The sequence below is a fragment of the Pseudomonas capeferrum genome (assembly GCF_013523055.1).
GTDB lineage: Bacteria > Pseudomonadota > Gammaproteobacteria > Pseudomonadales > Pseudomonadaceae > Aquipseudomonas > Aquipseudomonas capeferrum_A.
The window spans coordinates 1-57671 of record NZ_JAAMQM010000008.1; the positions used below are offsets into that span (position 1 = coordinate 1).

Sequence of the window (57671 nt, forward strand, 5' to 3'; positions counted from 1 at the left end):
CTGATGTGGCTGACAAGGTCTACGACGGCAGCACTGCCGCCGAGCTGAGCAATCTCGGCCTGGTAGGCGTAGTCGATGGCGACGAAGGCAAGGTCTCTGGTACCGGCACCACGGGTGCTTTTAGCGACAAGAATGCTGGCGCCGATAAATCGGTAATTGGCTCTGGGATCGCCCTGGCCGGTGAAGAGGCGGGCAACTATCGCTTCGATACCGACGCGCAAATCGGTGTGGCCGATATCGATCGCAAGGTCATTACCGGCATCGCTGATGTGGCTGACAAGGTCTACGACGGCAGCACTGCCGCCGAGCTGAGCAATCTCGGCCTGGTAGGCGTAGTCGATGGCGACGAAGGCAAGGTCTCCGGCACCGGCACCACGGGTGCCTTCAGCGACAAGAATGCGGGTACTGACAAGTCCGTGACTGGTGCCGGGATCGCCCTGGCCGGTGAAGAAGCGGGCAACTACCGTTTCGATACCGATGCGCAGATCGGTGTAGCGGATATCGACCGCAAGGTCATTACCGGCATCGCTGATGTAGCCGACAAGGTCTACGACGGCAGCACCGTGGCCGACCTGAGCAATCTCGGCCTGGTGGGTCTTGTCGATGGCGACGAGGGTAAGGTTTCTGGTACCGGCACCACGGGTGCTTTTAGCGACAAGAATGCTGGCGCCGATAAATTGGTAATTGGCTCCGGGATCGCCCTGGCCGGTGAAGAGGCGGGTAACTACCGCTTCGATACCGATGCACAAATCGGTGTGGCTGATATCGACCGCAAGGTCATTACCGGCACTGCTGATGTGGCTGACAAGGTCTATGACGGTGGTACTGCCGCCGAGCTGAGCAATCTCGGCCTGGTAGGTGTGGTCGATGGCGACGAGGGCAAGGTCTCTGGCACCGGTACCACGGGCACCTTCAGCGACAAGAATGCTGGCGCCGATAAATCGGTAATTGGCTCCGGTATCGCCCTGGCGGGTGAAGAAGCAGGCAACTACCGTTTCGATACCGACGCGCAGATCGGTGTGGCCGATATCGACCGCAAGGTCATTACCGGCATCGCTGATGTGGCTGACAAGGTCTACGACGGTGGCACTGCCGCCGATCTGAGCAATCTCGGCTTGGTAGGCGTAGTCGATGGCGACGAAGGCAAGGTCTCCGGTACCGGCATCACGGGCGCCTTCAGTGACAAGAACGCCGGTACTGACAAGTCCGTGACCGGTTCCGGGGTCGCCCTGGCCGGTGAAGAGGCGGGCAACTACCGCTTCGATACCGACGCCCAGATCGGTGTGGCCGATATCGATCGCAAGGTCATTACCGGCACTGCTGACGTAGCCAACAAGGTCTACGACGGCAGCACCGTGGCCGAGTTGAGCAATATCGGCCTGGCAGGTGTGGTCGATGGCGACGAGGGCAAGGTCTCTGGCACCGGCACCACGGGTGCCTTCAACGACAAGAACGCTGGCACCGCCAAATCGGTAACCGGTTCGGGCGTCGCCCTGGCGGGTGAAGAAGCAGGCAACTACCGTTTCGATACCGACGCGCAGATCGGTGTGGCCGATATCGACCGCAAGGTCATTACCGGCACCGCCGATGTGGCTGACAAGGTTTACGACGGCGGCACCGCGGCCGAGCTGAGCAGTATTGGCCTGGTGGGTATTGTCGATGGCGACGAAGGCAAGGTCTCTGGTACCGGCACTACGGGTGCTTTCAGCGACAAGAATGCGGGCACTGACAAATCGGTAACTGGCTCTGGGATCGCCCTGGCCGGTGAAGAGGCGGGCAACTATCGCTTCGATACCGACGCGCAGATCGGTCTGGCCGATATCGACCGCAAGGTCATTACCGGCACTGCCGATGTGGCCGACAAGATCTATGACGGCAGCACCGTGGCCGAGTTGAGCAATATCGGCCTGGCAGGTGTGGTCGATGGCGACGAGGGCAAGATCTCCGGCACCGGCACCACGGGGGCCTTCAGCGACAAGAACGCTGGTACTGACAAGTCCGTGTCCGGTTCCGGGATCGCCCTGGCCGGTGAAGAGGCCGGCAACTACCGTTTCGATACCGATGCACAAATCGGTGTGGCCGATATCGACCGCAAGGTCATTACCGGCACCGCCGATGTGGCCGACAAGGTCTACGACGGTGGCACTGCCGCCGAACTGAGCAATCTCGGTCTGGTGGGTATTGTCGATGGTGACGAAGGCAAGGTCTCTGGTACCGGCACCACGGGCATCTTCAACGACAAGAATGCTGGCGCCGATAAATCGGTAATTGGCTCCGGGATCGCCCTGGCCGGTGAAGAGGCGAGCAACTACCGCTTCGATACCGACGCGCAGATTGGTGTGGCCGATATCGACCGCAAGGTCATTACCGGCACCGCCGATGTAGCCGACAAGGTCTACGACGGCAGCACCGTGGCCGACCTGAGCAATCTCGGCCTGGTGGGTATTGTCGATGGTGACGAAGGCAAGGTCTCCGGTACCGGCACCACGGGCGCTTTCAGCGACAAGAATGCTGGTACTGACAAGTCCGTGTCCGGTTCCGGGATCGCCCTGGCCGGTGAAGAGGCGGGTAACTACCGCTTCGATACCGATGCACAAATCGGTGTGGCTGATATCGACCGCAAGGTCATTACCGGCACCGCCGATGTGGCCGACAAGGCCTACGACGGCAGCACCGCGGCCGAGCTGAGCAATATTGGCCTGGTGGGTATTGTCGATGGTGACGAAGGCGAGGTCTCCGGTACCGGTACCACGGGTACCTTCAGCGACAAGAATGCTGGCACTGACAAATCGGTAACCGGTTCCGGTATTGCCCTGGCCGGTGAAGAGGCGGCCAACTACCGTTTCGATACCGATGCGCAGATCGGTCTGGCCGATATCGACCGCAAGGTCATTACCGGCACCGCCGATGTGGCCGACAAGGTCTACGACGGCAGCACTGCCGCCGAACTGAGCAATCTCGGCCTGGTGGGTATTGTCGATGGTGACGAAGGCAAGGTCTCCGGCACCGGCACCACGGGCGCCTTCAGCGACAAGAACGCTGGTACTGACAAGTCCGTGACCGGTTCCGGGATCGCCCTGGCAGGTGAAGAGGCGGGCAACTACCGCTTCGATACCGACGCGCAGATTGGTGTGGCCGATATCGACCGCAAGGTCATTACCGGCACCGCCGATGTGGCCGACAAGGTCTACGACGGCAGCACTGCCGCCGAGCTGAGCAATCTCGGCCTGGTAGGTGTGGTCGATGGCGACGAGGGCAAGGTCTCTGGCACCGGCACCACGGGTGCCTTCAACGACAAGAATGCGGGCACTGACAAATCGGTAACCGGCTCTGGAATCGCCCTGGCGGGTGAAGAGGCGGGTAACTACCGCTTCGATACCGACGCGCAGATCGGGGTGGCCGATATCGACCGCAAGGTCATTACCGGCACCGCCGATGTGGCTGACAAGGTCTACGACGGCAGCACTGCCGCCGAACTGAGCAATCTCGGTCTGGTGGGTATTGTCGATGGTGACGAAGGCAAGGTCTCCGGCACCGGCACCACGGGCGCCTTCAGCGACAAGAACGCTGGTACTGACAAGTCCGTGACCGGTTCCGGGATCGCCCTGGCGGGTGAAGAAGCGGGTAACTACCGCTTCGATACCGACGCGCAGATTGGTGTGGCCGATATCGACCGCAAGGTCATTACCGGCACCGCCGATGTGGCCGACAAGGTCTATGACGGTAGCACTGCCGCCGAACTGAGCAATCTCGGCCTGGTGGGTATTGTCGATGGTGACGAAGGCAAGGTCTCCGGCACCGGCACCACGGGTGCCTTCAACGACAAGAACGTTGGCACCGCCAAATCGGTAACCGGTGCGGGCGTCGCCCTGGCGGGTGAAGAGGCAGGCAACTACCGCTTCGATACCGACGCCCAGATCGGGGTGGCTGATATCGAGCGCAAGACCCTGAGTGGCACTGTAATAGTCGACAGCAGACCCTTTGACGGTACAGTGCTTGTGCCCATCCAGAGCATCTTGCTGGAAGGTGTGATCGGCGCAGAGGATGTCAGCGCTTCTGCCAAGGGTGTCTATCTGACCCCATCGGCGGGCGGGGGCAAGACGGTCAGCCTCTCTGAGGTTGTACTGTCAGGTGCCGATGCTGGCAATTACCGTGTCGATCCCGCGCTTCTTCTGGGGCAGGGTGTCATCGAGCCGAGCCAATACACCCCGGTTGGGCTTATTGTGGAACCACAAGGGACCAATGGCACGGCCCGCATCATTGACCGCACCAGGACACTCACGCTCGATCAGCCATTCGTGAACAGTCCGGTGTCGAGCACCGCGCTGTACACCAATGCGACGGTGCCTGCTGCAGAACCTGGGCAGGGGGCGGCCGTGCTACTCGACACGATACTGAGCAGCAATGGTCGATTCAGCCTGGCGTTATCCGAGCAGCCTGCGCAGCATGCATTGGAAAGCACATTGGGACTGTACCGAGTCGAATCAGGCGCACGGCCAGAGGGCAGAGGCAGTTACCGGGCCACGGATCTGGGTAACAGCATCACGCTGGAGCCAGCCGAAGCCATGACTGAAGCTGTGCCCAACCTGTCCGGTTCGAACTCGGGCTGGGCGAGCGCAACGGTGCCCGATAGCAACGGCGGATCGCTCTCGGTCAAAGTCATGCTCTTCAGCAACGGCACCCTATGGGTTACCGTGCCTGTCCAAGGCGATGCCAACTCCGATGAGGAAGTGGCAAGCTATGGATTGGCAGTGGCCAAGATGCGCCTGAATGCCACTGTGCCGGGTATCAAGACGGTGGTCGTTGAGCGCGGCGAAGGCCATGGCGCAACGTCCGCACCTGCGGGGTACACCGTGGCAAGGCGCTGATAGAAGTTATCGGAGCTAGCTGAAAGAAAGGGAGCCTTAGGGCTAATGCTTGTCAGTTAAGGCCAATGGGGCTGCTTCGCATCCCTTCGCGGGCAAGCCCGCTCCCACAAGAAGTGCGCAGCTTCTGAATTCAGCGCTCAACTTGTGGGAGCGGGCTTGCCCGCGAAGGGGTGCGAAGCAGCCCCAATTGCAGATTGCGGGGCTTAACTGACTGGCATTAGCCTTGGGGCTCCCTTTCTTTTTCGAGATGAACATCAGCAGCGTGTACTGAGCTGTCATCCCGCTCAAGGCCACATCAGCAATGTAAGCAGACCTGTCGGAAACTGCCGACTGGCGGTCGTTACATCCCCATAAGCAGCAACACGCTAGTCAGCAACAGCAAGCTGGTCATGAACAGCATGTTTCGACGTACCCTTCGGGCATACACGGGTGGCAAGCCCCAGGCCAGGCTGAAGACGCTCCTTGCGTCGTTGCGATCATCTTTCATCGATCACCTCAATGGCGCGGCGGCGCCTTTCAGAACCACTGGCCAAAGCGCCGGATATACAGTGTCTTCATGGCCTGCGCGACTACGCAGTAGCTGAGCAGCGTGCCAACCAGCCATGGGAAGTATTCCCAAGGCAGCGGTACTAGGCCGACCATCGCGCCCAGCGGCGAGAATGGAATGTAGATACCCAGGCACATCACCAGTCCGGTCGCCAGGATCACCGGCCACGCCGCCGTGCTCTGGAAGAAAGGAATCTTCCGTGTGCGCAGCATGTGCACCACAAGCGTCTGCGAAAGCAGGCCTTCGATGAACCAGCCGGATTGGAACAGCGCCTGCATTTCCACGCTGTTGGCGGCGAACACGAACCACATCAGCGCGAACGTGGTGATGTCGAAGATCGACGAAGTCGGACCGATCCACAGCATGAACCGACCGATATTCTTCGCATCCCATTTGCGCGGCTTGCTGATGAACGACTTGTCCATCTTGTCCCACGGTAGCGAGAGCTGGGAGAAGTCGTACATCAGGTTCTGCAACAGCAGATGGATCGCCAGCATCGGCAGGAAGGGGATGAAGGCGCTGGCCACCAGCACCGAGAAGACATTGCCGAAATTGGAGCTGGCCGTCATGCACAGGTACTTCATGATGTTGCCGAAGGTCTCACGGCCCTTGACGACACCCTCTTCGAGCACCATCAGGCTCTTTTCCAGAAGAATGATATCGGCTGACTCCTTGGCGATATCGGTGCCACTGTCCACCGAAATACCGACGTCGGCATCACGCAGGGCAGGGGCATCGTTGATGCCGTCGCCCAGGAAACCGATCGTGTGCCCATTGGCTTGCAGCGCCTTGAGTACGCGCGACTTCTGCAGCGGCGTCAGCTTGGCAAAGACCGTGTGCTCCTCGACCTGCGCCGCGAGCGTGGCGTCATCCATCCTTTCGATAGCCTGACCGAGCACCGGACTACCGGGTTCGAGGCCCACCTGACGGCAGATCTTGCTGGTGATGACTGCGTTGTCACCGGTAAGTACCTTGATCGCGACGCCCTTGTCTCGCAGCGCGGCAATGGCCGGTTGCGCCGTGTCCTTGGGCGGGTCGAGGAAGGTCAGGAACCCACGGACGACCAGTTCATGTTCATCGCTCGCTTCATACTGTTCCTTGCGCTCGGTGCCAGGGATTTCCCGAGTAGCGAGCAGCAGCACGCGCAAGCCGTCCTCGCTGTAGCGTTCGGCGATTTCCAGCAAGGCCGACCGGCGCTGCTCATCCAGGGCGACCAGCCGTCCTCCTTCTTGGACGTGGCTGCAAATGGCCAAGGTTTCCTCGACGGCGCCTTTGCACACCATCAGATGATCGCCCAGGGCATCGCTGACGATCACCGAAAGGCGGCGACGCACGAAGTCGAACGGCAGTTCATCGATCTTGCTGTAGGCAGAGGGCTGGACGAAATCAGGATGATCGGATGCGAACCGCACCACCGCCTGGTCCATCAGGTTCTTCAGGCCACTCTGATAGTGACTGTTGAGCCATGCCAGCTCCAGGACCGAATCGTCGCCCTGGCCCATCGAATCGACATGGTGCTCGAGAATGATCCGGTCCTGGGTCAAGGTGCCGGTCTTGTCGGTGCACAGGACATCCATCGACCCCAGGTTCTGAATGGCATTGAGGCGCTTGACCACTACCTTGCGGTGAGCCATGGCCACGGCGCCCTTGGCCAGGTTGGCGCTGACGATCATCGGCAGCATCTCAGGGGTCAACCCGACCGCCACCGCGAGCGCGAAGAGGAAAGCATCGCTCCAGTCACCCTTGGCGAAGCCATTGAGCAGGAAGACGATGGGCACCATGACCAGCATGAAGCGAATGAGCAGCCCACTGACGCTGTTGACGCCGCGGTCGAAGGCCGTCTGGCGACGTGCGCCGCTCATGCTTCTGGCCAGGGAACCGAAATAGGTGCGTGACCCCGTTGCCACCACGACGGCCCGTGCTCGACCACTGATCACATTGGTGCCCATGAAGCAGATATTCGACAGATCGAGCAGGTCTTGCTGCTGTGCGTCTTCGGCATGGACGGTCTTCTGGGCGACGCTGCCAAGGGTGTCGTATTTTTCCACCGGAAGCGCTTCGCCCGTGAGCACGGCCTGACTGATGAAGAGGTCGCGGGCATCGAGCAGGCGGATATCGGCGGGGACCATGTCACCGGCCGACAGCTGCACGATGTCACCGACCACCAGCTCGGTCATGGGCACCTCGCGCAGGGTGGCCGGTTGGCCCATCTGCTGGCGCCGCAATACCGTGCACGTGGTGCGCACCATGGCCTTGAGCGCCTCGGCGGCCTTGTTGGAGCGGTACTCCTGCCAGAAACGCAGCAGGCTGCTGAGGCTGACCATGGTCATGATGATGATGACCTTGGTCAGATCGGCTTCGTCGACTTCGCCGGCGTTGACCGGTAGCCAGTAGTCGGTGACGAAACTGATGCCCGCCAGGGTCAGCAGGACGTAGATGAAGGGGTTGTGCAAGGCCTTGAGTAGTTGCAACCAGGCAGGCGGCGCCTTGTCGTGGGCTACCTCATTGACGCCATCGCGGATCAGGCGCTTGCCTGCTTCACGTTCGTGCAGGCCGTGAACGGAGGCATCGAGGTTGGCCAGCGTGACGCCCAGTGCATTGCGTGCCTCGCGGGCGGCACGCATGGAGAGTCGAGCGGTTCGATGGGTGGACGTGGTGCGTTCTTTTACGGTCATTTCTGTGCTCCTGCCGCTGGGGCGGCACGACACACAGTCGACTCGCCATGGGCGTGGGCGAGCGAAGGCATGTCGGTTCGCTAGTGCAAAGGATGAAAGTCTTTGTGATGAATATAGGTGCTGGTTCGCCGTCGCTGTTTGAACAGAGGAATGACGGCGAACAGGCTACTGGCGGTTTCCATGATTGATATTTCCTTATATGCAACAGACGAAAGAGTTCGTCGAACTTCAAGGGAAAGTTCGAGTTGAGGTAGTGTCGGATTTATATTGAGCAGGAGCCGATAAGCGCGTTAATTCAGCACCGGATCAACCGCTTGATAAAACTTCGACTCGGAGGTTCCCGTTGCTCGTCACAGACCCAGCTCATCCGAAGATGACCTGCGGACAAGCGCCACGCGGCGCGCGGAGGACGATGAGGTCGAATGGTAGCAGCGGGCGTGTCTGAAGCTGCGCTGCAGGCAGCAGGCCGTGCGGGAGCGGGCCGGAGCGAAGTACCCATCCATAGACGGGAGAGTAAGGACGATATGAAGTTCATGTGCTTGCCTCGCGACCGGAAGGGCGCCGATGGAGGCAAGCCACGCGGAGCATCAGGCTCTGGCGTACCTTGCCCGGCTTCGGGAGCGGGTCCGGTAATCGATTTCAGGTGCCTGACTGTGCCGAGAGGCGACAGCCAGGCTGCGTCTAGATGCTGTGTCCATTGAGTTCTTCAGTAAATGAAAAGAGGCCCTTGCTAAAGGCAGGCGAACTTTATAAAAGAGGGAGTATCAAGTCAATCGAATGGAGAGTAAATAAGCGGGATATCCTCCCAAACAGCGTCTGAAAATCTTGTAGGATATTTCCCGGAACAGTTTGAAGCGTTCAACAAGCAGTGAAAAAAGTAAGTTTAAACCGAAGGCATGGACGACAGCAGGGAGAATACAACTCGCCTGCCGTGCCAGAAGAGAGAGTTCGCATCTAGCCAAACGTGTTTCGACTATCAGTCCTGGACGGGCGGGTTGAACTTGGCATCCAGTTCGGCAACCTGCTTTTCCAACGCTTCAAGACGGGCGCGAGTGCGCGCGAGGACCACCATCTGGCTGTCGAATTCTTCTCGGCTGACCAGGTCCAGCTTGCTGAACGCGCTCTGCATCAAGGCCTTGAACTGACTTTCGAGGTCGCCACGGGGCTGGGCAGTATCGCCATTGAACAGGCGCGAGGCCTGGTCGCTCAGGGCATCGAGAAAAGCTTTGGGCGCGAGCATGGTCGGCATTCCGCAGGTCGTTGAAAGGACTTCAGTGTATCACGTGGGTTCAAAGGCTCGCCGCGCACGCTTTTCGCGCATGTCGGCAACACGTCGTGCACTGTAAGTGTGCGCGGTGCCAGTAATGGCGACTGGCCAAGGCTGCGAAGTTTAATCAACTCCTTGTATTCAGGGATTTTCTTGGAGCTGGCAAGGATTCTGCAAAGACCTGAGTGAGCCATGCACTGATGCAGTCCCTTGTGACCAGGCAGTGTGCAGGCAGAGGGGTCCTTCGTTTACAGCCAGATTGCGTGTCGGCCAGGAGGATTGAGCCGACGACGCGTTACAAAGCCAGGCGCTGCGCTTAGACTTGAGACGGGTTTGTTTTCCTGGGGCAAGTCCACCAATTCGGGAGAGAGTTTCATGAAACTAGTCACTGCCATCATCAAGCCGTTCAAGCTGGACGACGTGCGCGAGTCGCTGTCGGAAATCGGCGTGCAGGGCATCACCGTAACCGAAGTCAAAGGCTTCGGTCGGCAGAAGGGCCACACCGAGCTGTATCGCGGCGCAGAGTACGTAGTCGACTTCCTGCCCAAGGTGAAGATCGACGTTGCCATCGACGACAAGGACCTGGATCGAGTGATCGAAGCCATCACCAAGGCTGCCAATACCGGCAAGATCGGTGACGGCAAGATCTTCGTGGTCAATCTGGAGCAGGCGATTCGCATCCGTACCGGCGAAACCGATACCGACGCAATCTGACCCACGCCTCACCAAACCCCAAAGCCCCAGGAGATAACAACATGACTCTGCGTAAGATCGCAGGGCTAGGAGCCCTTTTGTCCCTCGTAATGCCGGGTCTCGCCCTGGCGGAGGAGGCAACCCCCACGCTGAACGCCGGCGACACTGCCTGGATGCTGACGGCCACAGCCCTGGTGCTGTTCATGACCATCCCCGGCCTGGCCCTGTTCTACAGCGGCATGGTGCGGTCGAAGAACGTGCTGTCGGTCATGATGCAATGTTTCGCGATCACCGGCCTGATGAGCATCCTGTGGATGGTCTATGGCTACAGCCTCGCCTTCGATACCACGGGCATGGAAAAGGGCGTCCTCAATTTCAACTCCTTCGTTGGTGGCCTCTCCAAGGCATTCCTCAATGGCGTCACGCCTGACAGCCTGACCGCCGCCTTCCCGGAAGCCGTCTTCATCACCTTCCAGATGACCTTCGCCATCATTACCCCGGCCCTGATCGTCGGTGCCTTCGCCGAGCGGATGAAGTTCTCCGCCATGCTGGTGTTCATGGCCATCTGGTTCACTCTGGTCTACGCCCCGATCGCACACATGGTCTGGAGTGGTGACGGTGCGCTGATGTGGGACTGGGGCGTACTCGACTTCGCCGGTGGCACCGTGGTGCACATCAACGCGGGTATCGCTGGCCTGGTGGCCTGCCTGGTACTGGGCAAGCGCAAAGGCTATCCCACCACGCCGATGGCACCGCACAACCTGGGCTACACTTTGATGGGCGCGGCCATGCTGTGGATCGGTTGGTTCGGTTTCAACGCAGGCTCCGCCGCCGCCGCCAATGGCACCGCCGGCATGGCCATGCTGGTGACCCAGATCGCGACCGCCGCTGCGGCCCTGGGCTGGATGTTCGCCGAGTGGATCGGCCACGGTAAGCCAAGTGCCCTGGGCATTGCCTCGGGCGTGGTCGCCGGTCTGGTCGCCATCACGCCGGCCGCCGGTACCGTCGGCCCGATGGGTGCCCTGGTGATCGGTCTGGCCTCGGGTGTGATCTGCTACTTCTGCGCAACCACCCTCAAGCGCAGGCTCGGCTACGACGACTCCCTGGATGCCTTTGGCGTACACGGTATCGGTGGCATCATCGGTGCGATCCTTACCGGCGTATTCGCGGCACCTGCCCTGGGCGGCTTCGGTGAAGTCGTCGACATCGGCGCCCAGGTCTGGATTCAGGCCAAAGGCGTGATCTTCACCGTCGTCTACACCGCTATCGTCACCTATATCATCCTCAAGGTACTGGATCTGGTGATGGGCCTGAGGGTTACCGAAGAAGAAGAGTCGGTCGGTCTCGACCTGGCGCAGCACAACGAACGCGGCTACAACCTGTAACTGCGAAGACAAAAAATGGCCCGGTTCGCCGGGCATTTTTTTGCCTGAATTTTGCCGTTTTTCCAGAGTACGGACAGTTTCCTGGATGCGTTTTTGCAACCTGGGCCAGGCGCCTTTGCCGCAGGGCGAAAACTTACAGCGCGTCGGACACGTTCGAAGCTTTGTTTTTTCTACGGGCACGCTAGAATGCGCGCCGGAGGGTACTGGATACGCTGTCCGCATACCTGCTCGCCCTTTGCCAGTCATGCGGGCGAGGCGAGACCGAGCCTTCCGGCGTAGCTATCGATTTGGTCAGGGCCTGCCAGGAGCAGGGTCTGCAAGACACTACCTCACATCATGAGGTGGCTGTCACGGACAGTGAGCGACTCACGGTCCGTTTGAATTTTTTCTGGTGGTTGCCGGTCTACGGCGTCACTGGTCTATAACTAACCTGCTTTTCGCAAGTCATGAGGTAGAACATGAGCGACGACGATCTGGAAAACGATGACCTCGAAGTAGGCGACGAAGACGAGGCTGATGATGGCCTCGGAGCAGCGGCTGATGATGTAGCGGAAGACGCGGGCGACGACGATACCCCCGTTCCGGCTGCCAAAGGCAAATCCAAGGCGGCGGTCTCGGTCGACGAGATGCCGAGCATGGAAGCCAAGCAGAAGGAGCGTGACGCGTTGGCCCGGGCGATGGAAGAGTTCCTGAACCGCGGCGGCAAGGTCCAGGAGGTCGAACCCAACGTGGTGGCCGACCCGCCCAAGAAGCCGGACAACAAGTACGGTAGCCGCCCTATTTGAGTGGCTGCGCCCACAGAAGAGCCCGCCGTCGCTGCGGGCTTTTTTGTGGTCAGCCAGCCACGCGAAGTGGCCGGCGCCTGCATGTCCTCGCCCGAGGCTGAACCCTTGCGCTCAGCGCCAGCCCGCCAATACATCCGGTAGCTGTGACAGGCGCTGGATCTCGGCATCCGGTAGTGTCTCGGCCGTCCAGGCCTTGCCCCGAGGGTTGAACCACACCGCTCGCAAACCGGCACGCTGGGCGCCGGCGATGTCATCGCCCGGATGGTCTCCCACGTGCACCGCGGCATGAGCTTCCACGCCTCCACGACGCAAGGCTTCCAGGAACGGTGCCGGATCAGGCTTGCCGATCCCCAGGTCCTCGGCGCACAGGGCGAAGGCAAAATAATCCGCCAGGCCCAGGCGGCCCACATCGGCATTGCCATTGGTCACCACGCCGAGCACGTATTGCTGGCGCAGGATCTCCAGCATCGGTTGCACTTCGGGAAAGACTTCGATCTGGTGCCGTGCATGCAGGAACACTTCGAACCCTTCATCGGCCAGCGTCTGGGCCTGAGGTCCGCTGTAGCCCACCTCTTCCAGCGCATGGAACAGCACACGGCGGCGCAGGGCGCTGATGCGGTGCTTGAGGTCGGGATCGGCCTGAACCAGGCGCTCGCGGATGGCGAACAGGTGCTCGACGGGAACACCCCCGAGGATGGGCGCATTGACCTCCAGCCAGTCGCGCAGGACGATCTCGGCGCTGCTGATGACCGGCGCGGTGTCCCACAAGGTGTCGTCCAGGTCGAAGGTGATCAGCTTGATGCTCATGAGTCTGTGCCTTTGCTGCGTTTGGCCCGTGGGTGGGCGCTGTCGTAGACCGCGGCTAGGTGCTGGAAGTCCAGGTGGGTATAGACCTGCGTCGTGGTGATGTCGGCATGGCCAAGCATCTCCTGGACAGCACGCAGGTCCTGGGAAGACTCGAGCAGGTGGCTGGCGAAGGAGTGGCGGAGCATGTGCGGGTGCAGGTGCTGGCCGAGCTCGCGCTCGCCCGCGACCTGTACGCGCTGCTGAATGGCTCGAGGGCTGAGACGCCGGCCCTGACGGGTGACGAACACCGCCTTGTCCTGTGGAGCGCTGATCCCACGCAATTTCAGCCATTCCTGCAACGCTTCACGGGCCTTGCGGCCCACAGGCAGGATGCGCGACTTGCTGCCTTTGCCATGGACCTGGACCAGGCCGGCCGAAAGATCCAGCTGGTCCAGGTCGAGACCGGTCAGTTCCGAAAGGCGCAGGCCCGAGGAATAGAAAAGTTCGAGAATGGCCTGGTCGCGCCGCGCGATGAAGTCGTCATCCACCGCGCCGTCCAACAGCTGCAAGGCACGGTCCGTGTCCAGTACCTTGGGCAGGCGCCGCTCGCCCTTGGGGGCCGACAGGCCACTGGCCGGATCGTGGTGGCAAATGCCCTCGCGATTCAGGTAGCGGTACAACCCGCGCACCGCGGAGAGCAGCCGCGCCAGGCTGCGAGCGGACTGGCCGTGATGATGCAGGCGCGCTACCAGCTGACGCAGTTGCTGGATCTGCAACGCGTTCCAGCTATCGAGCCCTTCGCTTTGGCAGTACTCCAGGACCTTGCTCAGGTCGCGGCGATAGGCCAGCAAGGTATGCGCGGACACCTGGCGCTCGCTGCGCAGGTACGCGCAATAAGCTTCCAGCTGGCTGTCCATCAGCGCACCGAACGCAGGGTCTGGGTAAAGCGCGGAACCACGCGGCCGAGAACCTCGGCGATGTAGCTCAGGAACAGGGTGCCCACGGTGCTCTTGTAATGCTGCGGATCCCGGCTGCCGATAGCCAGGACCCCGTGCAAGCCTTGGTAGTCCAGGGTAGCCACGGCGCTGGAGCCGACCTGCTTGCGTTGTTCCTCGCCGAACAGGAACGCCAGCTCATGGTCACGCAGATTGCCACTGACGGTCTTGCCGTTGCCCAGCAGCCCGCCAATGGCCTGATGCGCCTCGGCACTGTTGACCCAACGCCCGACCGGCGTGGCGTTCTCGCCGAACAGGATCAGGCTGACGAAAGGCACCTGGAATTCCTGGCGCAGGCTGTCCTCGACCGCCATGACCACTTCTTCCAGGCTGTTAGCATCGAGCAGATCCAGGATCAACCGACGCGTCTTGTCGAACAGCCGGTCGTTGTCCCGTGCCACGTCCATCAGTTGCGACAGGCGATGGCGCATTTCGATGTTGCGATCGCGCAGCAGCTTGAGCTGACGCTCCACCAACGACACACTATCGCCACGTTCATGGGGAATCCGTAGTTCGCCGAGCAGTTCATCACGATCGGCAAAGAACGTCGGGTGGGCTCGCAGGAACGCCACCACGGCCTCTGCATCGAGGTCGAAGGGCTGCTCGGTTGGAACCTTGGGCTTATCGGTCATGGCGGTTACTCGCTTAGAGACGAACCTGTCCTTCGAAGACGCGTACGGCAGGGCCGGTCATCATCACCGACTTGCCGGGGCCGGCCCACTCGATGGTCAGCCGACCTCCAGGCAGGTCGATGGACACCGGGGAGTCCATCCAGCCCTGGCTGATGGCCGCAACCGCGGCCGCACAGGCGCCAGTTCCGCAGGCCTGGGTTTCCCCGGCGCCACGCTCCCAGACCCGAAGGTTGGCGCGCTGCCGGTCCACAACCTGCAGAAAACCGACGTTGACGCGCTGCGGGAAGCGCGGGTGGTGTTCGATCTTCGGCCCGAGATCATGTACCGGCGCCGTGCAGACGTCGTCGACGCGCAGTACCGCATGGGGGTTGCCCATGGACACGGCAGCCAGCTCGACATGTCGCCCGTCGACCTCCAGCGCATAACTCGGTGCCTGGGCCGGAGCGTCGAACGGGATCTGCGAGGGCACCAGGCGGGGTGGACCCATGTCGACACAGATCTGGCCGTCATTACGCACGTCCAGCTCGATGACTCCACCCTTGGTTTCGACGCGGATGAGCTTCTTCGCCGTCAGCCGCTTGTCCAGCACGAACCTTGCGAAGCAGCGCGCGCCATTGCCGCACTGCTCGACCTCCGAACCGTCGGCGTTGAAGATCCGGTAGCGAAAGTCCACTTCCGGATTGCTCGGTGCCTCGACGATCAGCAACTGGTCGAAGCCGATCCCCGTGTGACGATCTCCCCATTGCCTGGCGTGCTTGGGCTGGATGTGGGCGTGCTGGCTGACCAGGTCGAGGACCATGAAATCGTTGCCCAGGCCGTGCATCTTGGTGAAACGCAGCAGCATGGGTTCACTCCGGCAGCAGGCTTTCGCCGGCATACAGCTCGGCAATGGTTTCGCGACGGCGCACCTCGAAGGCCTGGTCGCCATCGACCAGTACCTCGGCGCAACGGCCGCGGGTGTTGTAGTTGGAGCTCATGACGAAGCCATAGGCACCGGCCGAATGTACCGCGAGCAGGTCGCCCTCGGCGAGGTTCAGGGTGCGGTCCTTGGCGAGAAAGTCACCGGTCTCGCAGATCGGGCCGACCACATCGTAGGAGCGGCCCTCGCCATTGCGCGGTTGGACGGCGGTGACGTTCATCCAGGCCTGGTACAGCGCCGGGCGGATGAGATCGTTCATCGCCGCGTCGACGATGGCGAAATCCTTGTGCTCGGTGTGCTTGAGGTATTCGACGCGGGTCAGCAGGACGCCGGCATTGGCCACGATGTAGCGGCCCGGCTCGAAGACCAGCGCCAGATCGCGATCACCGACGCGTTCGCGAATCGCCTTGATGTAGTCGCCGGCCAGCGGTGGCTCTTCGTCGCGGTAGCGCACGCCAATGCCGCCGCCCAGGTCGAGGTGGCGCAGCGCGATCCCGCATTCGCCCAGGCGATCGACCAGCGCCAGCAGGCGATCGAGGGCATCGAGGAATGGCTCGAGCGTGGTCAGCTGGGAGCCGATGTGGCAATCGACACCGACGATCTCCAGGTTCGGCAACTGGGCGGCGCGAACGTAGACCTCTTCGGCATCGGCGATCGCGATACCGAACTTGTTTTCCTTGAGGCCGGTGGAAATGTACGGGTGGGTACCGGCGTCGACGTCCGGGTTGACCCGAAGCGAGATCGGTGCCCGCACGTCCATCTCGGCAGCCACTTCCTGCAAGCGCTCGAGCTCGTCGGTGGATTCGACATTGAAGCAGTGCACGCCGACTTCCAGCGCGCGACGCATGTCCTGGCGAGTCTTGCCGACTCCCGAGAACACCACGCGATCGGCACGGCCACCGGCTGCCAGAACCCGCTCCAACTCGCCACCTGACACGATGTCGAAACCTGCGCCCAGGCGCGCGAGAACGTTCAGCACACCCAGGTTGGAGTTGGCCTTGACGGCGAAGCAGATCAGATGCGACATCCCTTCGAGCGCGTTGGCGTAGCTCCGGTACTGGGATTCGATGTGGGCGCGCGAATACACGTAGGTCGGCGTGCCGAAACGTTCGGCGATGGCCGACAAGGCCACGCCTTCCGCGAACAGTTGACCGTCGCGGTGGTTGAAAGCGTCCATTGAATTCCCTTATTGGTGCTGGTGCGACGAGTGACTGCCGTTGCCGTTGCCGTCCTTGCCTTCGTCAGGCAGGTACAACGGGCCCTTCTGACCGCAGGCCGAAACGAGGCAGGCAACCGCGACCAGCGCCGCGAGGGAGGAAATCAGGCGCTTCATTGGCGAAATCCTTTGAAATAAGCAGTATTTCGCCCGAGTATACCGAGCGCCCGGCTGCTTGCCTATGCAACTGCCGGGCCGCCTGGCGGCGCGAAGGCTGCGCGACGGCCACCGTGGCGTTATCCTTTGCATTCGCGGCAAAGCGCTCGTATCTTGCCCCGCTTGCATGTGTGCAGCCATTTTCGAGGTTCTTGCAATGAGTTTGAGCGAAGCGCGTTTTCACGACCTGGTCGACGCGACCCAACAGGCCCTGGAAGACTTGTTCGACGAGACTGACCTGGACCTGGACATGGAAAATTCGGCCGGGGTGCTGACCATCAAGTTCGAAAACGGCAGCCAGTTGATCTTCAGCAGGCAGGAGCCTTTGCGTCAGCTGTGGCTGGCGGACCGTTCGGGCGGCTTTCATTTCGACTACGACGAAGAAAGCGGCAAGTGGACCTGCGAGAAGAGCGAAGAGCTGTTGGGAGAAATGCTCGAGCGTATCGTCTGGGAGCGGACCGGCGAGAAGCTGGACTTCGACGAGATCTGAGATGAGCCCCCCACCGCGTCCGCCCAAGCCGCTCTACAGCAACGTCAGCCCTGCGGTGCCTTCGCCGTGCATCGGCACCTGCCGACTGGACGAGCGCAAGGTTTGCCTGGGTTGCCATCGTCATGTCGAGCACATTCGCGAATGGCGTTCGGCCGATGACCAGCGCCGTCGTCAGATCTGCAGCGAAGCCCTGACCCTAGGCGAGCAGGCACCAGGACATTGATGCCGGGCACTTGTGTATTTGTTGCGCTGTGGTAGTGTCGAGTCTGCATCGGTACTGCCGAATGCAATCGCAAACCCCGCCCTTGGGCGGGGTTTTGCTTTATTTGCCAGACACAAAAGGAGTCTGACTGGATCATGAGCACCAAGCCTTCCCTGATTCTCACCCGCTTGGACGTACAGCGTCTCGAGCGCCTGATCGAAAGCCTCGACGAAAGTACGCCGGGGGTACTAGCCCTGCAGGACGAGCTGGATCGCGCAGATCAGGTCGTCGGTCACGAGGAGGTGCCGGCGGGCGTGGTGACCATGAATTCGCGCGTGCATTGCCGCGAAGAAGCCAGCGGCAAGGATTACCACCTGACCCTGGTCTATCCAAAGGATGCCGGGACCGAAGGCAGTGTCTCGATTCTCGCTCCGATCGGCTGTGCGTTGCTGGGCCTGTCGGTGGGCGACCGGATCGACTGGCCGGCACCTGGTGGCAAGACGCTCGAGCTCAAGCTGCTGGCGGTCGAGTATCAGCCAGAAGCGGCAGGTGATTTCGACCTGTAGTCCCTGTCAGCAACTGCTCCAGCCCTTCGTTGATCGCCTGTTCCAGCTTGCCTTTGTAGCGCAGGTACAGGAGGGTCGAGCCTTGGTCGTCCTCCAGCAACCCTGACAGGTCAAGATCCGTGATGTAGCAGCGATAGTTCACGGCGTCGCGGCGCTGGCCAAGAATCTGTCGAGCAACCGCCCGGTACAATTGATCGCCATGGTCTAGCTGCGAGAATTCCTGCTGGTCGCAGTACAGGCTGACATGCACCTCGTCCTGGGCACCTGCCTGGAGGATCGCCTGCACCGCGTAATAACCATGATCGCTGGCATCCATCGGTGCCGGGCGCGACTCCAGGCCGCGAGCCTTGCCGGGTCCGGCTGGCAGCAATTGGTAGTAGAGGACGTCCAGCACATCCACTTGCAGGCTGTTCAATGGCAACTGTGCATTGCGTCGAACCAGGATCGACTGCAGGAAGCGCTGCATCGGCAGCAGCAGGCCGAGTTCGTCATGCAAGGGCAGTCGTTGCTGCCAGAGGGCATTGTGCTCATCCAGCACATACAGGTCTGCCCAATCCCCCAGCAATCGATAGAACACCTGGATGCACTGCGGCTGCCCCTGCTCCAGGACAAGCCGCAGCTCGTGCTCCTGCAGGGCCTGGCTATCGATGTGCAACGGGCTGTACTCGCTACGCTCCTCGCCCAGGTAGCGCACCATGTCGTCGACATCTCCCAGGCTGACCAGGCTTACGTCCCCCGCGCGCAACTCCAGGACATGGATATGTTGCGCCACCTGCAACAGGTACCGGTGGTTCAAGCCTTGGTTCAGCAAGCGCTGGAGCGTCCCGAAGAGGCTGTCCACTCGCTGGCTGATCGCCTGGGCGCGATTATGGCTGAAGCAGTGCACGCGCAGACGCGGCCGGTGGCCGCGCTGGCCGAGGCCGTTGAGAAAGTCACGCAGGCAACGCATCAATGCGTGCTCGCCGTCGTAGCGTTGTACCAGAACCTCGTTCCAACTGTTGAGGGTGACCAGGTCCAGTGTCAGCACCAGGTTCTCGCGCAGGCCTGAATAGCTCAACGAGTCGGTGCGCTCGGTCGTCATCAGGATGTTCAGGTCGCGGTGGTGGTGCAACGGATCGATACCGACATTGACCAGTACCAGTATCTCGTCGGCGACACTGGATTGCAGCAGGCGGATCTCGCTTACCGTTGCCAGTGGCAACGGGACTGCTTGCTGCAGGCTGCCCAGCAGATTGAATAGCTCGGCCTCGGTCAGGTCGCTGCTGCCCGGATGCACGGCAAGCCGCGTGCTGGCATCGATTACACCGTTGCGGTGGGCCCAGACCAGCAGTTCGAGCAATTCCCGACAGCGCTTGATCGGGTTGAACAGGTCCAGCTCGTGCCCCCCGAGGTTGCCGTTGTACAGGCCCCAGTGAAAGGAGCCTGGCTCCTTGCGGTTGGGCGAGTGGACCAAGGTCAGGTTGTCTTCGGCCATGTCCGGAGCGATGCCCGGATTGATCACTTCGATCTTGCCGGCGCGTCGCTCGAAGGCTGCATAGAGGCGCCGACCCAGCACGTTGAGATCACGCTGGTCGGCGCGACTGCTCGCATCATGATGCCGCGCGAACTGGCAGAGAAAGCGATAGCTGTAGTTCAGCTCGGCCACCAGGTCGCGACGCTCGTTTGCTACCTGGCGGACTTTCCATTGGCTTCGGCTGTCGAGCAGGGCGATCCGGCGCTCATCCCAGCCCCATTCGTCCGCCAGGCGCGCGAGCAATCGACGCTGCCAGTCGCCACTGCGTTGTCTGCCGGTGTCACCGAGCTTCTTGTTCACCTTCAGGTACAGGCAACGACGTACCAGTTCCAGCCGCCCCGTCTCGCCCCGACGCTGCAGGTACTGCTCGATACGTCGGTAGATCATCATGTACGGGTCCAGCTCGTCCAGGTCGAGCTGGCCGGCGAAGACCGCCTGCTTGAAGTCCAGGCTCAGGCAGCGCACCTGCGGGTGTTCACTGGCGTAGGCTTCGGTCAGCAGCAGCTTGAGTAGCGACTTGTAAGGCGAGTCGATGGCCTTGAACAACTGCCAGAGCCCGGCACCGACGTATTCGCCTGGCGGGATCTGCGCCAAGTGACCGAGATCCAGGCAATCATCGGCGCGGATGAACCGCTTGGTCATCAGCGTCTGGGTGTATGGGGCGTAATCGTGTTCCTGGTAGACCGGTACCAGCCACCACAGCGGCGTGCGTCCGGCCAGCCAGATCGCCGTGCGATAGAATTCGTCCAGCAGCAAATAGTGTTGAGCCGTGCCGCAATCATCGGAGCTGAGCTGGCCATCACGCTCACCCCTGACGAAACCCTCGGGCTCGATCAGGAACAGATGCGCCTCGGCGCCCTGGGTGGCCGCCCAGGTTTCGAGCAACTGGCACTTTCTGCGCAGCTCGATCAGCGCCTCTTCGCCAAGGTCGGACGCATGACAGACCCACATGTCCATGTCGCTTTCCTCGGCCTGGGCCAGCGTGCCGAGGCTGCCCATCAGGAACAGCCCGTGGATCGGCTGAGGGCGGTTGCCGTGCCGGGGCTTGTAAGAGAACGAACGGGCCAGGCGCTGGGCTTCGGTCAAGGCCCTGGCATCGGGCTCGAAGCCGGAAACGCCAGCTGGCGTCATCCCGGAGACATATCCTGGGAGCAGCGGATGATTGACATGGAAAAACAGCGGCAGCAGCGTCAGCACCAGTTGCTGTCGGCTGGACAGCCCTTCCATGGCCCGCGAAAGACGCCCTTGGTTGAGGTGCAGAAAACGCGCCCGCAGTTTCACCAGCACCTGGCGATCGATGCCTTGCTGAAGATCAGGGCGAATTTCGTGAAGGTGGGTCATTACGCACTCAGGCCGACCAGGAAAAAACTGCGGCGAGTGTAGCCTGAGCGCGCGGGTGGGATAAGCGATTTTATGGTTTTCTGACGCCATTTTTCCAGCGCCGTTCGGGCATTCCCTCAGGCGGTTTCGGTGACATCGAGAATGGTCAGTAATTGCTGGGCGTGCTCTGCCGCGTCCAATCCCAGGCTGGTGAGATAGCCGCCATCGGGTTGCGTGGTCAATTGCTTGTCATGCAGGCGCTGCGCCGCTGCGATCAGGCTCGCAGAGGCATTGCTGTGGACCTTGATGCCCTCCTGGTGAGTGTCGAGATTGAAGAGGGCGAGGACTTCCAGTTCGGCGATCAGATCGGGGGTAAAAGACATGGCGACTCCTGACTTCCAGACAAGGACAGAGGCATCGTGATCGATGCCTGAGCCAGGAGTGTAGTCAGAGTTTCTATTCGTCGCCTTGATCTGCCTCGGGTGGCAGCTCGGGCAGGGCACGTAGCGCGGCCTCGTACCATTCGCCGTTGAAAGGACGGTCTTCGGCGAGCATGGCATCGATTTCGATCGCCAGCACGTGGGCCATCAGATTGAGGATGTCTTCACGCTCATAGCCGACCAGGGTCAGTTTGTTCAGGGTCGCCCTGGCCGCTGGCGGCTCGTCGTTCTCGATCTGGTTTTCGATGGCCTGGGTCAGGGTCGCCTCGGCGAAGGCTTCGTCGTCGTTGCTGTCGATATCGGTGGGCTCGCTCATGGGGTTCTCCAGTCTTGGGCTCCACAGTGTGCCATGCATGCCGCTGCAATGCCTGGCCATCGACGCCGTGCATGACGCTGGCCAGGGGAGACCCAAACCGTCTATAACAGCCTGGCCATCCCCTCACGGCCTGGAGGCTGTATTTCATGCTCAAGCTTCACGGATTCGCGGTCAGCAATTACTACAACATGGTCAAGTTGGCGCTTCTGGAAAAGGGCGTACCCTTCGAAGAGGTGCTGTTCTTCGCCGCCCAGACACCCGACGCGCTGAAGGTCAGCCCGCGGGGCAAGGTACCGGTGTTGGAGACCGAGCAGGGTTTTATCAGCGAAACCAGCGTGATCCTCGACTACATAGAACAGACCCAGCCTGGCAAGGCGCTGCTGCCTGATGACGCATTCGAACAGGCCAAGGTGCGCGAACTGCTCAAGGAAATCGAGCTGTACATCGAGCTGCCAGCCCGCACCTGCTATGCCGAAGCATTCTTCGGCATGGCGGTAGAACCGCCGGTGAAGGAAAAAGCCCGCAGCGATCTCCTTGCAGGGTTTGCCACGCTCAAGCGCAACGGTCGCTTCGCGCCCTTCGTGGCCGGTGAGCGGATGACCTTGGCCGACCTGATGTTCTGCTTCTCCATCGATCTGGCGTATGCGGTGGGCAAGAAGGTGCTGAATATCGACCTGCTGGCCGATTTCCCGAAAGCCAAGGCGCTTCTGGACAGCCTGCGTGAAAACCCGAACGTGATTCGAATCCTTGCAGACAAGGAAGCTCAGTTGCCGATTTTCCTGGAAAAGATGCGAGCTGCTCGATGAGCGAGCTGAAGTGGCGCGGATGACCGCAAGGCAGGCCTTCACCTGAGTGACAGATGGGCCGCAAACCTGGTCGCTTGTCTTGCCAGCAAGCCTGGCGGATGGGGAGGCTGCCACCCAGGTGACTGGGTGGCAGCTGCAGACAGGGCCTAGCGGGAAGCCAGCAGTGCCTTGCCGCGTGTCACGGCTGCACGGACCTGCGCCGGTGCGGTGCCACCGATATGGTCACGGGCATTCACGGAGCCTTCCAGCGTCAGCACTTCGAACACGTCCTGCTCGATCTGGTCGCTGAACTGGCGCAGCTCGTCCAGGCTCATCTCGGCCAGGTCCTTGCCGCTGTCGATACCGTACTTCACCGCGTGGCCGACGATTTCATGGCAGTCACGGAAGGGCAGACCACGGCGTACCAGGTAATCGGCCAGGTCGGTGGCGGTGGAGAAACCACGCAGGGCCGCTTCGCGCATGACGGCATGACGCGGCTTGATCGCCGGGATCATGTCGGCGAAGGCGCGCAGTGAATCGCGCAGCGTATCGGCGGCGTCGAACAGCGGCTCCTTGTCTTCCTGATTGTCCTTGTTGTAGGCCAGCGGCTGGCCCTTCATCAGGGTCAGCAGCCCGGTCAGGGCGCCGAACACGCGGCCGCTCTTGCCGCGAACCAGTTCCGGTACGTCAGGGTTCTTCTTCTGAGGCATGATCGAACTGCCGGTGCAGAAGCGGTCAGGCAGGTCGACGAACTGGAATTGCGCGCTGGTCCACAACACCAGTTCTTCCGAGAACCGCGAGAGGTGCATCATCGCGATGCTGGCGGCGGCGCAGAATTCGATGGCGAAATCACGATCCGAGACGCCATCCAGCGAATTGCCGGCCACGGCTTCGAAGCCCAACAGCTGGCAGGTCAGCTCGCGGTCGATCGGGTAGGTGGTGCCGGCCAGTGCGGCACTGCCCAGTGGCATGCGGTTGGTACGCTTGCGGCAGTCGAGCAGGCGCTCATGATCACGGCTGAGCATCTCGAACCAGGCCAGCAGGTGATGACCGAAGGTAACGGGCTGGGCAGTCTGCAGGTGGGTGAAACCGGGCATGATGGTCTCGGCTTCGCGCTCGGCCTGCTCGAGCAGGCCTTGTTGCAGGCGGGTGATTTCGGCCAGGATCAGGTCGATCTCGTCGCGCAGCCAGAGGCGGATGTCGGTGGCTACCTGGTCATTACGGCTACGGCCGGTGTGCAGTTTTTTCCCGGTGATGCCGATGCGGTCGGTCAGGCGTGCCTCGATGTTCATGTGAACGTCTTCGAGGTCGACACGCCAATCGAAGGCACCTGCTTCGATTTCACCCTGGATGGTCTTCAGGCCATCGATGATGGTATCGCGCTCGGCGTCGGTGAGGACGCCTACCTTCGCCAGCATGGTGGCGTGGGCGATCGAACCCATGATGTCGTGGCGATACAGGCGCTGGTCGAAGGTGACCGAGGCGGTGAAGCGGGCGACGAAGGCGTCGACGGGCTCACTGAAGCGGCCGCCCCAGGACTGATTGGTCTTGTCGGTGCTCATGGATTCACTCGTGGCAGGGGTGAACGATAAAAGTGGCGCCGATCATAGCAGTTTTTGATTCACCCGCCGAAGGAGCGCAATGCTCCGAGCCTGCAAGTACCATATGGGCGAGCCTTGAGCACAAGGTTATTCAACGATTGAACGGCAGCGCCCTGCGGACCGTCTACAGTTGGACAGAGGGTCGGCAACATTTACTGCCAGGCCCGTGAATCTTTAGCCATCGTGCGAGTCTGAGCGTGGATCGTCGTGACGGTCGTACCCTCACCTGTCCACGCTATCTCGTGCGAGACTCACGCAGGAATCCAGCGCAATTATGAATGTCCTGATCGTTGATGACGAACCCCAAGTCCGTGAACGCCTGGGCCGCCTGCTGGGCGAGCTGGAAGGCTATACCGTGCTGGAGCCCAGCGCCACCAACGGCGAGGAAGCCTTGGCGCTGATCGACAGCCTCAAACCCGACGTCGTCCTGCTGGATGTCGGCATGCCTGGCCTCGACGGCCTGCAGGTCGCTGCTCGCCTGTGCGAGCGCGAAGCGCCTCCGGCCGTGGTGTTCTGCACCGGCGATGACGAGTCCACCGCGCAGTCCTTCAGGGACAGTGCCCTGAGCCATGTTACCAAGCCTGCCCAGCTGCAGGGTCTTCGCGATGCCCTGCGCAAGGCCGAGCGGCCCAACCGCACGCAGCTTTCGGCCCTGACCCGCCCTGCCAACGAAGGCGGTGGCGGGCCGCGCAGCCACATCAGTGCGCGAACACGCAAAGGCATCGAGCTGATTCCCTTGCACCAGGTCATCTATTTCATTGCCGACCACAAATACGTGACCTTGCGCCATGAAGGCGGCGAGGTCCTGCTCGATGAGCCGCTGAAGGCCCTGGAAGACGAATTCGGCGATCGTTTCGTGCGTATCCACCGCAATGCCCTGGTGGCCCGCGAGCGCATCGAACGCCTGCAGCGCACGCCCTTGGGCCATTTCCAGCTCTTTCTCAGAGGGCTCGATGGCGATGCCCTGACCGTCAGCCGACGCCATGTAGCCGGCGTACGCAAGATGATGCAGACGCTCTGAATCATCGTATCCGAGGCAAAAGTCGGCCAGGGATGGCCCGCCGTGACCTGGATCTGCTAGCGATCCCGGCGGAGCTGTTATCATCGGCGGCATTTCTCTCGTTCGGGGCGCTCCATGTCCACTCGCGAAATCCGTATCGCCACACGTAAAAGTGCTCTGGCCCTGTGGCAGGCCGAATACGTCAAGGCACGTCTTGAACAGGCTCATCCGGGGCTCAGGGTCACGCTCGTGCCCATGGTCAGCCGCGGCGACAAGCTGCTCGACTCACCTCTTTCGAAGATCGGCGGCAAGGGTCTGTTCGTCAAGGAGCTGGAAAACGCCCTGCTCGCGCACGAAGCCGATATCGCCGTGCATTCGATGAAGGATGTGCCCATGGACTTTCCCGAGGGCCTGGGTCTGTTCTGTATCTGCGAGCGCGAAGACCCTCGTGACGCCTTCGTCTCCAATCGCTTCGAAAGTCTCGAGCAACTGCCTGCCGGCAGTATCGTCGGCACCTCCAGCCTGCGGCGTCAGGCGCAATTGCTGGCGCGTCGACCTGACCTGCAGATTCGCTTCCTGCGTGGCAACGTCAATACCCGCCTGGCCAAGCTCGATGCCGACGAATATGACGCCATCATCCTCGCCGCGGCCGGCTTGATCCGCCTTGGTTTCGAACAGCGCATCACCGCATCGATCAGTATCGATGACAGCTTGCCCGCGGGTGGCCAAGGCGCGGTAGGCATCGAGTGCCGTACCGCCGATGCCGAGATTCACGCCTTGCTGGCACCGCTGCACCATATCGATACCGCCGACCGGGTGGCCGCCGAGCGCGCGCTCAACAAGCACCTCAATGGCGGCTGTCAGGTCCCGATCGCCTGTTATGCCGTGCTCGAGGGCGACCAGTTGTGGTTGCGCGGCCTGGTTGGGCAACCGAGCGGGGGTACCCTGCTGGTGGCCGATGCACGTGCACCGCGACGCGCCGCCGAGGCCTTGGGTGTGCAGGTTGCCGAAGACCTGCTTGGTCAAGGTGCCGAAGACATCCTCAAGGCCATCTATGGCGAGGACGGTCACCCGTGAATGGCTGGCGCCTGCTGCTGACCCGGCCCGTCGAGGACTGTGCGGCGCTGGCGCAAACCCTCGCAGTCGCAGGGATCGAAAGCAGCAGCCTGCCGCTGCTGGACATCGAGCCCTTGCCGCTGGATGAAACGCGTTCCGTCGTCCTGCGCGGCCTCGACCGTTATCAGGCCATCATCGTGGTCAGCAAGCCAGCCGCCCGGCTGTTGCTGGAGCGTAGCGCACAGGTCGGCCTGCGACTGCCTCGTACAGGGTGGTTCACGGTAGGCTCCGCTTCAGCGCAGATACTCCAGGATCAGGCCCTCGAGGTAGAGTGCCCCGACCAGGGGGACGACAGCGAAGCCTTGCTGACCCTGGCAGCCCTGCACCAGGCTATCGACCGCGATGCGGCGCGCGTCCTGATCGTGCGAGGCGAGGGAGGTCGCGAACTGCTGGCCGAGCGTCTCGCGGAGCAAGGTGCTAACGTCGATTATCTGGAACTGTATCGCCGCCGGATGCCTAGCTATCCGACGGGTACGCTGGTGCGTCGAGTCGATGGGGAACGCCTCAACGGCCTGGTGGTCAGCAGTGGGCAGGGTCTTGAGCACTTGCAACAACTGGCGGGCGCCGATTGGCCGCGTCTGGCGCGACTCACGTTGTTCGTGCCCAGTCCCCGGGTCGCGGCGCAAGCGCGTGCGGCGGGTGTTCAGCAAATCGTGGATTGCCGAGGCGCCAGTGCCTCGGCCTTGATGGCAGCCGCGCAGCGAACCGCTGCACCTGCCTCTTAAGGCGCTAAGCTGTTGGCGACGCGCCCCAATGCAAAGGATGGATACGTGAGCGAAACTGTCTTGTCCAACAATGATCAGCCTTCGGCGACAGAGACGCCGGAACCTATTACCCCCCCTCCAGCAAGACGGTCCGGCAACGGTCTGGCAATCCTGGCGTTGCTGCTGGGCGCCGCTGGCGTCGCGGCCGGTGGCTGGGGCGTGTGGCAAGTGCGCCAGCTGCAAGGCGCCGAGCAAGGGCAGGGGCAGCACCTGCAGACCCTGAGCGAGCGTACCGAGGCCTTGCAACAGCGCGATCAACAGATCAGCGCGCAGTTGGCCACGCTACCCGCGGCCAGTGAACTGGAAGATCGTCGACGCCTGGTCACGCAGTTGCAGGGCGATCAGCAGCGGCTCAGCCAGCGCCTGGAAACGGTCCTGGGCGCAAGCCGCAAGGATTGGCGTCTGGCAGAAGCGGAGCACTTGCTGCGCTTGGCCACGCTGCGACTGTCCGCGCTGCAGGATATCGCCAGCGCCAAGGCACTGGTCGAAGGCGCCGACGAGATCTTGCGCGAGCAGAGCGATCCCGCTGCCTTCGCCGCGCGCGAGCAGCTCACACGCAGCCTGGCGACGCTCAACAGCACCCAGCAGCCTGACCGTACAGGACTGTTCCTCAAGCTGGCCGCCCAGCGGGAACTGGTACAGCAGCTCAGTGCCCGATCGCCTGAATTCGAGAGCGACGCCGATGCTCTTGGCGCGCTGACTTCCGAAGGTGACGTAGCCAGTCGCCTGTCGCAATGGTGGGCCGAAATCAGCAAGTACTTCCAGATCGAGTTCGGTGCTGACGACAATGTCCGCCCATTGCTCGCCGGGCAGTCGCTGAACCAGTTGCGCCTGGCATTGAGCCTGACCATCGAGCAGGCTCAATGGGCTGCCCTCAATGGTGATGCCAAGGTCTACACCCAGGCGCTCGATGATGCCCGAAGCGTGTTGCTGGCCAATTTCAACGCGGACAACCCGCAGAGCAAGGCGATGCTCGACAGCCTCAACGCCCTTGCCGAACAGCCGGTGTCGGTCATCGTACCGGACCTGGGAGAAAGTCTCACGGCAGTGCAGGCCTACATTGAACGCCGTCATCTGCCGGCCGATGCCGAGGGAACCACGCCATGAAGCGCGTCTACCTGATCGCGATCCTGGCCATCGTCGTGGCCGCGGCATTGGGCATCGCCATCGCCAAGCACACCGGCTATGTCCTGATCGCCTATGGCGGCTTCCGCTATCAGTCCGGTCTATGGGCCGCGCTGGGGATGCTGGTTGCCGTGATCCTGGTCTTGTGGCTGCTGCGTTACCTGATCGGGCTGATCCTGACGTCCACGGGCGTGGTCAACCCATGGTCACGGCGCAATCGTAGCCGTCGTACTCGTATCGCACTCGAGCAAGGCCAACTGGATCTGGCAGAAGGTCGTTGGGCCAGTGCCCAGCGTCACCTGCAGCGGGCCGCCGAATCGGAACGTCAACCCTTGCTGTACTACCTCGGTGCCGCGCGCGCGGCCAATGAGCTGGGACGTACCGAAGACAGCGACAATCTTCTGGAGCGAGCGCTGGAGCGTCAGCCCCAGGCCGAGTTGGCCGTTGCCCTGACCCACGCGCAACTGCAGATGGACCGGGGTGACAACGACCAGGCCCTGGAAACCCTCCAGGCCATGCAGCAGCGCTACCCGAACAATGTCCAGGTGCTGCGCCTGTTGCAGCGTCTGCACGAGCAACGCGGCGAATGGTCGGCATTGATCCGCCTGATGCCTGAACTACGCAAGGCCAAAGCACTTCCGGCAGAGGAACTGGCGCAGTTGGAGAAACGTGCCTGGGGGCAGAACCTGAGCCTGGCCACTACTCGCGTAGAAGATCCCCAAGCTGCGCGCCAGACGCTCGAACGTGCCTGGCAGCAACTCACCGCTGCCCAGCGCCAGGAGCCGCAACTGCTGCTCGCCTACGCCGAGCAATTGCGTCAGAGCGGTGCGCAAGGTGAAGCTGAAGAGGTGCTGCGTACCGCGCTCAAGCGTCAGTATGAAAGCCATCTTGCCCGGCTCTACGGCCTTGTCCGGGGCAATGATCCGGCCCGCCAGCTGCAGACCGCCGAAGCCTGGCTCAAGGAGCATCCGAGCGACCCTAGTCTGTTGCTGACCCTGGGTCGCCTGAGTCTGCAGAATCGCCTCTGGGGCAAGGCCCGTGACTACTTCGAAAGCAGCCTGCGCCTGCAACGCAACCCGGAAACGTGCGCGGAACTGGCGCGATTGCTGGCGGATCTGGGTGATACTCAGCGCAGCAACCAGCTATTCCAGGAAGGCCTTGGCCTGCTCGACGAGCGACTGCTGGCCTTGCCCCTGCCCGAGGGTGCCCGAGCCTGAAGCCTCCCTGGCCCGCGTGCAGGCGCGGGCCAGCCTGGTCTGGGAAGTTTTCTTGTCGCGGCGAACATGATCCAACAAGGTTCTTCAGAGATTTCCTACAAACAGTAGGAAATTTTCCCTAACAATTAGCGAATTGTCCCCACCGTAGCGCCTTGAAACACAGGCTGCCTACCTCTACCGTTGGGTCCTCCCCATCCACCCAGGACCCGCCCATGTCGCTGGCCCGCATGCACTCATTGTTTCTACCGGCCTTCCTCGTGTCGCTGGCGATACTGGGCGTCAGCCTGTATCTCGAAAACATTGGACACTTGCTGCCCTGCCCACAGTGCTACAGCCAGCGCGCCTTGCTCGGAGCTTTCTCCCTGGTCTGCCTGTGTGCCCTCATGCACCGCCCCGGTCCCACCGGTACACGGCTATATGCCGGGCTGACCCTGCTGTGCGCCCTGTGTGGCGCCGCGCTGGCTGCGCGACATGTCTGGTTGCAGGGGGCGGCCATGAAGACCCTCGGCTGCGTACCCGCGCCCGCGGTTGAAACCGGTACGTCCCTTATGCAGAGTTTCAAGATGCTGGTCCTGGGCAATCAGATCTGTACATCGCTGACCTGGAGCTTTCTCGACCTGACCTTGCCCGAATGGAGCTTGCTGGCGTTCCTGCTGCTCTCAACGCTGCCGCTCTACTACCTGCTCCCCTCCTTTCAACGGACCTTCCCGCGCATCGTCAGGGATTGATGCCGAATCGGCAACGCCCGCCGCTCGACAAGCGGCACAGCGAAGCGGGATTAAACGCTTGTATGAACTTTATCCTCTGCGTACCTTGATGGGCAGGACGCGCGGGAATAATCTCCCAGCACGCATACCGAAAATACAACTGCTCGATGCCGCCCTGCTGATGTCCCCTTTGTACCGCGAAGTTGTGGCGCGAGGTGCAGCGGCATTACCCAGAAGGGAAGAAATTGCCATGCTCGATAGTTGTCAGAACGCTCAGGAACGCTGGGGTGGGGTTCATCAACTGATAGACCGCTGGCTCAAGGAGCGAGGGGAACTGATACAGGCCTTTCGCACGTTGCGCGATGCCAAGCCGGTCTTTGCCGACAAGGACCAGAACCGCGATTTCTGCGCGATCCTGGTCGACTACGTTTCGGCGTGGCACTTCGAGATCAGCGAACAGCTGGTCAGCGAGGCCAAAGCCTTTGGCGATACCCGGGGCCTGGAGCTGGCCACCCAGATCAGCCCACGGATCGACGAGATCACCCAGTTCGCACTGGCGTTCAACGATCATTGCGACAAAGGCGACTGCAGCGACCCCGAGCGCTTCGCCAAGAAGCTCGGCGAGTTGGGCAGCCTGCTGCACGAGCGCTTCGAGCTCGAGGACTGCTTGATCGAGGTGCTGCACAACGCACACAGTGAAGAGGACGCGGTCGAGGCCTGATCTTTTCAGTCAGCGACTTCGAGCAGTTCTATTTCGAATACCAGAGGGGTGTAGGGGGCGATCAGATCACCTGCGCCCTCGGCGCCATAAGCCTGGTCGGAGGGGATCACCAGTCGCCATCTGGCCCCGATCTTCATGTGTGGCACCGCCACTTGCCATCCGCCGATCACGGAGTCGAGCCTGAACCACTGCGCTTGCTGGTTCTGGTCGAATACCGAGCCATCCGGCAGCTTCCCGACATAACGAACCTTGACCCTGCCTTGCGCGGTAGGCTGAGCGCCTGTGCCAGCGGCTATCTCGCTGTAGAGGACGCCGTCGGCCAGCTCATGGACGCCGGCGCGGGAACGCTCATTGGCCATGAAGCGTTTTTCCGCAAGTAGCGCCTTGTCCATCTGCGCTTCTCCCGAGCGTTCTTCGTGTGCCTGGAGAATCGCCTGCATGCGAGCACTGTCCAACTTCAGCGGTCTGTCCTCGTAGGCCGCGCGCAGCCCTTCCACCAGGGCATCCAGCTGCAGCCCGGGGACTTCCTGGCGCAGGCGCTCGCCCAGGCTGGCTCCCAGGCTGTAGGACAGGTCCTGCTCGCTATCGGGCGAGGACGGGGTGTCGGCCAGCGCCAATGGTGCCACCAGGCACAGGCCGAAGATCAGGTAACGGGGCACGTTCAGCTCCTGCTGCAGTGAATGCGAAGTATGCCAGTGACTCTGGCGATGGCACACGAAAGGCTTGCATCGTAGCAGTCGCCTATCGCTTGTATCCGAGCGGCGACATCCTCACTTTGCCCGGTCATGCAACGCAGTGCGCTTGTAACTGTCAACATCCCCTAGCGGCGGTACCGGCAGAGGCCTAGTATGAGTCGCAATACAGTCAGCCAGGAGGTAAACCATGTCGGCCAAGAAGAAGCCAGTAAGCACGCCTTTGCATTTGCTCCAGCAGCTTTCCGGGAGCCTCCTCGATCATCTGGAGGAGGCCTGCTCGCAGGCGCTGGTCGATGCGGAAAAATTGCTGGCCAAGTTGGAAAAGCAGCGCGGCAAGACTCAGGAAAAACTGCACGACTCGCGCCTGAAGTTGCAAGACGCTGCCAGCGCTGGCAAGTCCAAGGCGCAGAAAAAGGCGAAGACCGCCTCAAGTGAGCTTGAAGAGTTGCTCGACGCCCTCAAGGAGCGTCAGTCGCAGACGCGTAGCTACATCCAGCGACTCAAGGGTGATGTCGAAGAAAGCCTGAAGCTGGCACAGGGTATCGGCAAGGTCCGCGAGGCCGTTACCAATGCACTCGACCAGCGTTCCGGCAAGGCGCCCGTGCAGCCCGTCGAAACGGTCGGCGTTGCGCCTTCCACCAAGTCAGCCACTTCCAGGAAATCCGGCAAGACCGCATCGGTCAAGCCAGCCGTTGCCGCCCAGGCATCTGCCAAGGCCACCGCCGCCAAGCCTGCGACTCGCGCCACCACCGCCAAAGCGGTCAAGGCCGAATCAGCTCCCGCCAAGAGCGCGGCCGCCAAGCCTGCAACCGGGGCAGTAGCAGGTCGGGCGAAACCTGGCATCAAGTCTGCGGAAAAGGTAGATAGCCCGACCGCCGCGCCTGCCGCGAGCAAGCGTGCAACCCGCAAGGCACCGACCAAGCCAGCGGCGACTTCCACCGCTGACAAGGCCCCGACCAAGGCAGCGCTCAAGCCGGCTCGCAAGCCCGCGGCAGCCAAGCCCGCAGCAACCACGGCAGCCTCTGGCAACAGCACCGCGACAGCGTCCAATTCGGCAGCACCAGCCGCATCCGACAGCTCGACTCAGGCGCCGTCCTCGAACGCGTGAAGCGCGCTGGCCGCGGCGCGCAATTGATGCAGCGCGTCGTTGGCCACGCCCTGGTCTGGCGCCAGCCAGGCCAGCCAATCGTCCATCGGCACCTCTGAACAGCGAGGCCAGGTCAGCGCTAACGCCTCCAGGCGCTCGAGCAAGGTCCGTTCCGCTTCCAGTTCCAGCTTCTTGACCTGCTCGCGCAAGGCCGCCAGATTCGCATCGGTCACCGCCTCGTCTCGCCATTGCCGACGCAATTGGCGTAAAGGCTCGATCACCTGTCGTTGCCAGCCGCCCGCCAACTCGCGCAGCGCCCCGACACGTTCCGCTTCGGGCATCACATGGCGCGCCTGCAGCCAAGTCCCGCAGAGCAGCAGACAGACATCGCCACCCGCCGTCTGCAATGAAAGGCAGGCCGTTTCGACGCCAGGTCGGGCATAAAGGGCCAGGGCATGGTTCCACAGGTCGCTGTGCATGGTTGGACTCGCGCCAGTGGCCGAGGAAGCTGGTAGACTCCGCGGCCATTATGATCAGACTATCGAACCTCACTTTACAGCGTGGGCCGCAGCGCTTGCTAGAAGGCGCCGAGATGACCCTGCACGCCGGTCACAAAGCCGGCCTGATCGGCGCCAACGGCGCCGGCAAATCCAGCTTGTTCGCCCTGCTGCGCGGTGAGCTCACGCCCGATGGCGGCGATTGCCAGCTCCCGGGCGACTGGCGCATCGCGCACATGCGTCAGGAGGTCGATACGCTGGATCGCCTGGCCGTGGACTATGTGCTCGACGGCGACCTGCGCCTGCGCAAGGTCCAGACCGAGCTGGTCATCGCCGAAGCCGCCCATGATGGCGCTGCCCTGGCGCGCTTGCACAGCGAGCTCGAAAGCGCCGATGGCTACACGGCCGACGCACGGGCCCGCAAGCTGCTGGCGGGCCTCGGCTTCACCAACGAGCAGATGGATCGCCGTGTCGGCGACTTCTCCGGTGGCTGGCGGATGCGCCTGAGCCTGGCCCAGGCCCTGATGTGCCCGTCCGACCTGCTGTTGCTCGACGAACCGACCAACCACCTCGATCTCGATGCCATTCTCTGGCTGGAAGAGTGGCTCAAGGGCTATCCCGGCACATTGCTGCTGATCTCCCACGACCGCGACTTCCTCGATGCCGTGGTCGATCATGTGCTGCATGTCGAGCAACGCAAGCTCAACCTCTACCGGGGCGGCTACAGCGCCTTCGAGCGCACCCGCGCCGAACGTCTGGCACAGCAGCAGCAGGCGTACGAGAAACAGCAGGCCCAGCGCGCGCACATGGAAAAGTACATCGCCCGCTTCAAGGCCCAGGCCACCAAGGCTCGTCAGGCGCAGAGCCGAATCAAGGCCCTCGAGCGCATGGAAGAGCTGTCGGCGGCGCATGTCGACTCGCCGTTCGATTTCAGTTTCCGCGAGTCGGAAAAAATTTCCAGCCCATTGCTGGACCTGTCCGAAGGCCGCCTTGGCTACGACGACAAGACCATCCTGGACAAGGTCAAGCTGCAGCTGACCCCTGGCGCGCGCATCGGCCTGCTGGGCCCCAATGGCGCGGGCAAGTCGACCTTGATCAAGAACCTTGCCGGGGAGCTCGAGCCGCTGTCCGGGCGCCTGGTCCGTGGCGAGAACCTCGCCGTGGGTTACTTCGCCCAGCACCAGCTCGACTCGCTGGACGACAAGGCCAGCCCGCTGCTGCACCTGCAACGCATTGCACCGACCGAGCGCGAGCAGACCTTGCGCGATTTCCTCGGTGGGTTCGACTTCCGGGGCAATCGCATCGACGAACCGGTAGTGAATTTCTCCGGTGGTGAAAAGGCCCGCCTGGCGCTGGCCCTGATTGCCTGGGAGCGGCCGAACCTGTTGCTGCTGGACGAACCGACCAACCACCTGGACCTGGAGATGCGCCTGGCCCTGACCATGGCCCTGCAGGAGTTCAGCGGTGCCGTGGTGGTGGTGTCCCACGATCGTCACCTGCTCAAGAGCACCACCGACGACTTCCTGTTGGTGGCCGACGGCAAGGTCGATACCTTCGACGGAGACCTGGACGACTACAGCCGCTGGCTGATCGACTATCGTCAGCGCAACGCACCGGTCAGCAGCACGACGGTCAATCCCGACAAGACCGACAAGAAAGCCCAGCGTCAGGCCGCCGCGGCCCTGCGTCAACAGCTTGCCCCGCACAAGCGCGCCGCCGACAAGCTCGAGGCCGAACTGGGCAAGGTGCACAGCCAACTGGCCGAAGTCGAGTCGGCACTGGGCGACAGCAGCGTCTACGAGGCCACCCGCAAGGACGAGCTGCGTGACCTGCTTGCCCGCCAGACCAAGCTCAAGCAGCGCGAAAGCGAGCTGGAAGAAGCCTGGATGGAAGCCTTGGAGACACTCGAGGCGATGCAAGCCGAGCTGGAAGCCCTGTCCTGATGGAGGCACTGCAAACGCTGCTGCCAGGCCACTGGATGGAGCCGTTCTGGCTGGGACTGCAGATTGTGCTGATCCTTGCCGCAGCCTTCATCCTGCAGCGTTTTGTGGCACGGTGCCTGAACCGCCTCGGCGAGCGTTACCCGCTGCCACCGGAGTTGCTGTTGCCCGTGCGTGGCACGCTGCGTTGGTTGATCATGGGCAGCGCATTGCTGTTCGTGCTGGAGCGGCTAGGTGTTTCGGCCACGGTGCTGTGGACGGCCTTGTCCGGATTTGTCGCGGTGGCGGCGGTGGCGTTCTTCGCCATGTGGAGCGTGCTCTCCAACCTGCTCTGTGCCGTGCTCATCTTCACCGTCGGGCCGTTTCGCATCGGTGATGTGGTCGAGTTGGTGGATACCCTCGACAAGCCAGGCGTGAAGGGGCGGGTGATCGCGATCAACTTGCTGTTCACGACCCTTCTGGAAATGCCTGATGCGGGAGGGGCGCTGGTCCAGGTGCCAAACAGCCAGTTCTTCCAGAAGTCCGTACGACGCTGGCGCGGCACCGAGATTTCGAATCAGGGACACGACGCTTCGATTCCCGGCGACTGACAAACCTGTAGAAAAGCATGGCCATTTCATCATCCGCGCACTAGCTTAGCGTTTTGCAAGATCGTCAGGCGAGGTGTGTGATGTCGTTGGACACGTGGTTGGCTTTCTTTGCCGCTTGTTGGGTAATCAGCCTTTCTCCCGGCGCCGGGGCGATTGCCTCGATGTCCAGCGGCCTGCAATACGGGTTCTGGAGAGGCTATTGGAACGCCCTGGGCCTGCAACTGGGGCTGCTGCTGCAGATCGCCGTGATCGCGGCCGGCGTAGGGGCGGTCCTTGCCGCGTCGGCCACCGCCTTCCAGGTCATCAAATGGTTCGGTGTCGTCTATCTGCTGTTCCTTGCCGTCAAGCAATGGCGCGCCCTGCCCATGGACCTCAGCGACAATTCGACCGTGCGGCCGATCGGCAAGCCCCTGAGCCTGATGTTCCGTGGGTTCCTGATCAACGTCGGTAACCCCAAGGCACTGGTGTTCATGCTGGCGGTGCTCCCGCAGTTCATCGATCCCCACGCGCCGCTGCTTGCCCAATACCTGACCATCGCCGCCACCATGGTGGTTGTCGACCTGTTGGTCATGGCGGGTTACACCGGCCTGGCGGCCAAGGTGCTGCGTTTGCTGCGCACGCCAAGGCAGCAACTGCGCATGAACCGCACGTTCGCCGGTCTGTTCATCGGCGCGGCCACGCTGCTGGCCACTCTTCGCCGTACTCCGGTCTGATTGAAAAATAAGGATCGTACCGGCGCGGTGCTTGTCTATCTCTGAGACGGGTGGGCGTGATCACCCGACTCACAGTGACTTAGCAGCCTGACGCAAGTGGTCGGCACGGCTGCTGCCAACAACACTATCAGGCTGGCGTCGCGGACGAACAGTCTGGCCGAGGAGAAATCATGGACACAATCAACCCAGAGTTTTCTGAATTGTTCGCTCAGCTTGGCCTGCCGGACGATGCGGAAAGCATCGACAAGTTCATCACCACGCATTCCCCGCTCGATCCGGATACCAAACTGGTCGACGCTCCGTTCTGGACCGATTCGCAACGCAAGTTTCTCAAGGACGCGTACAACGAAGACGCCGACCAGTGGATCATGCTGATCGACCAACTGAACGTGATCCTGCACTCGGAGAAATAAACGCCGAGCGGCACCTGTCGGGTAAATCAGCGTTGCTATGCTCAGGTAAAGACTCCGGGGGATAGTGCGATGAAAGACCCCTATGCACCAGGATTCTGGTGCTCCATGTTGATTCTGGGCACCCTGACTGGCGGTTATTTCTTCGGCATCAGGGATGCCTATCAGTTGGACCAGGCCGTGCACTTTCTCTACGCCGCCGCCGCTGTCACGGTCGCAGCGGCGCTTGGAGCCCTGGTCTGGATAGCCTGGCAGCAGCTGCGCCTCAACAAGCGTGAAGTAACCCAGGCCCGAACCTTGGTGACCATCTGGAATACCAAGGTGGCCCTGCGCCGTGTCGAGACTGTCTTCGATCGCTACTTCTGGGGGAGCTACTGGCACTCCGGCCGCACTTTCGAAGAGGTCATGGGCGAGCTGAAAGGTACGCCCCTGGAGCAGAGCCTCGATGCGCTCAAGTGCCAATGCCAGGAACTGGACCGCGAGACCCATGACCCACGTCATCGCTGGCTGGGTAATGCGCGGGACCTGTCGGGCGTCGCCACGGCCATGGCTCGCGAGCGCTATCAACTGGACCTTTGCGACACGCCGGTGGGCGGTAATCACGGCACGGCAGTGCTGAACCGTGATCTCGAGGTCCTGGTGTACACCTGGTCAGCGCGGCTGCGCAGCTTCGACCATCAGCTCGATGAGCTCGAAAGTACCTACCACTGATTACTCGCCGCGTATGTACTGCTCCAGCTGCCGGATGAGGCTCGCCTGTTCGGCAATGGTTTCCTTGACCAGGTCACCGATCGACAGCAGGCCGATCAACTGGCCGTCTTCCACTACCGGCAGGTGGCGCAGGTGGCGGTCGGTCATCAGGTTCATGCAAAAATCGAGGCTGTCCTTCTTGTCGACGGTGACTACCGGCGAACTCATGATCTCCCGCACCGGTGTCGCGGCAGAGGAACGGCCACGCAGCACCAGTTTGCGAGCGTAGTCGCGCTCACTGACGATCCCGACCACGTCGTTTCCATCGACCACCGGCAACGCGCCGATATTGTTTTCCGCCAGCTGCTTCACGGCATCGAGCACCGTATCGTCCGGTCCGATGGTATGGACGCTGTGGTGCTGGGACTTCCTCTTGAGTATCTCTTCGACGGTTTTCATACAGGCCTCGGCAGGTGAACAGGCATCGTTGCAACAAGTGGATAGGACAAATAAAGCATCGTGCACCTGCGGGCGCCAGGCAACGTGGAAAACGGCATCGGTCCGATTGAAAAACGTCATATAGCTCGAATAAGGATCCTGCTCGCTACTGAGGCTGGTAAATCCAGCTCTGTGGTTCGGTAAGTCAGCAACCCCGATGAACCTGTATCAGTTCATCTGACGGGTCACATGCTTGACGGATTGGTAGGCTGACAAACCCCAGGGTCCCAGTTCACGTCCGATACCGCTGCCTTTGGTACCGCCCCATGAAGTTTCGACGAATACCGCCTGGGGCGAGTTGATCCAGACATGGCCGACCTCCAAGGCATCGGCGACTCGCTCAGCACGTGCAAGGTCATTACTGGCAACAGTCGCTACAAGGCCAAAGCGGCTATCGTTGGCCAAAGCCAGGGCTTGTTCTTCGTCACTGAAGCGTCTTGCGCAGAGCACCGGACCAAACACTTCTTCTGTCCACAGACGGCTGTGAACAGGCACGCCCGTATACAGGGTCGGGGCAACGAACCAGCCGGCGCGGTCCACTATCGAGCCGCCGCTCTCGCAATTCAGCCCTTCACTACGGGCAATGGCAAAGTAGTCCGACACCTTGCGCCACTGCGCTTCGCTGGTCAGTGGGCCCATGTCGATTTCTTCGATCAGCGGGTTGCCGATGCGCAGTTTGTCGAAGGCTTCGGCCAGGCGTGGCAGCAAGGCCTCGGCGATACCGTCTTGCACCAGCAGGCGTGAGGTGGCAGAACACATCTGCCCGGCGTTCCAGCAGATGCCTGCAACAATCCACTCTACCGCCTGATCGACGTCGCAGTCATCGAATACCAGAATGGCGGATTTGCCGCCCAGCTCCAGGGTCACCGGACGGCAATGAACAGCCGCATCGCGCATCACCAGGCTCCCGACCGCGTTACTTCCGGTGAAAGACAACTTGTCGAGGCCGGCATGTTCGCTGAGTGCCGAGCCAGTCTGGGCCCTGCCTCCAATGATGTTCAACACTCCGGCCGGCAGGTTCAGCGCCTGCGCGATTTGGCCGTAGACCTGCTCGATCAGTGGCGTGACCTCGGATGGTTTCAACACCACGGTACAGCCTGCCGCCAGGGCGGGCGCCAGCTTCCAGGCGCTGGTCACCAGTGGGAAGTTCCACGGCACGATCAAGCCAACCACACCGACCGGCTCAAGGCGCGTCCGTGAGGTGAACCCCGGCGCTGCCAGCGCCACCTCATGGTTCTGCTGTGGCAGACGTTCGGCCAGTTCAGCGTAGTAGGTGAAGGTCGCGATAGCGTCGTCCAGGTCGACTTCGGCTTCATGGCGCGGCTTGCCATTATTTTGCATCTGCAAGGTGATCAGGCTGTCGCGGCGCTGTTGAAGCTGGTCGGCGAAACCACGCAAGTAGCGTGCTCTTTCGGCGGCCTCTGTGGACTTCCACATCGATAACGCCTGACGGGCGGCAGCGACAGCCTGGTCGACTTGCGCAAGGCTGACCGATCTCAATTCGGCAATCGGTCGAGCAAGGGACGGATCATGGACAGAGAAGACTTCAGCGCCTTCGCCAGCAACCCAGCGGCCGTCGATGTAGTGGGGCTTATCCATGGTGATGCTCCGGCGGTAGCGCATGGGCACTTTGGAAAGTGACAGGCTTGTGAGCGCGTATTTTGCGGACGCTCTCCAGGAGGATGGCGTCAGGGTGCAAAGGGCGGTGCCTCGGCAACTTCGATGAGCAGTGGTCTATCTGTCGGCGCCGCACGCAACAGGCTTTGCAAGTGAGCATGATCTCGAGCGCGCTCGGCCTGGCAGCCGAATCCGCGGGCCAGGGCGATGAAGTCTGGGGTATGGATGTCCACGCCTAGCGGCGTGATGTCACTGCGCTCCATGTAGCGCTTGATTTCGCCATAGCCCTGGTTATTCCACAGCAGCACGATGATGCCCACCCGCGCCTCCACGGCGCTGGCCAGCTCCGGCAAGGTAAACTGGATGCCGCCGTCGCCCATCAGGCTGATTACCGGCCGCCGCGGCTCGGCCAACTTGGCCCCGATGGCCGCCGGCAGGCCATAGCCCAGAGTGCCGTAGCCTGTGGAAGAGTTGAACCAGCGTCGTGGGCCGTCCAGCTCGACTAGATGGTTACCGCTGTATACAGGCTGTGTAGAGTCTCCGACGAAGCGAGCGTCGGGCAAGGCTTCGAGAATGCAATCGAAGAGCTGACGATAGTTCGTCCAGCCAGAAAATACTTCTGCCAGCTGCTTGCGAACGGCTGCGGTCCGTTGAGTACCGTAACGGTTGCCGTTGTTGGCAGTGGCTGGTAGAGCCTTCAGCAACGCACGCATGGCCTGGACCGCATCGCTCTGGATAGCGATGGTCGGCGCCTGGTTGCGATTGAGCTGCTGGGGGTCGATATCGATCCGGATCAATTCGCCACCGAGCCGGAAGTTGCCGTCGAATACCACATCGTAATCGGTTTCACCCAACTCGGTGCCAATGGCCAATACCACATCAGCCTCCAGCGCCAGCTGTCGCACCGCTACCAAGGACTGGTTGCTGCCGAGCAGCAGAGGGTGCAGTCCAGGCAGCAGGCCTTTGGCATTGATGGTCAATGCCGTGGGTGCGTCCAGCGCCTCTGCCAGTTGACGAACTTCACCTGTCGCTTCGACGCAGCCCCCACCGATCAGCAGCAATGGGCGCTTGGCTGCGCTCAGGCGACTGGCAGCCTGCTCGATCAGGCGCGCATCCGGCGACGGCCGTGAGCCGACGACCCGTGGCTGCACGCGAAGGTGATCAGCAGACGCCGTGATGATATCCAGCGGCATTTCGATATGTACCGGACGCGGCCGCTGACTATCGAACACGGCAAAAGCCTGACCCAGCACGGCGGGCAGTTCTTCGACGCTCATCAGCGTATGGCTGAAGGCACTGACGCCCGCTACCAATGCGCGCTGATTCGGCAATTCGTGCAGATATCCCTTGTTCAGGCCGAGGCGGTTGCGTTCATTGACGCTGGAGATCACCAGCATGGGTATGGAGTCGGCATAAGCCTGCCCCATGGCAGTGATGATATTGGTCATGCCCGGGCCGGTGATGATGAAGCATACCCCCGGCTTGCCACTGACACGCGCATAGCCATCGGCCATGAAGCCGGCGCCCTGTTCGTGGCGCGGAGTGATATGACTGATGCCACTGTCTGGCAAGCCTCGGTAAAGCTCGACGGTGTGCACGCCAGGAATGCCGAACACGGTATCGACGCCCCAGGCTCGCAGCTGCTTGACGAGGAATTCTCCACAAGTGGTCATGGCGGGTTCCTGTTGTATGGAAGGCGAAGGCGCAGGCCGTGAGGCCTGCCCTCATTGAGTTTCAGGCCGGACTCAGGTCAGGCTGTTCGCTGTGCTGGTGCGTCGAGCCAGCAGGCTGACAACGACGAAGCTGAGCAGACCGATGGCCAGGCTGTAATAGATCGGCGTATTGGCTTCCAGGCCATCCTTGAACATGAACACCAGAGCGGTCGCCGAGCCTAATGCCATACTGGTGATCGCACCGGCAGTGCTCGCTCGCTTCCAGTAAATGGCGCCCAGCATCGGGATCAGGATGCCGCCGACCAGCAGGTTGTAGGCCAGTGTGAGAGCGCCTATCACGTCATTGACCAGTAGAGCGATGACCAGCACCAGCAGGCCCGTGAGCAGGGTAAACAGGCGTGCCATGGCGAGACTGGACATCTGACCGCCGCGCAGCTTGGGCAGCAGGTCTTCGGTAATCGTGGTCGAAGCCGCCAGCAGGCCGGCACTGGCGGTGGACATCATCGCAGCCAGCGCGGCAGCGATCACGAGCCCACGAATGCCATCGGGCAGCGCACTCTGCACGATGGCCGCGAAGGCGTTGTTGGCGTTATCCAGTTCTGGCAGCAGTACCTTGGCGCACATGCCGATCAGTGCACCGACCAGACCGTAGAGGACGCAGTACACGCCTGCCACACTGCCGGCTGCGCGAGCCACTCCTTCACTGCGAGCAGTGAACACTCGTTGCCAGATATCCTGGCCGATCAGGATGCCGAAAAAGTAGATCAGGAAGTAAGTGACAATGGTGTCGTAGCCGATAGTGGTCAGGCTGAAGGCGCTGTCTGGCAGCCTTGCCACCAGTTCGTCCCAGCCGCCAATGCGATACAGGCAAATGGGCAGCAGCACGAACATCAGGCCAATGGTCTTGATCACGAACTGCACGATGTCTGTCAGGGTCAAGGACCACATGCCGCCGATGCTCGAATAGACCACCACGACACCCCCACCCATGAGGATGGCGGCCCAGAAGGGCAGGTCGAACAGTACTTGCAGCACCGTCCCGATGGCCAGGGTAGAGACCACGCTGATCATCAACGCATAAGCGAACATGATGGCCGCACTGGCTTGACGAGCCATTGGCGTATAACGGCGTTCGAGGATCTGAGTGACAGTGAAGACCCGCAGCTTGAGTAGTGGCTTGGCCAGGAACAGGTTGAGCACAAGGATTCCTGCACCTAATGCTGCACATAGCCAGAACCCGGAGATACCGTGCACATAGCCCAGGCGTACGGTGCCGACGGTAGCGGCACCACCGAGTACGGTCGCTGCCATGGTGCCCATGTAGAAGGCCGGGCCGAGGTTACGCCCGGCGACGAGAAATTCTTCCTGATTGCGCGCGCGGCGCATGCCATACCAGCCAAGCAGCAGCATGCCGGCGGCATAGACGAGTACGACGGAGATATCCAGGATCATGGTCTTGTTCTCATTGTTCTGGTGAACCCGAGCGTGCTGGCGCCCGGTCTTGATAGCGCAGCCAACGATTGCGTCAGACGACCTCGGCATCGGCTAGGACGGCGGGGGTAGCGCTTTTCAAGCGCACCCAGCGCGGTCCATCCGAACCGTAGACTTCGGCAGGCTCGGGAAACAGATTGAGCAGGACGAGGTAGAGCAGTGCAGCCATGCCCAGTGTGATCGGCAGGCTGACGTCGATGCCGCCGGCCAGGTTCCCCAGCTGGCCGACGTATTGCCCTGGCAGATTGACGAAGCACAGGCCCACCGCCGCGCTGGGTAGCCAGGCACCCAGGCCTCGCCAGTTCCAACCATGGTGGAACCAGTAACGACCACCACGCTGCCCACGGGTGAATACCTGAAGGTCATCGGCGTGGTAGACGCCGCGACGTACGATCAGGCCGAGAATCATGATGACCATCCATGGGCTGGTGCAGGTAATGATCAGCACGGCGAAAGTGGACACGCTCTGCACCAGGTTGAAGGCGAAGCGGCCGATGAAGATGAAAGCGATGGCGGCGAGGCCGATCAGTAACGTGGCGCCCGCGCGACTCATCAGTCTCGGGAACATGCTCGACATGTCCAGACCCGTGCCGTAGAGCGCCGTGGTCCCGGTGGACATGCCGCCGATCACCGCGATAAGGCACACTGGCAGGAAAAACCAGGTAGGCGAGATGGCCAGCAGGCCACCGACATAATTGTTGGCCTCGATGTACTGCGGCGCCTGACTCGCCACCAGGGTGGCGGTGCACAAGCCGAACAGGAAGGGAATCAGTGTGCCGACCTGGGCTGCGATCACTGCCAGCATGATCCGCATCTTGGGTGTGTGTCGTGGGATGTAGCGCGACCAATCACCGAGGAAGGCGCCGAATGACACTGGGTTGCTCATGGCCAGAATCGCCGCACCGATGAACGCAGCCCAGAAACCTGGCTGCTGCACACTGATGCTGCCTCTGAAGTGCACATCGAAATTTCCGGCGAAAGCGAAAATGCCGAGCAGGAACAACAGGCTCGATGCCCATACCGCGATCCTGTTGACCCAGAGCATGAAGCGGAAGCCGTAGATGCACACTACCAGCACCAGAATGGCGAACAGACCGTAGGCCAGGCCGAGGGTGAGACCATTCTCGGGCAGGCCGATAAGACGCTTGGCGCCACCGACCAGCGCATCGCCAGAGCTCCAGACCGATAGGGAGAAGAACGCGACTGCCGTGAGCAGCGAGAGAAAGGAACCGATGATGCGGCCGTGAACGCCGAAGTGCGCGCCGGACGATACGGCATTGTTGGTGCCGTTGAGAGCACCGAACAGGCCCATGGGCGCGAGGATGAGCGCGCCTACGGCAACCCCAAGAACGATCGCCCACATACCGGCTTGGAACGACAGGCCGAACAGCACCGGAAAGCTGCCCAGAACGGCCGTGGCAAAGGTATTGGCGCCGCCGAAGATCAGGCGGAACAGGTCAGTAGGGGAGGCATCGCGTTGGCTATCGGGAATCTGTTCGACACCAAAGGTTTCGATACGCGTCGAGTGGCTCATGTGTAACTCCAGCGCCTGTCACGGTTGTTATAAGGTCGGCATAGGCACGCAGACCCCTTTATTCACCCCCGATAGTCATCGGGTGGTGGTGCATTGGCAGTGCGGCAAGGCCGCGAGGAGCCGAACGGGCCCCATGCCCGTAAAGGGCGATGTATCGGCAGGCGGGCTCTTTGGCCCGCATCTGCTGCAGAGGGTCATGTCAGTGGGGGTAGCGTCGACAAGTGTTCGTGGCAGGCCAGCCAGTGCTCGCCGTGCAGGCGAAAGACGATGGTTTCGCGTTCTGCCAACTGCATTTCTTCCTCCCCAGTCCGCAGCCGGGTGGCGACATCGTGGTAAAGGATGGCCAAGTCACCTTGCATGTTGACGACGGCATTGCTCGAACGGCAGTCCAGTACGGCGAACCCTTCGCTCTGCCATTGCTGCCATAAGGCTTCGTACTCACGGCGCGAATGTAGTGGCTGCGCCAGGCTGTGAAAAATGAAGGTAGCGTCTTCGCTGAAGCAGCTGAAGTAACGCTTCGTGTCGTTACTGGCAAAGGCGCTCACCAGCTCCGCGGCTGCCTGCCGCAGCTGAGCTTCGCGACTCATCGGCTTTGAACGCCAGGCAGTACGCAGAGCATTTCGTAGAGCAGGTTGGCGCCTAGCAGTGAGGTATTGCCAGTGGTGTCATAGGGTGGCGAGACCTCGACCAGGTCGCAGCCGACCAGGTCAAGGCCTTTGCAGCCACGGATTATCTCCAATGCCTGGATCGTGGTCAGACCACCGACTTCCGGCGTGCCGGTGCCGGGTGCCCATGCCGGGTCGATACCATCGATATCGAAGGACAGGTACACGGGACCATTGCCGACCTTGGCACGAACCTCTTCCATCAGCGGCATCAAGGATTTGTGCCAGCACTCTTCGGCCTGTACCACGCGGAAGCCCTGCTTGCGGCTCCAATTGAAGTCTTCGGCGGTATAGCCCTGAGCCCGCAGACCGATCTGTACCACGCGATCGCTGTCCAAAAGACCTTCCTCCTGAGCGCGGCGGAAGGTGGTGCCGTGGGCGATTTTTTCACCAAACATATGATCGTTCACATCGGCGTGGGCATCGATGTGCACCAGTCCGACCTTGCCGTGCTTCTTCTTGATGGCGCGAAGAATCGGCAGTGTCAGCGTGTGGTCGCCACCCAGGGTCAGCGGGATGATGCCGTGGTCGAGGATGCGATCGTATTCCTGTTCGATGATGCGCACGGCGTCGAGCAGGTTGAACGTATTGATCGGCACATCGCCGATGTCGGCCACGTTCAACGAATCGAAGGGCGCGGCACCGGTGGCCATGTTGTAGGGACGGATCATCACCGACTCGGAGCGGATCTGCCGCGGACCGAAACGAGTGCCGGAACGTAGGGACGTTCCGATATCCAGGGGAATACCCACGAAAGCGGCATCGAGTTTATTCAGTTCTTCGGCTGCCTGTACATGGGGCAAGCGCATCATGGTGGCGATACCGCCGAAGCGGGGCATCTCATTACCGCCCAGGGGCTGATGGAGAAGGTTGTCCACAGGGGCCTCACGATTTGTTGTGGTTATCGTGAAGCGATTCTGGTGAGCAAGCGCTGCCGGACAAATCCTTCAGGCCAAATAATCAGTTCAGAGATTTCTAAACTATCGGCGGGTAGACTGACAGCTCGCGTTTGGATTTCGCCTGGAGTGAGCATGGCCTCTGTACTACCAGACCTCAAGTTGCTGCGCATCTTTGCCAGTGTGGTGCGCAGTCAGGGATTTGCTGCGGCGCAGCAGGAGCTCAATCTGTCGACGTCGGCCATCAGTACCTACATGAGCCAATTGGAAGGGCAACTCGGAATCGTCCTCTGTCATCGTGGACGGGGAGGTTTCAGCCTGACCAGCAAGGGTGAGCTGTTCTATCACGAAACGCTGCGGCTGCTTGCCGAACTGGAAGGTTTCGAGCGTTATTCGGCGGCGCTGAAAGGAGAATTGCGGGGCACCCTCAACCTTGGCGTACTGGATTCGACGGTCAGTGATCCGTCGCTGCCATTGGCTGAGGTGATCGGATCCTACAGCGAAGAGCATCCTGCGGTGCACTTGCACCTGGCCGTATCGAGCCCCGCTGAACTGCAGCTCGGTGTACTGGAGAATCGTCTGGACCTGGCCATCGGCGCTTTCTCCGTGCGTACCAATGGGCTGCTTTACCAGGCGCTCTATCGTGAGCAGCACTGGCTCTACTGCAGTGATCGTCATCCGCTGTACGCTCAGAGTCAGATTCCCGAGGAAGCAATCACCCAGCAACGCATGGTTGGGCGAGGATACTGGAGCCAGGCAGAGCTGGGGCGACATGGCTTCAAGCACAGTGCTGCGACCGTGGAATCCATGGAGGCGCAATTGATATTGGTACTGTCAGGCGCTTATATCGGCTATTTGCCAGAGCACTATGCTCATCCCTGGGTGGAGCAAAACCGTCTGAAGGTGCTGCTGCCGGCCACCTTTGGGTATCAGGCACCGTTTACCCTGGCGCTACGACGAGGGCGCTCTCGTGAGCCGCTGATCCAGAGCTTTCGTGATCGGTTGAAGGCGCAGTTGGAGGTCTAGATAAGCTGGCCCGGAGATGATCCGGCCTACCTGGGTAAGTGGCATCGACGAGAACTCTTCGAACACCAGGGCGCGGGGAAAGTATCAAAGCAATAAAAAAGGGCCAAGGTGGTGACCTTGGCCCTTTCGCATATGGCGCACTCGGCGGGATTCGAACCCACGACCCCTGCCTTCGGAGGGCAGTACTCTATCCAGCTGAGCTACGAGTGCAACGGGGCGCAATGATACCCATCTCCATTGATGGCGTCCATCGTCTTGATCTGTAGTCGTTTTCGCCAAGTAAATTCGGCCTAGGTAACGCTTGGACCGAGCCCGTTGCACATTGTCGCCGAGCCGCTCAAAGGGCGATGAATTCAGGTCTGACCCCCTCCACCCGATCGATCCGTGGCGGCAGGTAATTGCCGTCGCCAGTAAGCTGGTGCAGCAGCTTTTCGCGCAGGCGATGCAGGGCCACGCCGGTACGGGCTCGGGGATGCGGCAGGTCGATGTCCACGATCGACTTGATCCTCCCGGGACGCGGCTCCATCACTACCACGCGATCGGCCAGGTAGGTGGCCTCTTCGGCATCATGGGTGACCAGCAAGGTAGTAATCCCCGAGCGTTCGCGAATGGCCAGCAGTTCGTCCTGCAACTGTTGGCGGGTGAGGGCGTCAAGAGCACCGAAGGGCTCGTCCAGCAAGAGGATGCGGGGGCTGGCGACCAGACCGCGGGCGATGGCCACGCGCTGGGACATGCCCCCGGAAAGCTGGTGCGGATAGGCCGACTCGAAACCCTTCAGCCCGACCAGCTCAACGAATCCATTGACTTTCCTTGCGCGCTCGCCTTGGGTGAGCGGTTCGTTGACCAAACCCAGGGCGATGTTCTGCGCTACCGTCAGCCAGGGGAAGAGGCGGTGCTCCTGAAACACGATGCCGCGATCGCCACCAATACCGCTGACCAGCTTGCCGTCGACGTGAATCTGGCCGCTGTAGTCGGCATCCAGGCCGACGAGCAGGCGTAGCAAGGTCGACTTGCCACAGCCGCTGGATCCGACGATGGCGATGAATTCGCCTTCGTTGATGGACAGGTTGAAATCGCGGATGGCCTCGAAGGCCTGGCCGTCCACGGAGAATGTCTTGCCAACTCCGTCGAAACGGACCAGGGATTCTGCCGGGTCGGGTTGATTGGCCGCCTGCAGGGCCAGGATGTTGAAGGCGTTCATGCGTGTCTCCAGTGTGTGGCACGTGTTTCCAGACGTTGTCCGAGGTGGCCCAGCAAGGCACCTATCAGGCCGATGAGCAGCATGGCCGCCATGACCTGGTCCATGCGAAACAGCTGCTGTGCGCCGATCATCAGGCTGGCGATACCGCCATCCGATGGCATGAAGTATTCGGCACCGATGGTCCCCAGCCACGCGTAGATCAGGGAAAGGCGCAGACCCGCGAAAATGGTCGGGGCCGCACCTGGCAGGATCATTACCCGCAGGCGCTGAAACAGACTCAGCCGTAGCGCCAGCGCCGCTTCGCCCAGCTGTGGCGAGAGGTTGGCGATGCCACGCTGGGTAGCGATGTACAACGGGAAAAAGGCGGCAAGACTGACGAACACGACCTTGGCGACCTCGCCCAGGCCGAACCAGGCCGTAAGCAAGGGTACCCAAGCGAAGATCGCCACCTGCCGGAACGCCGACAGACTCATTCCAAGCACACGCTCGGAAGTCTTGGAAAGCCCTACCAGAAGGCCGAGCAGGAAGCCGGCGCAACCGCCCAACAGCAAGCCAGACAGCGTGCGTTGCAGGCTTCGTTGCAATGCCTCGAGCAACGAGCCGTCGGCCAGCCCGGCTGCCAGGCTGCGCACGACTTCCACGGGCGAAGCCAGGATGTTGCCGTCGATCCAGGCAAAGCTGTTGCAGGCTTGCCACAGCGCCAGAAGCGCCAGTGGCAGCAGCAATCCTTCGATACGACGCCAGCCCGAGGGACGAAGCACCTGGCGTTGCTCACCGGTGGCCGACTGTGGCCAGAACAGCAAGCGGCGCTCGATCGACGTGAAGCCTCGGTCCATGAGTGTCCCGACCAGGCCGATCACTACAATGCACAGGAACACGAGATCGAGCATGAACAGCTGCCGCCCCCAGACCATCAGATAACCCACACCTTCGCTGGAAGCCAGCAGCTCCACCGCGAGCAATGAAGTCCAGCCAGCGGCAAGCGCCAGGCGTACCCCCGACAGAAAGGCGGGCAGGGCCGCTGGCAGCAACAGCCGCGTGAATAGCAGGCGCCGCGGCAGGCGCAGGACCGCGGCAGCTTCTCGTAGCTTGGGCTGGGCATCGCGCACGCCTGTCAACGTGTGCAGGGTAACCGGTACTACTACCGCCTTGACCAGCACGACCAGCTTGAGCAGCTCTCCGATCCCGAAGAGCAGCATGAACAGGGGGATCCAGGCTAGCGTGGGAATCTGCGCCAGAGCGACGAACGTGGGAAAGACCAACTTTTCGGCACGCTTCGAACTGCCCAGCCAAGTGCCCAACAGCAGGCCTGTCGCGATGCCTGCCAACAACCCTCCTATGAGGCGCTGCAGACTTATCCACAAATGACTCCAGAGCTCGCCCGAACCGAACTCCAAAGCGCTGGCCCAGACCAGCGAAGGTGCCGGAAGGATCTGTTCGCTCATCCAGTGCAGTCTGCTGGCGGTGATCCAGAGTGTGGCAAGCGCCAGCGGCAGCAGCCATGGCAGGAGCTGGTACCCATGTATCTGCACGCGCGGCAGATCAGGAAGCAACCGCGCTGAAGTCTGGACTCGACTCATCTGGCATCCTTCGAGATGATTGTTAGTTTATTCATTTATGGAATATAAAAAAATTTATTAATGACTTCTAGAGATAAGACCACGCGCGAGGTTCTGCTGAAAAGGCTTGCTCGTTGCATTTCCCTCATAGTTTTTATGCGATTTCTGCAAGCGCTGGGCAAAGCCACGGTTCGCTTGGTTTATGCAAATAAACTATAAAAAAATCGCTTTTTATTATTTGTGGCTCTTGAAGCGGCAGGCATAGCTTCTGGTCCATCGCGCCGGCCGTCGTCGGTGGCAACCTGCCAAGGAGCCCCCCCATGAAAAAGCTGTTCAACCCAGTGTTCAGAGCGCTCGCCCCAGCGGTGATAGGCCTGTTGGCGGCCCTGCCATTGGTAACCTACGCAGCGCAGCCCGACGCCATCCGCATCGCCGTGCCTGATCTGAGTGCCGGGAGCCAGCCCAGTGCGGGTGGGGTGGTCGATGTCCTGCGCAGCCAGCAACTGCTTGAGAAAGAGTTTGCCAAGGACGGCATTCGTATCGATTGGCATTTCTTCAAGGGTGCCGGTCCTGTGGTAAACGAAGCCTTGGCCAATGGCCAGGCTGATTTCGCCTACCTGGGCGATCTGGCCGCTATCGTCGGCAAGGCCGGTGGCCTGGATACGCGAGTGCTTTTGGCCGGTGTGCGCGGAGTGAAAAGTTACCTCGGCGTCGTACCGGGCTCGGGTATCAAGACCTTGCATGACCTGAAAGGCAAACGCGTAGCCGTGTTTCGCGGTACCGCCAACCAGCTCTCTTTCGCCAGCGCGCTGGCCAGCCAGGGGTTGAGCGAGCGTGACCTGAAAATCATCAATCTCGACTTCAACGCCGCCAACGCCGCACTTGCCGCCCGCCAGATCGACGCGACCTGGGGTTTGTCCAGTCTGCTGTCACTGCGTGAGCGAGGCTTGGTGGAGCTGCCGATCAACTCGCGGGATCTGGAAGGCGCCGGCAGCACGCAAGCCGTGTTGCTCGGTACCGGTGAATTCATCCGCCAATATCCCGATCTGGTCGAGCGGCTGGTGAAGGCGCAGCTGCAAGCGGTGAAGTGGCTGAGTGACGAGAGCAACCGTGAAGCCTACGTGGATCTGGTGTCCGGCCTCTCCAATTACCCCAAGGTCATCTATCAGCAAGACCTGGCCAAGGAAGATCTGACGCACTACTTCGATCCGCGCCTGGATGCCGAATTCGTCGGCCTGTTGCAGCAGGGCATCGATCTGGCGGCCAAGGAACGCTTGATCCGCCGAGATTTCAAGGCCACCGAGTGGATCGAGCCACGCTTCCTCGATGCCGCCTTGCAAGGCGAGCCGGTTGTCCACGCCACCAACTGAACCCTCGAAGACCAGTTTCCCAACCCTGACTGTGAGGACCACAGCATGAGCACTGCCGCACTGGCCACCCTGGCAAATACCGTCGCGCTCGACATCCAGCCAATTGGCGGACGCATCGGCGCCGAAATCCGTAACGTAACGCTGTCCGCTGATCTGGACGCTGCCACGGTCGAGGCCATTCAGGCCGCCTTGGTCGAACACAAGGTGATCTTCTTCCGAGGTCAGAATCACCTGGATGACCAAGGCCAGGAAGCGTTCGCCCAACTGCTCGGCGAGCCGGTCGCTCACCCCACCGTGCCTGTGCATGAAGGCAGCAGCTTCCTGCTTCAGCTCGACGGTGCCGATGGTCAGCGAGCCAACTCCTGGCACACGGATGTCACCTTCGTCGATGCCTACCCCAAGGCGTCGGTGCTGCGTAGCGTGGTCGCCCCAGCCTCGGGCGGGGATACGGTCTGGGCCAACACGGCCAGCGCCTACCAGGAATTGTCCGAACCCTTGCGCGAACTCGCCGACAAGCTGTGGGCAGTGCATAGCAACGAGTACGACTACGCGAGCATTCGCCCTAATGTCAGTGCCGAAAAGCAGGAGCGTTATCGCAAGGTCTTCGCTTCCACGGTCTACGAGACCGAGCACCCGGTTGTCCGCGTCCACCCCATCAGCGGGGAGCGCAGCCTACTGCTGGGTCACTTCGTGAAGCGCATCAAGGGCTATTCGCAGAGCGACTCGGCACACTTGTTCGCGGTGCTGCAGAGCCATGTCACGCGTCTGGAAAATACCGTTCGCTGGCGTTGGCAGGCCGGTGACGTGGCCATCTGGGACAACCGCTCGACCCAACACTACGCGGTCGACGACTACGGCACCCAACCGCGTACCGTGCGCCGCGTGACGCTGGCGGGCGAAGTGCCGGTGGCGGTCGACGGGCAGACGAGCAGAACCACCCGCAAGGGTTGATCTCCAGCGCGCGCAACCTCCAGGAGCTGGCTTGCCGGCTCCTACTGGAGGTTGCGACGCCTGTGCAGGAGCAGGCTTGTCTCGCGATAGGGCCGCTGGCGCCACCGCGAATCTCAAACCTCCAGCTGCGCATCACTGGCGATCAACTGCCTCACCAACGCCTGTGCCAACGGCGACAATCCATAACCTACGCGGCTGACGATCCCATAGCGCGTATGGAAGGCGTCCAGATCCTCGGGTAGATCGGCCAGTTCCAGCGCCACCAGACCCAGGTCCGTCGGATAAGACCGCAAGCTGCTGCCGCAAGCGATGCCGATACTGTCCGAGTGCAGGACCACATTGAGCAGGGCATAGCCATGCTCGCACTCCACGCTGGGAATAAAGTCCTGGCGACCGCTGAGCTCGGTCAGGACCTTGCGAATATTCGGCGGGCGGAAGGACGTGGCGAAGGGGTAGTCGAAGAGATCGGCCGCGCGCACTTCGGCACGCTCGGTCAAGGGGTGCCCGGCGCGGCAGCAGAAATACCAGCGTTGCGGGGCGAGCCTGTGCACCTGGTAATCGGGATCGGCCTCGAACTGACGCGTATCGGCGACGAAGAATTCGATTTCCTCCGCGACCAGGCGACGGCTCAAAGCCTGCCAGTTATCCACCTGGAAGCACGTGCGTGCCGCCGGGTACTCGCTCACGAAGCGCGCCACCGCTCTGGGTACCAGCCCGCCCGCCGGCGCCGGCCCCGAACCGAAACGCACCATGCCCGTGGTAGCACCATTGAACTGGTTGATCGCGTTGGCCAGGTTATGCGCGCCGTGCACCAATCGCCGGGCATGCTCCAACACCAACTGCCCTTGACGTGTCGGCTGCAAGTCCTTGCTGGCGCGGTCGACCAGACGGCAGCCGACATTGTTCTCCAGCGTCTGGATGCTCCTGCTGAAGGCCGATTGCGAGAGGCTCACGGCTACCGCAGCGGCAATGAAACTGCGGTGTTCCATGAGGGCGATGAAGTGGCGAAGTTGCCGAAGGTCTATATGCATTTTCCACATCGAAAGGTTTGATGAAATGCAATTGCTGTCAAGCGTCTGCACCCTTATAAAGGGATCTACTTATTCCACAAAATATGTTTTAAACATATTTATATTCTTTAAAAGAATAAACAGCTGACGCGCGATTCGGTTCCGCCAACGGAAATGCTCGCCAAGGCTTTGCCCAAGGAGTGTTTCATGTCTCGATTGTCCCCCAGGCCGGCGCATACGCCTGCGTCTTCCCTGCACCCTCTTGCCGTCGCTGTGCTGTTGGCCGCCACGGGCTCCAGCCTGCCAAGCGTCGCCGACGAACTGCCGGTCCGCGCAGCCGTTGCCGAGCAGGACGCCAAGCTTGGCACTGTCACGGTCAATGCCCGTCGACGTGAAGAGACCGCGCAAGATGTACCGACCCCGATCAGCGTCCTGAGCAGCGAAACCCTGGAAACCCAGCGCATCTATCGCGTGCAGGACCTGCAACAGCTGGTGCCCAGCACCAACGTCGCTTATGTGCACGCGCGTCAGTCGAGCATTTCCATTCGCGGCCTGGGTAACAACCCGGCCAGTGATGGTCTGGAAGGCAGTGTTGGCATCTACCTGGACAACGTCTATCTGGGACGCCCGGGCATGGCGGTGTTCGACATGCTGGATGTCGAACAACTCGAAGTGCTGCGGGGGCCCCAGGGCACCTTGTTCGGCAAGAACACCACCGCGGGCGTACTCAACATCACCACGCGCAAACCTACCTTCCAGACCGAGGGCAGCGTGCAGTCGTCGCTGGGCGAAGATGGTTACTGGCAGACCCAGGGCAGCCTTTCCGGCCCGCTCACCGATACCCTGGCCGGACGCATCAGTGCCTATCGCACCGAAGACGACGGCTACGTGAAGAACATCTACAACGGAGACGATCTCAACGGCGGCAAGCGGCAGGGCTTTCGTACCCAATTGCTGTTCCAGCCCAGCGACACGTTCAACCTGCGCTGGATCGGCGAGTACAACGAGGAGGACTCCAACAACGGCATCCTCAGCCTTTACAGCACCGGCCCGACTATCAATGGCGTGAACCAGTACGAAAGCCTCGCGGCGGCGGCCGGTGCCACCCTGGTATCGGGCAAGGATCGCAAGGTCAATTTCAACGCCGATCAGCAAGTGACGGTGTTCCAGGGAGGGACCTCGGTAGAAGCCAACTGGACGCTGCCGAACGACTTCACCCTGACGTCGATCAGTGCCTACCGCTGGTGGGATTTCACACCGAGCAACGACGATGGTCTCAACGTCACGGCCAGCTACAACTCCGGTGTCTCGGTACGTGACAAGCAGTACTCGCAGGAGATACGTCTGGCGTCTCCCACTGGCGGTTTCTTCGACTACGTGCTGGGCGCCTATTACTTCAAGCAGGACCTGGACAACCATTCCTTCAACCTTTACGGGCCCCAGGCGGATATCTGGAACGCGACGCCGGCCGGCGCACTGGCCGATGTCACCAGCCTGGGCGACGGCCATATCGATACCGACAGCTACGCGCTGTTCGCCCAGGGTACCTGGCATGTCACCGACAAGCTCGACCTCACCGCGGGCATCCGTGGCACCTATGAGGAAAAGAGCGCCTGGATCGAGCGTGATGCACCCGTCGGTGGAGCGGCGGTCACAGGCGCCGCAGCCACTGCGCGACAGGGCAGGGCGGGCGCGTACGATTCCGGTGATCTCAACCAGTACAGCTTCAGCCCGTCCGGGCTGGTGAGCCTGAGCTATCGTTTCAACCCCAATCTGCTGGGCTATGCCTCGCTGTCCCACGGCGAGAAGTCTGGCGGCGTCAACCTGACCGTCGGCGCCGCGCCGCGCCTGGGTACCGATTCGCTGCTGGTCGGCACCGAGCGCGTCAACAACGCCGAGATCGGCGTCAAGAGCACGCTGCTCGACAGCCGTCTCCTGCTCAACGCCAACCTGTTCTGGGCCGATGTGCACGGCTATCAGGCCAATGTCTACGACCAGTTCAACCGCGTGCAGTACCTGGCCAATGCGGGCAGCGTACGCTCCCGCGGCCTGGAATTCGAAGCTACCGCACTGCCCATCCGAGGCTTGACGGTGAACTTCAATGGCTCCTGGAACGATGTGCGCTACACCGAGTACGACGACGCTCCCTGCCCGCCGGAAGCGAGCCGGCTCGACGCCAATGCGACCTGCGACCTCTCCGGCCACCAAGTGGTCGGCGCCTCGAAATACATCGCCAACCTGAATGCCCAGTACAAGTGGCAGCTCACCGATCGCATCGAGCCTTACCTCACGGCCAGCTATGCCTTCCGCTCGCGTGCCGTGGGCACCATCGATGACTCCGACTTCGGGCAGATCCCCAGCTATGCGCTGGTCAACCTGTCCGGTGGCGTGCGCGTGGACCAGGGCGATGGCGTGCTCGACCTGTCGCTCTGGGTGAAGAACGCCGGCGACAAGACCTACTTCACCAGCCTGTGGAACTCCGCCAATGGCGGCTATGCCGGGGTACTCGGCACGCCGCGTACCGTGGGCGCCACTGCGCGCTACGACTTCTGAACACAAGGAGCCTGTGATGAGCATCAAGACCTTCGGTCTCGCCGCCGCGCTGGTCAGCGGCCAGTTGGCCGCCGCCCCCAGCGTCTACCCTACCGGCGTGACACTGTATGACCCGGCCAAGGCCTGGAATGGCTATGTGATCTTCAGCTCGCCAGACAAGCAGACCCGACTGATCGACATGAACGGCAACGAAGTGAAGCGCTGGGACAGTGCCGGCTTCCCGGCTGCGCTGATCGATCCCAAGCTCAATGGTGGCAAGCGTGGTCATCTGTTCGTGCAGTTGGAAGAGGTTGCAGCACCCGGCAGGTTGGCTTCCGCTGGCAATGGGCTGCGCAACAAGGTCGTCGGCGAGCTGGACTGGAACGGCGCGGTGGTCTGGCAGTGGGGCGCCCAGGCGCCGGGTGGCGCAGCGCACCAGCACCATGATCAGCGCCGGTTGGCCAATGGCAACACCCTGGTGCTGGCCAACCGGCTGCATGCGGTACCGGGCTTCGCAGTCCCAGAGGTCATAGACGATGTGATCTATGAAGTCGACCCGAAAGGCAAGGTGGCCTGGAGCTGGACCGCATCCGAACATCTGGAGGAGTTCGGCTTCGACGCAGAGCAGTTGAAGCTGGTCCGCGCGAGCAAGAACCCGGACGTGTTCCATATCAACAATCTCAGCGTGGTCGGGCCGAATCGCTGGTACATCGACGGCGACAAGCGCTTCCACCCCGACAATCTGCTGATCGATTCCCGCGAGGGCAATTTCATCGCCATTGTCGATCGGCAGAGCGGCAAGGTCGCCTGGCGGTTGGGGCCGAACCTGCCGAAGCTCAACGGCTACGCGCCGATCAAGGTGCCGCGTCCGGTGGACCAGTTCTCCGGCCAGCACGATGCGCACATCATTCCCGAAGGCCTCCCTGGCGCCGGCAATCTGCTGGTCTTCGACAACCAGGGTGAAGCCGGCTACCCGCGCGTGCCGCTGAGCTTGCTGGGCGGTTCGCGGATTCTCGAGATCGATCCGATCAAGGGCGAGATCGTCTGGCAATACAGTGCCGTGGACAGCGGCCAGCCTGGCTGGGCTTTCTACAGTGCCTTCATCAGCAGCGCGCGGCGCCTGCCCAACGGCAACACGCTGATCGACGAAGGCAAGTTCGGCCGAGTATTCCAGGTCACGCCAGCCGGCAAGATCGTCTGGGAGTACGTCAGCCCTTATTTCGGCAAGGCCCCTATGGGCGACACCCGCAGCAATTGGCTGTACCGCGCATTACCGGTGCCCTACGACTGGGTACCGGAAGGTACTCCACGCGCCGAGCAGGCAGTGACGCCACCGGCCCTGGAGCAATTTCGCGTAACCACACATCCCTGATCCTTTCATTGCCTTGCGCCCTCGCGGGCGCCCTGGAGCCTTTCATGAATGCCAAGACTGAAACCCATGACCTGCCGGAAGGCGCGTGCATTACCGCCGCGGTCCCGACCCACGACCAGGCCCTGCTCGGTGACGTGGTCGTCAATCCTTACCGGCTGGCGCCGCTGACCGCGATCATTCGCGATGGCGGCCGGACAATAAGCGCCGCCCATGTGCGCGTGTTGGGCCGCGGCGATCGTGGTGTGGATATCAGTTACGAAGTATCCGACCGGTCACTGTGGACCTATGGGGGCATTCCGGTATTCGGCCTGTACCCGGACCACGTCAATCAGGTGGAAGTGACCTACAAGGTCGACGGCGAGCGTCAGCGCGAGCGCTACGAGATCTATGCCCCGGCCGTGCGCCTGCCGGTGGTCGCCAGGCAGACCGCCGCGCTGCCCGAGGTCGAACCCGTCAAGGTGGCGCCCGGCTTCGAGAAGCGTCTGTACCTGTTCAACCATCTGCTTGGCGATATCCCCGGAGGTCGCGCTTTCAAATGGAATGCCCTGGGTGGCGCCGCCGAATGGGATCAGGTCGGTAACAACTGGATTTCCGACAGCAACGGGGACGTGCGCTGGTACCTGGATATCGAGCAGATCCACGATTCCAACCACCGCGATACCCTGGGCGGGACCATGGGCTTCCAGCAGACCCGTGACGGCAAGCTGATCTGGGGCCAGGGCCAGACCTACTCCAAATTCGACCTGTTGGGCCGCCGTGTCTGGCAGCGCAATCTTCCGGACAAATTTGCCGACTTCTCCCATGAGATCCGCGAGACCGGCAACGGCACCTACCTGCTGCGAGTAGG

Annotated in this window: 51 protein-coding genes, 1 tRNA gene and 1 pseudogene (1 of these 53 running past the window's edge); 27 read left to right on the plus strand and 26 right to left on the minus strand. The window is 61.6% G+C overall.

Annotation, left to right across the window (positions count from 1 at the left end; genetic code table 11):
• The coding region (locus G7009_RS10490; protein ID WP_258197908.1) for a beta strand repeat-containing protein at window positions 1–4868 on the plus strand (4868 nt) is incomplete at its 5' end.
• Between the two features lie 340 nt (window positions 4869–5208).
• On the opposite strand, the gene G7009_RS10495 is transcribed toward G7009_RS10490, so the two are convergent.
• The 3 genes from G7009_RS10495 to G7009_RS10505 all read right to left on the minus strand — a co-directional run bounded on the left by G7009_RS10495 (window position 5209) and on the right by G7009_RS10505 (window position 9330).
• Complete coding sequence (locus tag G7009_RS10495) at window positions 5209–5355, minus strand: hypothetical protein (RefSeq protein WP_181129955.1); 147 nt, start codon at window positions 5353–5355, stop codon at window positions 5209–5211.
• Window positions 5356–5384: 29 nt separating this feature from the next.
• Window positions 5385–8090 (minus strand): magnesium-translocating P-type ATPase, encoded by a 2706-nt coding sequence (gene mgtA / locus G7009_RS10500; RefSeq protein WP_181129957.1) that lies wholly within the window; start codon window positions 8088–8090, stop codon window positions 5385–5387.
• A 976-nt stretch (window positions 8091–9066) separates the two neighbouring features.
• Window positions 9067–9330, minus strand: coding sequence for an accessory factor UbiK family protein (locus G7009_RS10505; protein ID WP_181129959.1), 264 nt, complete (start codon window positions 9328–9330; stop codon window positions 9067–9069).
• A gap of 402 nt (window positions 9331–9732) precedes the next feature.
• Here G7009_RS10505 and glnK point away from each other — a divergent pair, with 402 nt between their 5' ends.
• The 3 genes from glnK to sutA all read left to right on the plus strand — a co-directional run bounded on the left by glnK (window position 9733) and on the right by sutA (window position 12220).
• The gene (glnK, locus tag G7009_RS10510) at window positions 9733–10071 is read left to right on the plus strand and encodes a P-II family nitrogen regulator (protein ID WP_002555808.1); all 339 of its coding nucleotides are present in this window, start codon (window positions 9733–9735) and stop codon (window positions 10069–10071) included.
• A gap of 41 nt (window positions 10072–10112) precedes the next feature.
• Entirely contained in the window at window positions 10113–11435 is a 1323-nt protein-coding gene (locus tag G7009_RS10515) for an ammonium transporter (protein ID WP_181129961.1), read from the plus strand.
• A 458-nt stretch (window positions 11436–11893) separates the two neighbouring features.
• Window positions 11894–12220 (plus strand): transcriptional regulator SutA, encoded by a 327-nt coding sequence (gene sutA / locus G7009_RS10520; RefSeq protein ID WP_181129962.1) that lies wholly within the window; start codon window positions 11894–11896, stop codon window positions 12218–12220.
• A gap of 111 nt (window positions 12221–12331) precedes the next feature.
• On the opposite strand, the gene G7009_RS10525 is transcribed toward sutA, so the two are convergent.
• The 6 genes and pseudogenes from G7009_RS10525 to lptM all read right to left on the minus strand — a co-directional run.
• Window positions 12332–13027 (minus strand): HAD family hydrolase, encoded by a 696-nt coding sequence (locus G7009_RS10525; protein WP_181129963.1) that lies wholly within the window; start codon window positions 13025–13027, stop codon window positions 12332–12334.
• Complete coding sequence (gene xerC / locus G7009_RS10530; RefSeq protein WP_181129964.1) at window positions 13024–13923, minus strand: tyrosine recombinase XerC; 900 nt, start codon at window positions 13921–13923, stop codon at window positions 13024–13026. Before xerC ends, G7009_RS10525 begins: the two co-directional genes overlap by 4 nt.
• Window positions 13923–14633, minus strand: a complete 711-nt coding sequence (locus G7009_RS10535; RefSeq protein WP_181129965.1) for a DUF484 family protein — start codon at window positions 14631–14633, stop codon at window positions 13923–13925. The genes xerC and G7009_RS10535 overlap by 1 nt, the downstream gene beginning before the upstream one ends.
• 13 nt (window positions 14634–14646) lie before the next feature.
• Window positions 14647–15477 carry a diaminopimelate epimerase gene (gene dapF, locus G7009_RS10540; RefSeq protein WP_181129966.1) on the minus strand — a complete coding sequence of 277 codons (831 nt, stop codon included), beginning with the start codon at window positions 15475–15477 and terminating at the stop codon, window positions 14647–14649.
• Window positions 15478–15481: 4 nt separating this feature from the next.
• Entirely contained in the window at window positions 15482–16729 is a 1248-nt protein-coding gene (gene lysA / locus G7009_RS10545; protein WP_181129968.1) for a diaminopimelate decarboxylase, read from the minus strand.
• Window positions 16730–16741: 12 nt separating this feature from the next.
• Window positions 16742–16885, minus strand: a pseudogene (lptM, locus tag G7009_RS10550) (LPS translocon maturation chaperone LptM); the annotation flags it as partial.
• Window positions 16886–17081: 196 nt separating this feature from the next.
• Between lptM and cyaY the strand changes: the two are divergent.
• From cyaY to rnk, 3 genes are all read left to right on the plus strand, one after another.
• On the plus strand, window positions 17082–17414 hold the full coding sequence (gene cyaY / locus G7009_RS10555; RefSeq protein ID WP_181129971.1) for an iron donor protein CyaY: 333 nt from the start codon (window positions 17082–17084) through the stop codon (window positions 17412–17414).
• 1 nt (window position 17415) lies between these two features.
• Window positions 17416–17637 (plus strand): DUF1289 domain-containing protein, encoded by a 222-nt coding sequence (locus G7009_RS10560; RefSeq protein WP_181129973.1) that lies wholly within the window; start codon window positions 17416–17418, stop codon window positions 17635–17637.
• 134 nt (window positions 17638–17771) lie between these two features.
• On the plus strand, window positions 17772–18182 hold the full coding sequence (gene rnk, locus G7009_RS10565) for a nucleoside diphosphate kinase regulator (RefSeq protein WP_181129975.1): 411 nt from the start codon (window positions 17772–17774) through the stop codon (window positions 18180–18182).
• Here rnk and G7009_RS10570 read toward each other — a convergent pair.
• The 3 genes from G7009_RS10570 to G7009_RS10580 form a co-directional block, all read right to left on the minus strand.
• Window positions 18127–21036, minus strand: coding sequence for a class I adenylate cyclase (locus tag G7009_RS10570; protein ID WP_181129977.1), 2910 nt, complete (start codon window positions 21034–21036; stop codon window positions 18127–18129). The two genes, rnk and G7009_RS10570, sit on opposite strands and share 56 nt — an antisense overlap.
• A 116-nt stretch (window positions 21037–21152) precedes the next feature.
• Window positions 21153–21398 (minus strand): TIGR02647 family protein, encoded by a 246-nt coding sequence (locus G7009_RS10575; RefSeq protein ID WP_181129979.1) that lies wholly within the window; start codon window positions 21396–21398, stop codon window positions 21153–21155.
• A 73-nt stretch (window positions 21399–21471) separates the two neighbouring features.
• Window positions 21472–21771, minus strand: a complete 300-nt coding sequence (locus G7009_RS10580) for a hypothetical protein (protein WP_181129981.1) — start codon at window positions 21769–21771, stop codon at window positions 21472–21474.
• Window positions 21772–21917: 146 nt separating this feature from the next.
• Between G7009_RS10580 and G7009_RS10585 the strand changes: the two genes are divergently transcribed.
• The gene (locus tag G7009_RS10585) at window positions 21918–22577 is read left to right on the plus strand and encodes a glutathione S-transferase family protein (RefSeq protein ID WP_181129983.1); all 660 of its coding nucleotides are present in this window, start codon (window positions 21918–21920) and stop codon (window positions 22575–22577) included.
• A gap of 146 nt (window positions 22578–22723) precedes the next feature.
• Here G7009_RS10585 and argH read toward each other — a convergent pair whose 3' ends face one another.
• A complete protein-coding gene (gene argH / locus G7009_RS10590; RefSeq protein ID WP_181129985.1) occupies window positions 22724–24118 on the minus strand; it encodes an argininosuccinate lyase in 1395 nt (464 codons plus the stop codon).
• A gap of 313 nt (window positions 24119–24431) precedes the next feature.
• On the opposite strand from argH, the gene G7009_RS10595 reads away from it, so the two are divergent.
• The 7 genes from G7009_RS10595 to rsd all read left to right on the plus strand — a co-directional run bounded on the left by G7009_RS10595 (window position 24432) and on the right by rsd (window position 30807).
• Window positions 24432–25178, plus strand: coding sequence for a LytR/AlgR family response regulator transcription factor (locus tag G7009_RS10595; RefSeq protein WP_181129987.1), 747 nt, complete (start codon window positions 24432–24434; stop codon window positions 25176–25178).
• 114 nt (window positions 25179–25292) lie between these two features.
• Complete coding sequence (gene hemC, locus G7009_RS10600) at window positions 25293–26234, plus strand: hydroxymethylbilane synthase (protein ID WP_181129989.1); 942 nt, start codon at window positions 25293–25295, stop codon at window positions 26232–26234.
• Complete coding sequence (locus G7009_RS10605) at window positions 26231–26998, plus strand: uroporphyrinogen-III synthase (RefSeq protein WP_181129991.1); 768 nt, start codon at window positions 26231–26233, stop codon at window positions 26996–26998. Before hemC ends, G7009_RS10605 begins: the two co-directional genes overlap by 4 nt.
• Before the next feature lie 45 nt (window positions 26999–27043).
• A complete protein-coding gene (locus G7009_RS10610; protein WP_181129993.1) occupies window positions 27044–28144 on the plus strand; it encodes a uroporphyrinogen-III C-methyltransferase in 1101 nt (366 codons plus the stop codon).
• Window positions 28141–29379, plus strand: a complete 1239-nt coding sequence (locus tag G7009_RS10615) for a heme biosynthesis protein HemY (protein ID WP_181129995.1) — start codon at window positions 28141–28143, stop codon at window positions 29377–29379. The genes G7009_RS10610 and G7009_RS10615 overlap by 4 nt, the downstream gene beginning before the upstream one ends.
• A 212-nt stretch (window positions 29380–29591) precedes the next feature.
• The gene (locus G7009_RS10620) at window positions 29592–30107 is read left to right on the plus strand and encodes a disulfide bond formation protein B (protein WP_181129996.1); all 516 of its coding nucleotides are present in this window, start codon (window positions 29592–29594) and stop codon (window positions 30105–30107) included.
• A gap of 229 nt (window positions 30108–30336) precedes the next feature.
• Entirely contained in the window at window positions 30337–30807 is a 471-nt protein-coding gene (gene rsd, locus G7009_RS10625; protein ID WP_181129998.1) for a sigma D regulator, read from the plus strand.
• 5 nt (window positions 30808–30812) lie between these two features.
• Here rsd and G7009_RS10630 read toward each other — a convergent pair whose 3' ends face one another.
• Window positions 30813–31466 (minus strand): FKBP-type peptidyl-prolyl cis-trans isomerase, encoded by a 654-nt coding sequence (locus G7009_RS10630; protein ID WP_181130000.1) that lies wholly within the window; start codon window positions 31464–31466, stop codon window positions 30813–30815.
• A 223-nt stretch (window positions 31467–31689) separates the two neighbouring features.
• Between G7009_RS10630 and G7009_RS10635 the strand changes: the two genes are divergently transcribed.
• Window positions 31690–32610: an AlgP family protein gene (locus G7009_RS10635; protein WP_181130002.1), complete on the plus strand. Its 921-nt coding sequence runs from the start codon at window positions 31690–31692 to the stop codon at window positions 32608–32610.
• On the opposite strand, the gene G7009_RS10640 is transcribed toward G7009_RS10635, so the two are convergent.
• On the minus strand, window positions 32586–33068 hold the full coding sequence (locus tag G7009_RS10640) for a TIGR02444 family protein (RefSeq protein ID WP_181130004.1): 483 nt from the start codon (window positions 33066–33068) through the stop codon (window positions 32586–32588). The genes G7009_RS10635 and G7009_RS10640 overlap by 25 nt on opposite strands.
• Before the next feature lie 50 nt (window positions 33069–33118).
• Here G7009_RS10640 and G7009_RS10645 point away from each other — a divergent pair, with 50 nt between their 5' ends.
• From G7009_RS10645 to G7009_RS10665, 5 genes are all read left to right on the plus strand, one after another.
• On the plus strand, window positions 33119–35029 hold the full coding sequence (locus G7009_RS10645; protein ID WP_181130005.1) for an ATP-binding cassette domain-containing protein: 1911 nt from the start codon (window positions 33119–33121) through the stop codon (window positions 35027–35029).
• A complete protein-coding gene (locus tag G7009_RS10650; RefSeq protein WP_181130007.1) occupies window positions 35029–35616 on the plus strand; it encodes a mechanosensitive ion channel family protein in 588 nt (195 codons plus the stop codon). Before G7009_RS10645 ends, G7009_RS10650 begins: the two co-directional genes overlap by 1 nt.
• Before the next feature lie 80 nt (window positions 35617–35696).
• The gene (locus G7009_RS10655) at window positions 35697–36329 is read left to right on the plus strand and encodes a LysE family transporter (protein ID WP_181130009.1); all 633 of its coding nucleotides are present in this window, start codon (window positions 35697–35699) and stop codon (window positions 36327–36329) included.
• A gap of 170 nt (window positions 36330–36499) precedes the next feature.
• A complete protein-coding gene (locus G7009_RS10660; RefSeq protein ID WP_181130011.1) occupies window positions 36500–36742 on the plus strand; it encodes a DUF2789 domain-containing protein in 243 nt (80 codons plus the stop codon).
• A gap of 69 nt (window positions 36743–36811) precedes the next feature.
• Window positions 36812–37450, plus strand: coding sequence for an NADH:ubiquinone oxidoreductase subunit N (locus G7009_RS10665; protein WP_181130013.1), 639 nt, complete (start codon window positions 36812–36814; stop codon window positions 37448–37450).
• Here the strand turns inward: G7009_RS10665 and G7009_RS10670 are convergent, their stop codons facing one another.
• From G7009_RS10670 to speB, 7 genes are all read right to left on the minus strand, one after another.
• A complete protein-coding gene (locus G7009_RS10670) occupies window positions 37451–37888 on the minus strand; it encodes a CBS domain-containing protein (protein WP_181130014.1) in 438 nt (145 codons plus the stop codon).
• A 207-nt stretch (window positions 37889–38095) separates the two neighbouring features.
• Window positions 38096–39526 carry an aldehyde dehydrogenase family protein gene (locus G7009_RS10675; protein ID WP_181130016.1) on the minus strand — a complete coding sequence of 477 codons (1431 nt, stop codon included), beginning with the start codon at window positions 39524–39526 and terminating at the stop codon, window positions 38096–38098.
• A gap of 89 nt (window positions 39527–39615) precedes the next feature.
• Window positions 39616–41217, minus strand: a complete 1602-nt coding sequence (locus G7009_RS10680; protein WP_181130017.1) for a 5-guanidino-2-oxopentanoate decarboxylase — start codon at window positions 41215–41217, stop codon at window positions 39616–39618.
• Between the two features lie 72 nt (window positions 41218–41289).
• Window positions 41290–42669, minus strand: a complete 1380-nt coding sequence (locus G7009_RS10685) for a sodium:solute symporter (RefSeq protein ID WP_181130019.1) — start codon at window positions 42667–42669, stop codon at window positions 41290–41292.
• A gap of 73 nt (window positions 42670–42742) precedes the next feature.
• Window positions 42743–44242, minus strand: coding sequence for a purine-cytosine permease family protein (locus tag G7009_RS10690; RefSeq protein WP_181130020.1), 1500 nt, complete (start codon window positions 44240–44242; stop codon window positions 42743–42745).
• 194 nt (window positions 44243–44436) lie between these two features.
• Entirely contained in the window at window positions 44437–44829 is a 393-nt protein-coding gene (locus G7009_RS10695) for a YybH family protein (protein ID WP_181130022.1), read from the minus strand.
• Complete coding sequence (speB, locus tag G7009_RS10700) at window positions 44826–45785, minus strand: agmatinase (RefSeq protein ID WP_181130024.1); 960 nt, start codon at window positions 45783–45785, stop codon at window positions 44826–44828. The genes G7009_RS10695 and speB overlap by 4 nt, the downstream gene beginning before the upstream one ends.
• A 153-nt stretch (window positions 45786–45938) precedes the next feature.
• Between speB and G7009_RS10705 the strand changes: the two genes are divergently transcribed.
• A complete protein-coding gene (locus tag G7009_RS10705; protein ID WP_181130026.1) occupies window positions 45939–46829 on the plus strand; it encodes a LysR family transcriptional regulator in 891 nt (296 codons plus the stop codon).
• Between the two features lie 133 nt (window positions 46830–46962).
• Here the strand turns inward: G7009_RS10705 and G7009_RS10710 are convergent.
• From G7009_RS10710 to G7009_RS10720, 3 genes are all read right to left on the minus strand, one after another.
• A tRNA-Arg gene (locus tag G7009_RS10710) sits at window positions 46963–47039 on the minus strand.
• Window positions 47040–47166: 127 nt separating this feature from the next.
• Window positions 47167–48030: an ABC transporter ATP-binding protein gene (locus G7009_RS10715; RefSeq protein WP_181130028.1), complete on the minus strand. Its 864-nt coding sequence runs from the start codon at window positions 48028–48030 to the stop codon at window positions 47167–47169.
• The gene (locus G7009_RS10720; protein ID WP_181130030.1) at window positions 48027–49610 is read right to left on the minus strand and encodes an ABC transporter permease; all 1584 of its coding nucleotides are present in this window, start codon (window positions 49608–49610) and stop codon (window positions 48027–48029) included. The genes G7009_RS10715 and G7009_RS10720 overlap by 4 nt, the downstream gene beginning before the upstream one ends.
• Before the next feature lie 299 nt (window positions 49611–49909).
• Here G7009_RS10720 and G7009_RS10725 point away from each other — a divergent pair, with 299 nt between their 5' ends.
• Together G7009_RS10725 and G7009_RS10730 are read left to right on the plus strand one after the other, a co-directional pair.
• Window positions 49910–50959: an ABC transporter substrate-binding protein gene (locus tag G7009_RS10725; protein WP_181130032.1), complete on the plus strand. Its 1050-nt coding sequence runs from the start codon at window positions 49910–49912 to the stop codon at window positions 50957–50959.
• Between the two features lie 45 nt (window positions 50960–51004).
• Window positions 51005–51910, plus strand: a complete 906-nt coding sequence (locus G7009_RS10730) for a TauD/TfdA dioxygenase family protein (protein WP_181130034.1) — start codon at window positions 51005–51007, stop codon at window positions 51908–51910.
• Between the two features lie 113 nt (window positions 51911–52023).
• On the opposite strand, the gene G7009_RS10735 is transcribed toward G7009_RS10730, so the two are convergent.
• A complete protein-coding gene (locus tag G7009_RS10735; RefSeq protein WP_181130036.1) occupies window positions 52024–52941 on the minus strand; it encodes a LysR family transcriptional regulator in 918 nt (305 codons plus the stop codon).
• Between the two features lie 186 nt (window positions 52942–53127).
• Between G7009_RS10735 and G7009_RS10740 the strand changes: the two genes are divergently transcribed.
• The 3 genes in view from G7009_RS10740 to G7009_RS10750 are tightly spaced (at most 44 nt apart) and all read left to right on the plus strand, a layout consistent with a single transcriptional unit that may run on beyond the window.
• Window positions 53128–55473 (plus strand): TonB-dependent receptor, encoded by a 2346-nt coding sequence (locus G7009_RS10740; RefSeq protein ID WP_181130038.1) that lies wholly within the window; start codon window positions 53128–53130, stop codon window positions 55471–55473.
• 16 nt (window positions 55474–55489) lie between these two features.
• Window positions 55490–56824 carry an arylsulfotransferase family protein gene (locus G7009_RS10745; protein ID WP_181130039.1) on the plus strand — a complete coding sequence of 445 codons (1335 nt, stop codon included), beginning with the start codon at window positions 55490–55492 and terminating at the stop codon, window positions 56822–56824.
• Window positions 56825–56868: 44 nt separating this feature from the next.
• A protein-coding gene (locus G7009_RS10750) for an aryl-sulfate sulfotransferase (protein WP_181130040.1) crosses the window boundary here: on the plus strand, window positions 56869–57671 show its beginning. The gene runs 913 nt beyond the window's last position; the window shows 803 of its 1716 coding nt (coding positions 1–803); it begins with the start codon at window positions 56869–56871; its stop codon lies beyond the right edge, outside the window.

Coding starts and splice junctions, on each gene's coding strand:
- G7009_RS10495 (WP_181129955.1), bottom strand. CDS start 5,355: ATGAAAGATGATCGCAACGACGCAAGGAGCGTCTTCAGCCTGGCCTGG.
- mgtA (WP_181129957.1), bottom strand. CDS start 8,090: ATGACCGTAAAAGAACGCACCACGTCCACCCATCGAACCGCTCGACTC.
- G7009_RS10505 (WP_181129959.1), bottom strand. CDS start 9,330: ATGCTCGCGCCCAAAGCTTTTCTCGATGCCCTGAGCGACCAGGCCTCG.
- glnK (WP_002555808.1), top strand. CDS start 9,733: ATGAAACTAGTCACTGCCATCATCAAGCCGTTCAAGCTGGACGACGTG.
- G7009_RS10515 (WP_181129961.1), top strand. CDS start 10,113: ATGACTCTGCGTAAGATCGCAGGGCTAGGAGCCCTTTTGTCCCTCGTA.
- sutA (WP_181129962.1), top strand. CDS start 11,894: ATGAGCGACGACGATCTGGAAAACGATGACCTCGAAGTAGGCGACGAA.
- G7009_RS10525 (WP_181129963.1), bottom strand. CDS start 13,027: ATGAGCATCAAGCTGATCACCTTCGACCTGGACGACACCTTGTGGGAC.
- xerC (WP_181129964.1), bottom strand. CDS start 13,923: ATGGACAGCCAGCTGGAAGCTTATTGCGCGTACCTGCGCAGCGAGCGC.
- G7009_RS10535 (WP_181129965.1), bottom strand. CDS start 14,633: ATGACCGATAAGCCCAAGGTTCCAACCGAGCAGCCCTTCGACCTCGAT.
- dapF (WP_181129966.1), bottom strand. CDS start 15,477: ATGCTGCTGCGTTTCACCAAGATGCACGGCCTGGGCAACGATTTCATG.
- lysA (WP_181129968.1), bottom strand. CDS start 16,729: ATGGACGCTTTCAACCACCGCGACGGTCAACTGTTCGCGGAAGGCGTG.
- cyaY (WP_181129971.1), top strand. CDS start 17,082: ATGAGTTTGAGCGAAGCGCGTTTTCACGACCTGGTCGACGCGACCCAA.
- G7009_RS10560 (WP_181129973.1), top strand. CDS start 17,416: ATGAGCCCCCCACCGCGTCCGCCCAAGCCGCTCTACAGCAACGTCAGC.
- rnk (WP_181129975.1), top strand. CDS start 17,772: ATGAGCACCAAGCCTTCCCTGATTCTCACCCGCTTGGACGTACAGCGT.
- G7009_RS10570 (WP_181129977.1), bottom strand. CDS start 21,036: ATGACCCACCTTCACGAAATTCGCCCTGATCTTCAGCAAGGCATCGAT.
- G7009_RS10575 (WP_181129979.1), bottom strand. CDS start 21,398: ATGTCTTTTACCCCCGATCTGATCGCCGAACTGGAAGTCCTCGCCCTC.
- G7009_RS10580 (WP_181129981.1), bottom strand. CDS start 21,771: ATGAGCGAGCCCACCGATATCGACAGCAACGACGACGAAGCCTTCGCC.
- G7009_RS10585 (WP_181129983.1), top strand. CDS start 21,918: ATGCTCAAGCTTCACGGATTCGCGGTCAGCAATTACTACAACATGGTC.
- argH (WP_181129985.1), bottom strand. CDS start 24,118: ATGAGCACCGACAAGACCAATCAGTCCTGGGGCGGCCGCTTCAGTGAG.
- G7009_RS10595 (WP_181129987.1), top strand. CDS start 24,432: ATGAATGTCCTGATCGTTGATGACGAACCCCAAGTCCGTGAACGCCTG.
- hemC (WP_181129989.1), top strand. CDS start 25,293: ATGTCCACTCGCGAAATCCGTATCGCCACACGTAAAAGTGCTCTGGCC.
- G7009_RS10615 (WP_181129995.1), top strand. CDS start 28,141: ATGAAGCGCGTCTACCTGATCGCGATCCTGGCCATCGTCGTGGCCGCG.
- G7009_RS10620 (WP_181129996.1), top strand. CDS start 29,592: ATGTCGCTGGCCCGCATGCACTCATTGTTTCTACCGGCCTTCCTCGTG.
- rsd (WP_181129998.1), top strand. CDS start 30,337: ATGCTCGATAGTTGTCAGAACGCTCAGGAACGCTGGGGTGGGGTTCAT.
- G7009_RS10635 (WP_181130002.1), top strand. CDS start 31,690: ATGTCGGCCAAGAAGAAGCCAGTAAGCACGCCTTTGCATTTGCTCCAG.
- G7009_RS10640 (WP_181130004.1), bottom strand. CDS start 33,068: ATGCACAGCGACCTGTGGAACCATGCCCTGGCCCTTTATGCCCGACCT.
- G7009_RS10645 (WP_181130005.1), top strand. CDS start 33,119: ATGATCAGACTATCGAACCTCACTTTACAGCGTGGGCCGCAGCGCTTG.
- G7009_RS10650 (WP_181130007.1), top strand. CDS start 35,029: ATGGAGGCACTGCAAACGCTGCTGCCAGGCCACTGGATGGAGCCGTTC.
- G7009_RS10655 (WP_181130009.1), top strand. CDS start 35,697: ATGTCGTTGGACACGTGGTTGGCTTTCTTTGCCGCTTGTTGGGTAATC.
- G7009_RS10660 (WP_181130011.1), top strand. CDS start 36,500: ATGGACACAATCAACCCAGAGTTTTCTGAATTGTTCGCTCAGCTTGGC.
- G7009_RS10665 (WP_181130013.1), top strand. CDS start 36,812: ATGAAAGACCCCTATGCACCAGGATTCTGGTGCTCCATGTTGATTCTG.
- G7009_RS10670 (WP_181130014.1), bottom strand. CDS start 37,888: ATGAAAACCGTCGAAGAGATACTCAAGAGGAAGTCCCAGCACCACAGC.
- G7009_RS10675 (WP_181130016.1), bottom strand. CDS start 39,526: ATGGATAAGCCCCACTACATCGACGGCCGCTGGGTTGCTGGCGAAGGC.
- G7009_RS10680 (WP_181130017.1), bottom strand. CDS start 41,217: ATGACCACTTGTGGAGAATTCCTCGTCAAGCAGCTGCGAGCCTGGGGC.
- G7009_RS10685 (WP_181130019.1), bottom strand. CDS start 42,669: ATGATCCTGGATATCTCCGTCGTACTCGTCTATGCCGCCGGCATGCTG.
- G7009_RS10690 (WP_181130020.1), bottom strand. CDS start 44,242: ATGAGCCACTCGACGCGTATCGAAACCTTTGGTGTCGAACAGATTCCC.
- G7009_RS10695 (WP_181130022.1), bottom strand. CDS start 44,829: ATGAGTCGCGAAGCTCAGCTGCGGCAGGCAGCCGCGGAGCTGGTGAGC.
- G7009_RS10705 (WP_181130026.1), top strand. CDS start 45,939: ATGGCCTCTGTACTACCAGACCTCAAGTTGCTGCGCATCTTTGCCAGT.
- G7009_RS10715 (WP_181130028.1), bottom strand. CDS start 48,030: ATGAACGCCTTCAACATCCTGGCCCTGCAGGCGGCCAATCAACCCGAC.
- G7009_RS10720 (WP_181130030.1), bottom strand. CDS start 49,610: ATGAGTCGAGTCCAGACTTCAGCGCGGTTGCTTCCTGATCTGCCGCGC.
- G7009_RS10725 (WP_181130032.1), top strand. CDS start 49,910: ATGAAAAAGCTGTTCAACCCAGTGTTCAGAGCGCTCGCCCCAGCGGTG.
- G7009_RS10730 (WP_181130034.1), top strand. CDS start 51,005: ATGAGCACTGCCGCACTGGCCACCCTGGCAAATACCGTCGCGCTCGAC.
- G7009_RS10735 (WP_181130036.1), bottom strand. CDS start 52,941: ATGCATATAGACCTTCGGCAACTTCGCCACTTCATCGCCCTCATGGAA.
- G7009_RS10740 (WP_181130038.1), top strand. CDS start 53,128: ATGTCTCGATTGTCCCCCAGGCCGGCGCATACGCCTGCGTCTTCCCTG.
- G7009_RS10745 (WP_181130039.1), top strand. CDS start 55,490: ATGAGCATCAAGACCTTCGGTCTCGCCGCCGCGCTGGTCAGCGGCCAG.